Source organism: Azospirillum aestuarii, assembly GCF_016632405.1.
In the GTDB taxonomy this organism is placed as follows: Bacteria; Pseudomonadota; Alphaproteobacteria; order Azospirillales; family Azospirillaceae; genus Azospirillum; species Azospirillum aestuarii.
This window is the reverse complement of record NZ_JAEPIV010000022.1, coordinates 1-57,221: the sequence shown is the minus strand read 5'-3', so window position 1 is coordinate 57,221 and position 57,221 is coordinate 1. Positions and strand designations below refer to the sequence as shown.

Genomic DNA, 57,221 nt, shown 5'->3' with positions numbered 1-57,221 from the left:
CGAAGCCGTTGCGGTCGAAATTGACCAGGACCTTGCGCTGCTGGCCGTTTATGGTGATGTCGGCCAGGATGTTCTCGTTCACCCCGTCGAAGTCCCATTCATCGAAGGGCGTCTTCTGGTAGACCCACTTCGCCTCGCCGGTTTCCGGATCGCGGGCGAAGATGGTCATCGACCATTTGTTGTCGCTCTTGGCCCGGTCCTTGTCGACGGCCCGCTGCGTCGGATTCCAGGTGCCGGGATTGCCGGTGCCGTAATAGATCAGATTGAGCGCCGGGTCGTAGGTGTACCAGCCCCAGGTGGTTCCGCCGCCGCGCTTCCATTCCTCGCCCGGCCATGTCGAGACGCCGAGATCCTTCTGTCCGATGGGCTTGCCCATCATCATCGTCTTCGACGGGTCGATCTTCACGTCGGCGTCTGGGCCGGTCGAAAAGGCCCGCCACACCATCTTGCCGGTGTTCGTGTCGTAGGCCGTCAGATGCCCGCGCACGCCGAACTCGCCGCCGCTGATGCCGACGAAGACCTTGTCCTTGACCACCAGGGGGGCCGCCGTCAGGGTTTCGCCCTTGGTGTGGTCGCCGTTCTTGGCCTTCCAGACCTCCTTGCCGGTCTTGGCGTCGAGCGCGACCAGCGTGTTGTCCGCCTGGGCCAGGAAGACCTTGCCGTCGGCGACCGCGACGCCGCGGTTGACAGTGTCGCAGCACATCACCGGAATGACGGTCGGGTCCTGGACCGATTCATATTTCCAGATGACCCGTCCCGGGTTGTTGAGGTCCAGCGCGAAGACCTTGTTGGGGAACGGCGTGTGAATGTACATGACGTCGCCGACGACGATCGGTCCGCCCTCATGGCCGCGCAGAACGCCGGTCGAGAACGACCACGCGACCTGAAGATTCTTGACGTTGTTCGTGGTGATCTGATCGAGCGGGCTGTACCGCTGTCCGGCATAATTGCCGAGCTGGGATGCCCAATTGTTGGGGTTCGCTTCATTCTTCAGAATACTGTCGTTCGCAGAAACCGAGCCGGCGGCGACGACAGCGACAGACGCCAGAAGCCAGCGAGACAACACCTTCATGACGATCCCTCCCGTTGTAGCGCTTATTGTTACCCAAAAACCAATGGGCTTCTTGCTTATGGGCGCGACACTGAATGCAAAAGGGCGTTGTCGCGCGAATGTTATCGCGCGGGATGTTTGGTTCTGAATTCAATATTCAGAAAAGCTGACGCCAAATTGGGACTTAATGCTATATTGGGACCATCTTCTCGTCAAGGCTCAGTCGAATAGAAAATGCCAAACAATCGCCTTGTGCCAGATTTATCCATGACTGATCGCAAATTGGGAGTAAGTGGATAATCCTTCAAATCGTGATTTTGTAATTTATTTATTTGCAGTTTTTGGCGCCGGTTTTGTGCGAAGCAGCAATATTTGCTGCAAAGCAGCGCAATCGATCACGGTCCGATCCATGCCGCTACCTGTTGATATGTGCATGCCGGCCTTCGTCCGCCTTGGTCGAAATGGGGAGGGCGCCGACTTGTCGGTCTTGCACACAGGAATGACACGTCATGTTTGAGCTGGTTCTGGTGATTTGTCTGGCCATGAGGCCGGACCAATGCGCCATCGAACGTCCACTCTCCATCGAGCGGTACCCGACCGCGGTGGAATGCACACGCAACAGCTACGTCCACGTCGTGCGTTGGCTCATGGAGCATCCCAGCTGGAACGTCCGCCGATGGCGGTGCGAGCAGCCTGGGGCCTGACGCCAGCGCTCAGCGATTTAAAGACACGAAACAGTCCACTCAACGTTCCGTTGACTTGCGGCGCGCCGACTCCAGACTTGCGCGAGCGCTTCCCTGGGGCTTGCGGCCGGCGCCGCTTGTTCCCCCTCATCATCGGCTTCGCAAAGTCCTGCCATTTAGGCATTGGTTAACCTTCGATGCCTAATGATTCGGCGCCCTGTGGTTTGGTTCATTTCTGAGCAGCCGAAATTCCGGCATCCTGCCCTCGTCCTTGGGCATGGCATGCGGCTTGCTCACGCTGATCCAGTCGATGTTGGCACAGCCGTGCTGTTGCAGTTTGGAGCGCCCGATGTTCGTTACCTTGTCGATGATTTTCTGCCTGGCGTCCGATCCGACCCAATGCCGGACGATCGATCCGATGATTCCCGACACCGACCCCCTGACCATGTCGAGCTGCCCGATCGCCGGTCAGATCGAGAGCGCCAAGTGGATCAACGACCACCCGAAGTACGAGCTTCAGCGCATTCGATGCACGGTGGGCAAGCGGATCAAGCAGCAGGGCGCGTGATACGGACGGTGCCGCCTCACGCCAGCGCCGAGGCCCGGCGCAGGTCGGCCACGAATTCCGCCTGCGCCCGCCGCCGCTCCTCCTCTCCCGGAAGCCTCAGCAGGTAGGAGGGGTGGACGGTGACGAAGCCGTTCCACCCGTCGAAGGCCATCGGACCCCGCTCGCGCAGAACCGCGACGGGCCGGCCGGTCAGCGCCAGCGCCGCGGTGGCTCCCAGCGTGACGACGAGGCGGGGGCGGACGAAGCCCAGCTCCGTCATCAGCCACCAGCGGTAATGCTTGACCTCGCCGGCGGTGGGGGACTGGTGGATGCGGCGCTTGCCGCGCTGGACGAACTTGAAGTGCTTGACGGCGTTGGTCAGATAGAGGCCGCCGCGGTCGATGCCGGCCTCCTCCAGCGCGGCGGTCAGCAATTGGCCGGCGGGGCCGACGAAGGGGCGGCCCTCGCGGTCCTCCTGGTCACCCGGCTGCTCGCCGACGATGGCGATGGCCGCACCCTCCGGCCCCTCGCCCAGCACCGCCTGCGTCGCGCCCGGCACCAGCGGTTCGGAGCGTTGGATCAGGCGGTTCAGTTCGGCGAGGCTTTCCGGGGCCTGCCGGGCCATCGCCGCCACCGCCTTCTCGGGCATGCGGCGGCGCGGAATGGCGGCCTCCGCCTCCAGCATCGCCTGGACGCGGGCGGGGGCAGAGCGGACCAGGGCGGGAATGGCCGCCGTCTCCGGCATGTTGGCCCAGTATTTCCGCGGCATCTCCGCCCGCATGGCCGTCGGGTTGACCCGCGCCGGGTTGAAGGTGCTCTCGTAGTAGCGCTGCCAGCCCTCGGCGAAGCGGTCGTCGGGAAAGCGGTCAAGGGCCAGCGCGTCCGGACGCTCGGCGGGCGGGCCGGTGATCAGGCGTTGGCGGTCCCAATGCAACGAGCCCTTCGGTGTCAGGATCGTCCAAACCATGCTTTCGAAGCGCTCGACGAAGAAGGGGGCGACGGCCTCGACGATGTGATGGTCGGGCTCGAACCACGCGATGTAGCGTTCCCCGCCGTCCGGGCCGGGCGGAGCAGGGGGCAGCGCGCGGAAGCGCAGGAAGGCGTGCATCTTGTGGATGTCCCGTCGCACCGCCTTGTCGAGCCGCTCCAACCGGTGCACCAGCGGGTCGGCGTGCTGGTCGAGCAGAGCCCGCTCCCCGTTCAGCACCCGCCAGACCAGCCGGTAGAGCAGGGCGTAGCGTTCCGGATCGCTATGGCAGACGACGGTTTCGATCAGTTGCCCGACCGCCTGGGGCAGGAAGATCGGGGCGCCGTTATCGGAAGCGGGCGTCGCGTCGTCGCCGAACAGCGACGGCGCGCCGACGCTCCACAGCACCTTGTCGGGCGCCGTCCGGGCGGCGGCGAGGCGGCGCACCGCTTGGCGGAATCCGTCGAGGTCCGCCCCCTCCCGCAAGGTGATCGTGTGCATCGTCAGAACAGGCTCAGCTGGCTGGACGGCGTTACCAATCGCTGGCGCAGATCCAGCCGGTCGGTCAGCCCGCCCACAGGGTGGTAGTCGGCGGCGATCAGGAAGGGGCGCGCCCGCCGCAATCCGCTCGACAGCCGCCCCAGGTCCTCCATGCGCAGGCGGGTGTGGCGGCGCGCCGACAGGATCTTGTCGACGGCGCGGGCACCCAGCCCCGGCACCCGCAGCAGCATCTCGCGGTCGGCGCGGTTGACGTCCACCGGGAAGCGCTCCCGGTTCTTCAGCGCCCAGGCCAGCTTCGGGTCGATGCCGAGGTCGAGCATCCCGCCCTCGCCGCCGGAGGCGATCTCCTCCACCGTGAAGCCGTAATAGCGCAGCAACCAATCGGCCTGATACAGCCGGTTCTCCCGTTGCAACGGCGGCGGCTTGACCGGCAGGACCGAACTGGCCTCCGGGATCGGGCTGAAGGCCGAATAGTAGACGCGGCGCAGCCCGTAGCGCTGGTAGAGCGTGCCGCTGGTCTCCAGGACCGAGCGGTCGGTGGCGTCGTCGGCGCCGACGATCAGCTGTGTGCTCTGGCCGGCGGGGGAGAAGCGGCGCCGCTCCTCCTTGGCCTCGACGATGCGCTCGTTGACCTGACCCATCACCGCCTTAATGGTGCCTCCGTTCTTTTCCGGCGCGAAGGCTTTCAGGCTGTGATCGGAGGGCAGTTCGAGGTTGATCGACAGCCGGTCCGCCCACAGCCCCGCCTGCTCGATCAGCCAGGGGCTGGCTTCGGGGATGGTCTTCAGGTGGATGTAGCCGGCGAAGCCGTGGTCGCGCCGCAGGGTCCGCGCCACCAGCATCATCTGCTCCATCGTGTGGTCCGGCGAGCGGATGATGCCGGAGGACAGGAACAGCCCCTCGATGCAGTTGCGCTTGTAGAAGCCGAGGGTCAGCGTCACCACCTCCTCCACCGTGAAGCGGGCGCGGCGGACGTTGGAGGAGCGCCGGTTGATGCAATACACGCAGTCGAACAGGCAGTGGTTGGTCAGCAGGATCTTCAAGAGCGAGACGCAGCGCCCGTCCGGCGTGTAGGCGTGGCAGATGCCGGCGCCGGTCGTGGAGCCCAGCCCCTCCTTGCCGCCGCGGCGCGGCTTGGCGCCGGACGAGGCGCAGGAAGCGTCGTATTTCGCCGCATCGGCCAGAATGCCGAGCTTCTCGATCAAGGCGTCGTCCATCGTCCCATCCCACCATGCGTGTGTGTTCTTAATATGTTCTCATGGGGTGGAGAGGCAAGCGGCGGATGCGTCGGCGGATGAGACAAAGGTTGACCGGCCCGGCCATACATCGCGCGCTTGATCGCCTTCAGCCGGTTGACCTGGCCCTCGACCTGCCCGCTGCCCCACGGCTCGCTCAGCGCGGCACGCACCGCGTCCTCGTCGTGGCGGACCCCGGCGGCGAACGGTGACAGCGCACTGACCTCCGCCTCGCACAGCCAGCCATCGAACGGGTCGAGCCACTTGCCCTTCACCATCCCGCAGAAGCGGGTGATGAGATTTGCCGTCCGACGCAGCTCTGCAGGTTCTGGCCCCCCGGATCAAGGCGCGCTGGGTCTGAGAACAAGGGCACCAGCAAATGAAGGAGGAACTCGGGCTCGATCATTTCGAGGGGCGGGGCTGGCATGGCCTGCATCACCACGCCGTGCTGGGTATGATCGCCCTGGCCTTTCTTCAGAACCAGCGCCTCGCCGCAGCGCTGGAGGGGGAAAAAGCGAGCGGTGCAGACCGCGGGCCGCCTCCGCAGCCGACGCTCCCCGCCGTCCGTCAGGCCATACTCGAGCAGATCCAGACCACCGCACCCGTTCGATGTCCGTGCTGTCGGTTTTGGCTCATCCCGCACAGGCACGAGCAGAGTTGCCAAAGTGGTTTTAGTGATTGCCGGGCGGGCGTTAGCACATCCAGGGGGTGCTCTCGAATATTCTCACTTCCCGCCCGTGTCGCGATCGAAGGCGCTCGCAGCCCTTCAAAATGTCCCATCAAAGCGGGGCTACAGCCAAGGCGCGACTCATGGACCGCTAAGCTATTGTTGTGGGCTGATTTTGCTGGCGTGGAATGTCAACAATCGTGGCAAGCGCCGACCACGAACTTGGCAATCCGCCAATTCATCTGGCAACGGACAGGCTCTCCCAACAAGGGAGGGGTGCCGGTGCCACGACCTTTCGTATCGCTTTCACTTTTTTCGTATTGCGGCCCATCGAACCCTCGGCTACCGTTTGAAACGAAAACAAAGGCGCAGACCGCAAGGGGCGGGCGCACAGCGGAGAGGAGGGATGGATGGCCGGGGTCTACGACCTTGCCATCGTCGGCGGCGGCATTAACGGCTGCGGCATCGCGCGCGATGCCGCGGGGCGGGGCTGCTCGGTCTATCTGTGCGAACAGAAGGATCTGGGGTCGGGCACGTCCTCGGCCTCGACGAAGCTGATCCACGGCGGCCTGCGCTACCTGGAATATTACGAGTTCCGGCTGGTCCGCGAGGCGCTGCGCGAGCGCGAGGTGCTTTGGCGCATGGCGCCGCACATCATCTGGCCGCTGCGCTTCGTCCTGCCCCATCTGCCCGGCCTGCGGCCCTCGTGGTTCTTGCGGCTGGGCCTGTTCCTCTACGACCATCTCGGCGGGCGGGAGAAGCTGCCGGGCACGCGGGGGCTCGATCTGCGCAACGATCCGGCGGGGAAGCCGCTGAAGCCGGGTTTCGGTCGTGCTTTCGAATATTCGGATTGCTGGGTCGACGACGCGCGTCTGGTGGTCCTGAACGCGCAGGACGCCGCCCGCATGGGCGCGACGATCCGCACCCGCACCCGCTTCCTGAGCGCCGTCCGAGAGGACGGGCTGTGGACCGTGACGGTGGAGGACACACGCAGCGGCCGGCGCAGCAGCATCCGCGCCCGCGCGCTGGTCAACGCCGCCGGCCCCTGGGTGTCGGAGGTCATGCGGCAGGGGGCGCGCTCCACGGTGGACGCGCGCATCCGTCTGGTCCAGGGCTCGCACATCGTGGTGCCGAAGCTGTTCGACCACGACCGCTGCTACATCTTCCAGAACGCCGACAAGCGCATCGTCTTCGCCATCCCCTACGAGCGCGACTTCACCCTGATCGGCACCACCGACAACGACTACCAGGGCGATCCGGCGAACGTCCGCGCGTCGGAGGCGGAGATCGCCTATCTCTGCGCCGCCGCCGGCGAGTATTTCGCCAAGCCGGTGACGCCCGCCGACGTGGTGTGGACCTACTCCGGCGTCCGCCCGCTCTACGACGACGGCGCCTCCACGGCGCAGGCGGCGACCCGCGACTATGTGCTGGCGCTCGACGCGCCGGGCGACGGCAAGGCGGCGCTGCTCAACATCTTCGGCGGCAAGATCACCACATACCGCCGTTTGGCCGACGCGGCCATCGCCAAGCTGGCGCCCTTCCTGCCGAAGCTCGCTCCGGGAGCGTCGGACTGGAGCAGCACCGGGACCCTGCCGGGCGGCGACTTCCCGGTGGATGGCGTTGCGGCGCTGGTCGCCGAGCTGCGCGGGCATGCGCCCTTCCTGCCCCTGTCGCATCTGGAGCGGCTGGCGCGCACCTACGGCACCCGCACCCGCCGGATTCTCGACAGCGCCGCGCGGCCGGAGGATCTGGGCCGCGACTTCGGCGGGACCCTGACCGAGGCCGAGGTCCGCTATCTGATGACGGAGGAATGGGCGGAGACCGCCGAGGACGTGCTGTGGCGCCGGACCAAGCTGGGGCTGCGTCTGGACGCCGCCCAGGCGCAGGCGCTCGACGCCTTCATGACGGAGGAACGCAGCCGGAGGGAGAGGGCATCCGACGCCGCCGAATAGCGGGCGTGGAACAGCGGCTGAAAACACGGCGACAAGAACCATCTCAATAAAGAAAAAATGAATATTGGGGAGGAAGGCCGGTGGGCTTGGTTCTGGACAAGGTCAGCAGGCATGTCGGCGGCCACGTTCATCTCGAGAACGTGTCGCTGAGCCTGGAGCGCGGGTCGTTGAACGTTCTGCTGGGGCCGACCCTGTCGGGCAAGACGTCGCTGATGCGGCTGATGGCCGGGCTGGACGTGCCCAGCGCTGGGCGCGTGCTGGTGGACGGGGTGGACGTGACGGGGCGGCATGTCCGCGAGCGCTCCGTCGCCATGGTCTACCAGCAGTTCATCAACTACCCGTCCCTGACCGTCTACGAGAACATCGCCTCCCCCCTGCGGGTGGCCCGCCGGCCGAAGGACGAGATCGACCGCAAGGTGCGGGAGGCGGCGCGCCTGCTGAAGCTGGAGCCCTACCTGGAGCGCGCGCCGCAGCAGCTGTCCGGCGGGCAGCAGCAGCGCACGGCCATCGCCCGCGCCCTGGTCAAGGAGGCGCAGCTCGTCCTGCTTGACGAGCCGCTGGCCAACCTGGACTACAAGCTGCGCGAGGAACTGCGGGAGGAGCTGCCGAAGATCTTCGCCGCGACCGGCGCGGTCTTCGTCTACGCGACGACGGAGCCAGCGGAGGCGCTGCTGCTCCGCGGCAACACGGCGACGCTGTGGGAAGGGCGGCTGGCGCAGTTCGGGCGCACGCCGGACGTCTACCGCCGCCCGGCCAACCTGACCAGCGCACGGGTTTTCTCCGACCCGCCGCTCAACACCATGCGGGTGCACAAGCGCGGCCTGCAGATCGTGCTGGCGACGGGCGAGCACGGGCCGGCGCGGGGCGTCCTGGCGGAGTTGCCGGACGACGACTACACCATCGGCTTCCGCGCCGACCACCTGCACCTGACGCGGCCCCACGCCGACGCGATGTCCTTGAGCGGTGCGGTGGCGGTCAGCGAGATCACCGGTTCGGAGAGCTTCGTCCACATCGACCTGCCGCGGACCGATGGCGGAACGGACCGCTGGGTGGCGGTCACCCGCGGCGTGCTGGAGGTGGAGCCGGGCGAGCGGATCGACTGCTTCATCGACCCGCAGCGGCTGTTCGTGTTCGGCCATGACGGGCGGCTGGCCGCGGCGCCGCCGCTGGTCATGGCGGCGTGACGGGGAGGGCGGACGGCATGGCGCGCATCGACCTTCAATCCCTCGGCCACAGCTACATATCCAATCCCAAAGGCGACGACGACTACGCGCTGAAACCGATGACCCATGTGTGGGAGCAGGGCGGGGCCTACGCGCTGCTCGGGCCGTCGGGCTGCGGCAAGACCACGCTGCTGAACATCATCTCCGGCCTGCTGACCCCCAGCGAGGGGCGGGTGCTGTTCGACGGCAAGGACGTGACGGCCCTGCCGACCGAGGCGCGCAACATCGCCCAGGTCTTCCAGTTCCCCGTCGTCTACGACACCATGACGGTCTACGAGAACCTTGCTTTCCCGCTGCGCAACCGCGGCCTGCGCGGGGCTCCGCTCGACGCGCGGGTGCGGGAGATCGCCGGGCTGCTCGACCTGACGGCGGACCTGAACCGGCGCGGGCGGAACCTGACCGCCGACGCCAAGCAGAAGATTTCGCTGGGGCGCGGGCTGGTCCGCCCGGACGTGGCGGCCATCCTGTTCGACGAGCCGCTGACCGTCATCGACCCGCATCTGAAATGGGAGCTGCGGTCGAAGCTGAAGGCGCTGCACCGCGCGCTCGACCTGACGATGATCTACGTGACCCACGACCAGACGGAGGCGTTGACCTTCGCCGACAAGGTGGTGGTGATGCATGACGGGCGCGTCGTCCAGGTGGGCCGCCCGCAGGAGCTGTTCGAGCGGCCCGCCCACGTCTTCGTCGGCCATTTCATCGGGTCGCCGGGCATGAACGTCCTGCCGGCCGAGGTGTCGGGCCGCGCCGCGCGGGTCGGTGGGCACGTCATCGCGCTGCGCCGCGGCTATCCGACCCTCGATGGTGGGGCGAAAATCGAGATCGGCGTGCGGCCGGAATTCGCCACGCTGGCGCCCGCCGGGGCCGGCGGCGTGCCGGTGCGGGTGCGCCGGCTGGACGATCTGGGGCGCACGCGCATCGCGCGGGTGGAGTTGTCGGGCCTGCCGATGGCGGCGACGGTGCCGGAGGATCTGACGCTGGCGGGGGACGAGGCGTCGCTTCTGCTCGACCCCGCCATGGTGCATGTCTACGCGGACGGAACGCTCGTGGAAGGGGAGGCGGCGTGATGGACAAGCCCGTCAACCAGGGGGCATGGCTGCTGGTCCTGCCGGTTCTGCTGATCGTCGCCTTCTCGGCCATCCTGCCGCTGATGACGGTGGTCAACTACTCGGTGCAGGACACCTTCGGAAACAACCAGTTCTTCTGGAACGGCATCGGCTGGTACCAGGAGCTTCTCGACCCCACCACCGACCTCGGCGGGCGCTTCTTCGACGCGCTGTGGCGCAACCTGCTGTTCTCGCTGCTGATCCTGCTGATCGAGGTGCCGCTGGGCATCGCCGTGGCGCTGAGCATGCCGCGCCACGGCTGGCGGGTGGCGGCGACGCTGGTGGTGCTGGCGTTGCCGCTGCTGATCCCGTGGAACGTCGTCGGCACCATCTGGCAGATCTTCGCCCGCGAGGACATCGGCCTGCTGGGATGGGCGGTGAACCGGCTGGGCATCCCCTACAACTACACGGCGGACCCGCTGTCGGCCTGGGTGACCATCGTGACGATGGACGTCTGGCACTGGACTTCGCTGGTGGCGCTGCTCTGCTACGCCGGCCTGCGCTCCATCCCCGACGCCTTCTACCAGGCGGCCCGGATCGACGGGGCCTCGCGCTGGGCGGTGTTCCGCAACATCCAACTGCCGAAGATGCACCGGGTGCTGCTGATCGCCGTGCTGCTGCGCTTCATGGACAGCTTCATGATCTACACCGAGCCCTTCGTGGTGACCGGCGGCGGCCCCGGCAACTCGACCACCTTCGTGTCGATCGACCTCGTCAAGCTGGCGCTGGGGCAGTTCGACTTGGGCAAGGCCGCGGCCCTGTCCATCGTCTACAACCTGATCATTCTGGCGGTCTGCTGGGTCTTCTACACGGTCATGACCCGCATGGACGCGCAACGGAATTAGCAAAGGAAACGGGCCATGCTGCGCGCACGGATCGTCCTCACGCTCTACATCCTGTTCCTGATGCTGCCAATCTACTGGCTCGTGAACATGAGCCTGAAGACGAATACCGAGATCGTCAGCGGCCTGACGCTGTGGCCTCACACGCTGACCTTCGAGAACTACCGGCGGATCTTCACCGATTCGTCCTGGTACTCGGGCTATCTGAACTCGCTGCAATATGTCGCGCTGAACACGGTGTTGTCGATCGCGCTGGCCCTGCCGGCGGCCTACGCCTTCTCGCGATACCGCTTCGTGGGCGACAAGCATCTGTTCTTCTGGCTGCTGTCCAACCGCATGGCCCCGGCGGCGGTCTTCGCGCTGCCCTTCTTCAACCTCTATTCGGCCATCGGGCTGTTCGACACGCCGCTGGCCGTGGCGCTGGCCCATTGCCTGTTCAACGTGCCGCTGGCGGTGTGGATTCTGGAGGGTTTCATGTCGGGGGTACCGCGGGAGATCGACGAGACCGCCTATCTCGACGGCTACAGCTTTCCGCGTTTCTTCGTGAAGATCTTCATGCCGCTGGTGGCCAGCGGGATCGGTGTCACCGCCTTTTTCTGCTTCATGTTCAGCTGGGTCGAGCTGCTGCTGGCGCGCACGCTGACCTCGGTGGACGCCAAGCCCATCGCGGCGACGATGACGCGCACTGTCTCGGCCTCCGGCATGGACTGGGGGCTGCTGGCGGCGGCGGGGGTGCTGACCATCCTGCCCGGCGCGCTGGTGATCTGGTTCGTGCGCAACTACATCGCCAAGGGCTTTGCCCTGGGCCGCGTCTGACGGGAGGGAGGACGCCGCCATGGACACCGTCACCGAACATCTCGCCTGGATGGCCTGGACCTGGCAGACCGGCGCCTTCTTCGCCGTCATCGCCGGGCTGCTGACCCTGCTGACCGTCCTGGCGCTCAACCGGCCGGAGGTGGCACGCCCCGGCGTTCTGGGCATCACCACGACGCGCGGCGACCGGCTGTTCATCACGCTGCTCGGCAGCGCCTTCATCCACCTCGCCTGGCTGGGACTGGTGGGGGAGGAGGTGCACTACGCCACCGCGCTTTCGCTTCTTTACGCCGCGGCGGTCTTCCGCTGGGTGTGACGGCCGGCCTGTGTCGGCCGGAACGGGCCTATAACAATGGAAACGGGAGGAATAAACGATGCGTACCCTGTATCTCGCCTCCGCATCCGCGGCGGCGCTTCTTCTGTCATCGGCCCCGGCCTTCGCCGACATCGAGGCGGCCAAGCGCTGGATCGACAGCGAGTTCCAGCCTTCGACCCTGTCGAAGGAGGAGCAGCTGAAGGAAATGCAGTGGTTCATCGACGCCGCCAAGCCCTTCGCCGGTATGGAGATCAACGTCGTCTCCGAGACCATCACCACCCATGAGTACGAGGCCCGGACGCTCGCCAAGGCCTTCAGCGAGATCACCGGGATCAAGCTGCGCCACGACCTGATCCAGGAAGGCGACGTGGTCGAGAAGATCCAGACGCAGATGCAGTCCGGAAAGAACATCTACGACGCCTGGATCAACGACAGCGACCTGATCGGCACCCATTTCCGCTACAAGCAGGTGGTTCCCCTCACCGACTGGATGGAGGGGGAGGGCAAGGACGTCACCCTGCCGACGCTGGATGTGAACGACTTCATCGGCAAGTCCTTCACCACCGCGCCGGACGGCAAGCTCTACCAGCTTCCCGACCAGCAGTTCGCCAACCTCTACTGGTTCCGCTACGACTGGTTCACCAACCCGGACATCAAGGCCAAGTTCAAGGCCAAGTACGGCTACGATCTGGGCGTCCCGGTCAACTGGTCGGCCTATGAGGACATCGCCGAGTTCTTCACCAACGACGTGAAGGAGATTGACGGCGTCAAGGTCTACGGCCACATGGACTACGGCAAGAAGGACCCGTCGCTGGGCTGGCGCTTCACCGACGCGTGGCTGTCGATGGCCGGCAACGGCGACAAGGGGCTGCCCAACGGCAAGCCGGTGGACGAGTGGGGCATCCGCATGGAGGGCTGCCGCCCGGTCGGCTCCTCCGTCGAGCGGGGCGGCGACACCAACGGCCCGGCCGCCGTCTACTCGGTCACCAAATACGTGGAGTGGCTGAAGAAATACGCGCCTCCGCAGGCCGCCGGCATGACCTTCTCCGAATCCGGCCCGGTGCCGGCCCAGGGCAACGTCGCGCAGCAGATGTTCTGGTACACCGCCTTCACCGCCGACATGGTGAAGGACGGACTGCCGGTGGTGAACGCCGACGGCACGCCGAAATGGCGCATGGCTCCGTCTCCCAAGGGCGCCTATTGGAAGGATGGCATGAAGCTGGGCTACCAGGACGCCGGGTCGTGGACGCTGCTGAAATCCACCCCGGTGGACCGCCGCAAGGCGGCGTGGCTCTACGCCCAGTTCACCATGGCGAAGTCGGTCAGCCTGAAGAAGAGCCATGTCGGCCTGACCTTCATCCGGGAAAGCGACATCTGGGACAAGAGCTTCACCGAGCGCGCGCCGAAGCTGGGCGGACTGGTCGAGTTCTACCGTTCCCCGGCGCGGGTGCAGTGGACGCCGACCGGCGTGAACGTGCCGGATTACCCGAAGCTGGCGCAGCTCTGGTGGCAGAACATCGGCGACGCCTCCTCCGGCGCCAAGACGCCGCAGGCGGCCATGGACGCGCTGGCCGCGGCCCAGGACTCGGTGATGGAGCGGCTGGAGCGGTCGGGCGTGCAGGGCGAATGCGGGCCGAAGCTGAACAAGAAGGAGTCGGCGGAGTTCTGGTTCGCCAAGGCCGAGAAGGATGGCACCACCGCGCCGCAGCGCAAGCTGTCCAACGAGAAGCCCAAGGGCGAGACGGTCGACTACGACCAGCTCATCAAGTCCTGGCCGGCCTCGCCGCCCAAGAAGGCCGCGATGGCGCAGTGATGTCGTAAACAACTTAAGATAACCCTCTCCCCTCCGCTCACGCGCAAACGAAGTTTGCGCTGACGCGACAGGCGGACCTTCGGTCCGCCGAAAGCGGGGAGAGGGTGGCCCGCAGGGCCGGTGAGGGGGTTGCGCATGGCGCCACGTCCGGCAAAAGCGCAACCCCCTCACCCCAATCCTCTCCCCAGAGGGGAGAGGGAACGAACGAGACCATAGGAAAGACCATGTCTGAAGCCGGCCACGTCCTCGCCATCGATCAGGGCACCACCTCCACCCGCGCCATCGTCTTCGACCGGCGGGGCGTTCCCGCCGGGATGGCCCGGCGCGAGTTCGCGCAGCATTATCCGGCCGACGGCTGGGTGGAGCACGATCCGGAGGACATCTGGCGCGACACCGTGGCCGTGATGCGGGGCGCCGTGGCGGAGGCCGGGCTGAGCGCGTCGGACATCGCCGCCATCGGCATCACCAACCAGCGCGAGACCACCGTCGTCTGGGACCGCCGCACGGGCGAGCCGGTGCATCGCGCCATCGTCTGGCAGGACCGCCGCACCTCCGACCTCTGCCGCAAGCTGGTCGAGGAAGGTTGCGGGCCGCTGGTGCGGCGCAAGACCGGGCTGCTGATCGATTCCTACTTCTCCGCCACCAAGATCGCCTGGATTCTCGACCATGTCCCCGGCGCGCGCGAGCGGGCGGAGCGGGGCGAGCTGTGCTTCGGCACCATCGACAGCTTCCTGCTGCACCGGCTGACCGGCGGGCGGGTGCACGCGACCGACGCGACCAACGCCTCGCGCAGCATGGTCTTCGACATCCACCGCCAGGACTGGGACGACGAGCTTCTCGCCCTGTTCCGCATCCCCCGCGCCATGATGCCGGAGGTGCTGGACAGCAGCGCCGAGTTCGGAGCGACGGAGCCGGACCTGCTGGGCCGCGCCATCCCGATCACCGGCATCGCCGGCGACCAGCAGGCCGCGACCTTCGGGCAGGCCTGCTTCGAGCCGGGCATGGTGAAGTCCACCTACGGCACCGGCTGCTTCGCCCTGCTGAACACCGGCGACACGCCGGTGGAATCGCGCTCCAACATGCTGACCACCGTCGCCTACCGGCTGGACGGGCGGACGACCTATGCGCTGGAGGGTTCCATCTTCATCGCCGGGGCGGCGATCAAGTGGCTGCGCGACGGGCTGGGGATCATCACCCACGCCTCCCAGACCGACGACATGGCGACCCGCGTTCCGGACAGCCATGGCGTCTATCTGGTGCCGGCCTTCGTGGGCCTGGGCGCCCCCCACTGGGACCCCGAGGCCCGTGCCGCGATCTTCGGGCTGACGCTGGACGCCGGCCCCGCCCACATCGCCCGCGCCGCGCTGGAGGCCGTGGCCTTCCAGACGCGCGACCTGCGCGACGCCATGGTCTCCGACTGGTCGGCCTCGCACATGGCGACCTCCGACGCGCTGCGGGTGGACGGCGGCATGGCGGCGAACGACTGGCTGTGCCAGTTCCTGGCCGATGTGCTGGACCTGCCGGTGGAACGCCCGGCTGTGATCGAGACGACCGCGTTGGGGGCTGCCGGTCTGGCCGGGCTGAAGGCCGGGGTCTACCGCGATCAGGCGGCGCTGGCCGGCGCGTGGCGCTGCGACCGTCGGTTCGAGCCGCGGATGGACGCGGCCAAGCGCGTCCGCCTTTACGACGGCTGGCTGGACGCCGTGCGCCGCGTGCGTCGCGAACGCTGAAAGGGAAGGCCATGACCCTGCTGGGCGAGGATCTGCGCGGCAAGCGCGTGCTGGTGACCGGCAGCAGCCGGGGCATCGGGGCGGCGGTGGGCACCGCCTTCGCCAGCCTGGGCGCGCGGGTGGCGCTCCACGGGTCGGGCAATGGGGCGGGCGGCAACGATGCCGCGGCCAAACTGGCGCTCGCCCTCTCGGCGGGCGGGACGGAGGTCTATGCCGTCAGAGGCGACTTCCGCGACCCGCGCGCCGTGGAGTCGGCGGTGGATGCGGCGGTGCAGGCGTTGGGCGGGCTGGACATCCTCGTCAACAACGCCGGCACCATGGTCGGGCGGGTGTCGCTGGACCGGATCGGCGACGATTTCCTGGACGAGGTGATCGACCTCAACCTGCGCTCCGTCGTCGTGGCCTGCCGGCGCGCCCTGCCGGCGTTGCGCGCCTCCGGAGGCGGGGCCATCGTCAACACCGTTTCCATCTCCGCCCGCACCGGGGGCAGCCCCGGCTCCTCGATCTACAGCGCGTCGAAGGCCTTCGTATCGACCTTCACCCGCTCCCTGGCGGCGGAGCTGGCGCCGGACCGCATCCGCGTCAACGCCGTCTCGCCCGGCACCATCGACACCGATTTCCACCAGCGCTACTCCTCGCCGGAGAAGCTGGCGGCGACGGCGGCGCGCATCCCGCTGGGCCGGCTGGGCACGGCGGAGGACTGCGTGGGCGCCTATCTGTTCCTGTCGTCCGAGGCGCTCAGCGGCTACATCACCGGTCAGGTGATCGAGGTGAACGGCGGCCAGCTCATGGCCTGACCGATGACCACGAAGCGCCTCCTCATCGTCGCCCACTGCCCGTCGCCCAACACGCGGACGCTGCTGGACGCCGTGCTGCGCGGGGCGCGGTCGCCGGAGGTGCAGGGGGTGGAGGTGGTGGCGAAACCGCCATTGGAGGCGGGGCCGGAGGATGTGCTGGAGTCGCAGGGCGTGATTCTCGGCACGACCGAAAATCTGGGTTATATGAGCGGGGCGCTCAAGGATTTCTTCGACCGCAGCTACTACCCGTGCCTGGAGCGCACGCAGGGACTGCCCTACGCCCTGTTCGTCCGGGCGGGCCATGACGGGACGGGGACCTGCCGCGCCGTCGCCTCCATCGCGACGGGGCTCCGCTGGCGTCCGGTGCAGGCACCGCTGGTCTGCCGCGGCCCCTTCCGCGACGATTTCGCCGCCTCCTGCGAAGAGCTGGGGCTGCTGATGGCCGCCGGCCTGGAGGCGGGGATCTTCTGACGGCCTATGCCCGGCGGAGTGGCATCTATCGGGAGTGCTATTGACGACACCCCCCATTCATACAGTCTCCTACGTGCAACGAAACAGCGCCACGCCCGATGGCGCGTGCATAAGGAGGGGCCGATGGAGAGCAGCAAGGGCCGGCCGGTCTGGCGCGGCGAGGTCAAGAAGGTCGGGACCATCACGGTCACCGACGACACGACCGGAAAAACCATCAAGCTGCCGCTGCTGGAAGGCGAAACCGGCCCGCGCGCCATCGACGTGCGCAAGCTCTACGCGGAAACCGGCTATTTCACCTTCGATCCCGGCTTCACCTCCACGGCGAGCTGCGAGTCGGCGATCACCTACATCGATGGTGACGAGGGCGTCCTCCTGCATCGCGGCTACGCCATCCAGGACCTGGCGGAGAACTGTGATTATCTGGAGGTCTGCCACCTTCTGCTGCGCGGCGAGCTGCCGAATCCGCAGCAGAAGGAGGATTTCGAGCGCACCATCACCTACCACACCATGGTGCATGAGCAGCTGAGCCGCTTCTACAGCGGGTTCCGCCGCGACGCCCACCCCATGGCGGTGATGTGCGGCGTGACCGGCGCGCTGTCGGCCTTCTACCACGACTCGACGGACATCCTCGACCCGCGCCAGCGGATGATCGCCGCGCACCGGCTGATCGCCAAGATGCCGACGATGGCCGCCATGGCCTACAAGTATTCGGTCGGCCAGCCCTTCATGTACCCGCGCAACGACCTCAGCTACGCGGAAAACTTCCTCTACATGACCTTCGGGACGCCCTGCGAGACCTGGAAGGTCGATCCGGTCCTGGCCCGCGCCATGGACAAGATCTTCATCCTGCATGCCGACCACGAGCAGAACGCCTCGACCTCCACGGTGCGGCTGGCCGGTTCGTCGCACGCCAACCCCTTCGCCTGCATCGCCTCGGGTATCGCGGCGCTGTGGGGACCGGCCCACGGCGGCGCCAACGAGGCCGTGCTGCTGATGCTGGAGGAGATCGGCTCGGTCGAGCGCATCCCCGAATTCATCAAGCGCGCCAAGGACAAGAACGATCCCTTCCGCCTGATGGGCTTCGGCCACCGGGTCTACAAGAACTACGACCCGCGCGCCAAGATCATGCGCCAGACCTGCTACGAGGTTCTGGACGTGATGGGCATCAAGGACGAGCCGCACCTCGCCATCGCCATGGAGCTGGAGAAGATCGCGCTGGAGGACCCCTACTTCGTCGAGAAGAAGCTGTACCCGAACGTCGACTTCTATTCCGGCATCATCCTGAAGGCGATGGGCTTCCCGACCAGCATGTTCACCGTGCTGTTCGCGCTGGCCCGCACCGTCGGCTGGATTTCCCAGTGGCAGGAGATGATCGAGGACCCGCAGCAGAAGATCGGGCGCCCCCGCCAGCTCTACACCGGCAATCCGGGCCGCGCCTTCGTTCCGCTGAACAAGCGCGGCTGACGGAAAGCCGGTCCCTTATCCCACGGCGATGCGGTAGCTCAGCTCCCGCATCGCGCCGGGGGCGAGATGCAGAAGCCCCGGCTTGTCCGCGAACTCCCCGTCGAAATCCGCCGGGGAGGCGTGGCCGTGCCAGGGCTCGATGCACAGGAAGGGCGCGCCGCTCGGCTTCGACCAGATGCCCAGTTCGCGGAAGCCCTCCCAGGAGACGGTGATGGCCGGGGTGCCGGGCGCGCCGTAACGGACGGAGCGGCTGGCGGGCCGGTCGAGGATCACCGCGTCCCGCGTGAACAGCCCCTCGCTCAGCGGCAGGCGGCGCCCCTCGACGGGGGTCGGCTCCGGCTGCGGCGACAGAAGACCGTTCTCGACGCGGCGGATCGGCGCGGGCTCGTCGGTTTCGAACAGAAGCTCGTGCGCCTCCTTCGGAACGCCGTCCCGCAACGGCCAGAGGAAGGCCGGATGCACGCCGAGCGAGGCGGGCAGCGCCTCATCGCCCGGATTGGTGATGCGGTGGCGGATGGTCAGCCCGTCCGCGTCCAGTTCGAAGATCAGTTCCAGCCGGAAGGCGAAGGGATAGAGCGCGCGGGTCTGTGCGTCGTCGGACAGCGACAGGCGGCAGAGGGTGGGGGTGTGCTCCTCCCAGGCGAAGCGGCGGTCGCGGGCGAAGCCGTGCTGGGTCATCCGGAAGGTCCGGCCCTGGTGGCGCAGCGTGTCCTCCTTCAGCCGTCCGACGATGGGGAACAGCACGGGCGCGTGGCGCGGCCATTCCGGACCGGCCTGCCAGAGCAGTTCCCGCCCGTCGAGCGTCAGGGAGCACAGTTCCGCCCCGTCGGCCTTGATCGCGGCGCCGAGGCGACCGTTGCTGAGCGTGTGCCGGTCCATGAGAATTGCCCTTTGTGGAGATCAGTGGGGTGGATAGACGGCGGTGATGCCTTCGATGATCGTCTGGGCGGCCAGTGCCGCCAGGACGATGCCCAACACGCGGCTGACCGTGTGGATCACCGTGCGGCCGAGCAGCTTGTTCACCAGATCGGCGACGACCAGCAGCGCCATGACGCTGCCCACCGCGGCCGCGGCGGCGCCCAGCACCATGCCCTGGCCGCCCAGCGTCGCGCCGTAGCGGTCCATCAGCAGCAGCGTGGAGGTGATGGCGCCCGGCCCGGCGATCAGCGGGATCGCCAGCGGGAAGACGGCGAGGTCGTGGGCCTCCTCCTCCGTCCGTGCGTCGTCGGCGGTGCGCTCCTTGCGCTCGGCCCGGCGCTGGAACAGCATCTCGAAGGCGATCCAGAACAACAGTGCGCCGCCCGCGATGCGGAAGGCCGGCATGCCGATGGACAGGGCGTTCAGCACCAGCTCGCCCAGATAGGCGAAGAAGACGATGATGGCAAAGCTGATCAGCGGGCCGCGCAGGGCGATGGTGCGCTTGCGCCGGCTGTCGAAGCCGCGGGTGAGGCCGAGATAAATCGGAACCAACCCGATCGGATCGACCACGACGAGAAACACCACGAGCGCGCTGATGAAATCTTCCACGGACGGAACCCCGGACTGCATGACCCTGTTTGCGGATCTTCTGTTACCAAAGCCACCGCGGGCGGCCAAGGGGAGCAGCGTCGGGACCAGCATCGAAAAACGGTGATTGCGGGATGCAATCCATGCTGGCGCGCGGCGTGGCGGCGGTTATAATCGTTTCACAATTCAAATTTTCCCTCCTCCTGGAGCGCAGGCGTTGAGCAAGACCGTAATCGTCGTGGACGACAGCAAGCTGTCCCGCATGCATGTCCGCGGCATAATACTTCGGAACAAGCCGGATTGGACGGTCATCGAGGCGGCGAACAGCACTGAACTTTACGGAAAACTAGACGAAGGTGATATCCATATCGCCATAATCGACTTCAACATGCCGGGCGACAACGGCCTGGAGGCCGCCGCCCGGCTTCTGCAGGCGAAGCCGGACATCCGCGTCGCCATCATCACGGCCAATGCCCAGGATTCGGTGGTTTCCGGCATTCGCGCGTTGGGCGCCGCCTTCATGCCCAAGCCGTTGGAGGAGGAGCAGATGGCCCGCTTCCTGGCCGCCGCCAGCCTGCCGCGTCGCCCGTCGTCCAGCGAAGGTGCCGGCGGGGGGGCTGGTTGACCGGCGCGGTCCGGCCGGCGCGCGCCGATGGACCCGACGCCCATGGGCATTGACCCAGCCGGAATTGACCCAGCCGACTTTGACTTGGACGAGCTGGAACGCGACGCGCTGACGGAACTGGGGAACATCGGCGTCGGTCGGGCGTCCACGGCGTTCAGCCGGATGATCGGCGGGCCGGTCGAGATCTCCGTGCCGATGGTCAGCCTCGTCCCTGGCGACCGGGTGTCCGGCCTGCTTCGGTCGGCGCTGCCGGGGGAACTGATCGCGGTGACCGAGTGCCTGTCCGGGGCCTTCCTCGGTTCCGCCATCCTGCTGATGCCGGAACGGAGCGGCCTGCCGCTGGCCGCCGCCGCCCTGCCGCCCGGCGTTCCCAAGGAGGACGCGGCGGAGCTGGTGGAGGAGGCGCTGGCCGAGGTCGGCAACATCGTGCTGAACAGCTGCCTGTCCTCCATGGGGAATCTGCTGGGCGTCGCGATCGGCACCACCCTGCCGCAGGTTCTGCGTGGCGTGGGGGAAGAGCTTCTGGAACGCTGCGGCGTCGTCCAGACGGCGGAGTCGCAGGCGATCCTGTTCCACGTCACCTTCCGGACACCGCCCCACGATGTCGAGGGAACCGTCGTCCTGGCGCTCGACGCCGGGTCCGCGGCGGGGCTGAAGACGGCCATCGGGCGCTACATCGGCCGGGTGCTGGCCTGAGGGCCGGGCAACCGCAAGCAATCAACACGAGTCCCCGGTAGAGAAACACGGGCTCACGGGGCAAGGGGTTTGGATCATGGCATTGGTCAAGAAGAAGCGGATCGACACGGCGAGCGCCTCCCGCAACGCGGACACCGGCGAGGATGCGATTGCGCTTCCCAATGACACCGTTGTGCCTGGTCAGCCCGACAACGTCCAGTCGACCCGCCGCGCGGCGGAGGTGCGGCGGCGCGCCCGCGCCGGGAACCGGCGGCGCAAGGCGGCGGAGGGCATCGCCGCCGCGTCGAACGAGCTTGCCAGCGGCGTGACCCAGGCCGCCGCCGCCGCGGAGGAACTGCGCAAGGCGATGGAACAGGTCGCCGCCGGCGCGGAGGAGGCGGCCAGCGCCACCCAGCAGTCGCAGCGGATGATCGACCGGAGCGCCAGTCTGATCGGGCGCGCGCGCAGCAACGCCGAATCGTCGCTGTCGCGGATCGAGGCGCTGCAGGCGCTGATGAAGGACGTCAGCGGCCAGATCCTCACCTCCGTCGACGGACTGGTCCGCGCCGCCGAGCGGCAGGAGGCCGCGGTCGCGCTGGTCCGCGACCTGGAGCGGCAGGCGGCGGAGATCGGCGCCATCGTCGAGGGGGTGGCGGTCATGGCCGACCAGACCAACCTGCTGGCGCTGAACGCCGCCATCGAGGCGGCGCGCGCGGGCGATGCCGGACGCGGATTCGCCGTGGTGGCCGACGAGGTGCAGGCCCTGGCCGAGCGTTCCGAACGCTCGGCCAACGAGATCAACCGCATGGTCGCGCAGATCCAGGAGGCGGTGGGCGCCATCGCCGAGAGCATCGTGGCCGGTGCCGGTGCGTCAACGACGGAAGTGGACCGTGGCCGCCAGATTGCCGCCCAGCTCGATCGGGTGCGCGACGGCATGGGGGACATCGCCCGCGGCGCGCAGGAAACCATCAGGGCGGCGATGGAGGCCGACTCCGCCGGTCGGGAGGCGCAGCGCGGTGCCGAGAGCGTCGCCTCCGCCGCGGAGGAGCAGGCGGCGGCAAGCGAGGAGGCGCTGAAGACGGTCGGCGAGCAGGCCAAGGCGCTGGCCCAGAGCGAGCAGGCCGCCGGCCAGCTCTCCGATCTGGCCGACGAACTGACCGGAACCACCGACGTCCACCGCGCCGCCGGGGATCTCGCCTCCGCCGCCGAGCAGCTGTCCGCCGCGATCGAGGAGATCAACCGCGCCGCCGCGCAGATCATGGCGGCGATCACCCAGATCTCCCGCGGCGCCCAGGCCCAGGGGGCCGCGACCCACCAGTCGAGCAGCGCCATCGCCGAGATCGAGGCCAGCGCCCGGCTCGGGCACATGCGCGCCGAGGAGGCGCTTCAGCGCTGCGTCGGTCTGGAGGTGCTGCTGTCCGAAACGCAGGACATGGTGGGCGCCCTGACCACCGGGGTGGGCGAGGCGGTGGCCGCCAGCCGCCGCACGGTGGAGCGGATCGGCGCCATGGAGCTGATCGGCCGGCGCATCGACAAGGTGGTCGACGCCATCTCCATCATCGCCATCCAGACCGGCATGCTGGCGGTCAGCGGCGCCATCGAGGCGGCGCGGGCCGGGGAGTTCGGGCGCGGTTTCACCGTCGTCAGCAACGACATCCGCAACCTCGCCCGCGACAGCTCGGAGAATGTCGAGCGGGTGAAGGACATCGTCCACGCCATCCAGGACCAGATCGGGCGCGTCCGCCGCGACATCGAGGACATCGGGAGCGAGACGGCGCGCCAGTCCGCCCGCCACCAGGAATTCGCCGGCAGCCTCGCCGCCGCCATCGCCGAACTGCGCACCGTGACCTCCGGAAGCCGCGAGATCGTCGAGAACGCCGGCGAGGTGCAGCGTGCCGTGGTGGAGGCGCAGAAGGGCGTCGAGCAGGTCGCCACCGCGGCTAACCAGGCCAACCGCTCGGCCAACGAAGCGGCGAAGGCCGCACGGGAGCAGGCCAAGGGCGCCGAGGAGCTGGCGGCCGCCATCGAGGAGATCGCCGCCATGGCCGAAGAACTGCAAGGGGCCGGCTGACCGGCCGGCGGGGAGACGACCCATGGCCGCGATCATCCGCCGCGACGGCGTGCGTTCCTTCGTGCTTTTCACGGTCGGTGGCATGGGGCTGGCCCTGCCGCTCGACGGGGTTCTTGAGATCCTGCGCCCGCCCGTGCTGGTGCCGATCCCGCTGGGGCCGCCCGGCTTGGAGGGGCTGGCCCGGCGGCGCGGTGCGGTGTTTCCGGTCATCGGCCTGCGCCGGGTCCTGGGCCTTGCCGGGGCCGAGGAGGAAGGAACGGCTGACGGGGGAACGAAGGCGGCGCGGCTGCTGATCGTCCGCCACAACGGACAGCCGGTCGGCCTGCTGGTGGACCGCGTCTCGGGTCTGTCCGCTGTGGACGAGGACCGCATCGCCGACGCCGGGACGGCACCCGATCCGTCCATCGACGCGGATCTCCTGGCCGGAGCCATCCTGGCCGGCGACGGCCGGGATGGAGCGCTGATCCTCGACCCCGGACCGCTGGTCGAACGCCAGTTCGCCGACTTCGGGCGGGGGGGCGGCCTTGCGGGGACCGCGGATTTCAGCGCGGCGCCTCAGGCGAGGACCGCAGCCGCGCTGCGGCAGGACGAGGAACAACTCGTCGTCCTCACCGTTGCGGAGCAGGAGTTCTCGTTGCCGGTGGCTGCGGTGCGTGAGGTCGTTCCGGTTCCGGAGGCCGTGACCCGCGTTCCCCGCGCCCGCCCCCATCTGCTGGGCTTGATGACGTTGCGCGACGCGCTGCTTCCCCTGGTCGGGCTGAGGGAGCTTTTCGGGCTCGGCGCCGCGCCCGATTCCACGGCGGATCGGGGTCTTGGAAAGGTGGCGGTCCTGCGCACGGCGGAGGGGCTGGTCGGTGTGGTTGTGGAGGATGTGCGGGAGATCCTGCGGGTTCCCCGCGGGCGGATCGACCCGGTGCCGTCGCTGATGGCGCGGGAGGCGGAATTCGAGGACATGGACGGCATCGCGCGGCTGGACGGCGGCGCGCGGCTGATCCCGGTCCTGTCGGCGGAACGGTTGTTCCGCCATGGCGTGGGCCATGGAGCCGGATTGGGCGGCGACGCCCGAGGGCACGAAGGGGAAGCGACTGTGGCGAGGGAAGCGGAGGCGGAGATGGTGGAGGCCTTCGTGGTGTTCCGGCTGGCCGGGGCGGAATACGGCCTGCCGGTCGCGGCGGTGCAGGAGGTGCTGCGCCGGCCCGACGTCGTGACCCCGCTGCCCAACGCGCCGGATTTCGTCAGTGGGGTGACGACCCTGCGTGGCGCCGTCCTGCCGCTGGTCGCGCTGCGCCGTCTACTGCGTTTGCCCGATGGACGGGAGAACGCGGACGATCGGTGCCGTGTGGTGGTGATCGCGGCGGGGGCGGCCCGCGCCGGGCTGCTGGTGGATGGCATGGCCGGTATCGTCCGCATTCCCGACGGCGCCATCGAGTCGGCCCCCGTGGTGTCGCAGGCCCAGCACCGGCTGATCCGCCGCATCGGCGCGCTGGAGAGCGCCGGGGAGCGGCGGATGATCCTGCTGATGGACCCGGCGGAATTGCTGGACATGGACCAGCTCGCCGACCTGCTGACCACCGTCTGATCGGAAGGCGGTCCCGTCATGGTGAAGGTCCTGGTCGTCGATGACTCGGCGCTGATGCGGCGGCGAATCGGCGAGATCCTCTCGTCCGCCGGTTTCGAGGTGGAAACCGCCGCCGATGGGGCGCAAGCGCTGGAACGACTGTCCGACTTCAATCCGGATGTGGTGACCCTGGACGTCACGATGCCCGGTATGGACGGACTTGCCTGCCTGAAGCGCATCATGGTCGAGCATCCGAAGCCGGTGGTGATGGTGTCCGCCCTGACCGCGGATGGGGCGGAGGTGACGCTGGAGGCCCTGCGGCTGGGGGCGGTGGAGGCGGTGCGGAAGCCGACGGGGATTGGTGCCATCGCCGGCATCGCCGGGGAGCTGGTCGACACCGTGCGCGCCGCCGCCGGGTCCAGACCCCGTCGGGTCCAGGGGCTGCGGGAACGGCTGCGCCGGGCGCGCGAGCGCATCGCCGGGGCGGATTTCCTGGCCGATACATCTTTGCCCGAACCGCGCCACGAGTCTGACGGCGCTGACGATCCGGGTGAAGGGCTGGTGCTGATCGGCGTGTCCACCGGTGGGCCGCGCACGCTGGAGGACATCCTGCCGCTTCTGCCGGCGGATTTTCCCTGGCCGGTGGTGGTGGTCCAGCACATGCCCGCCAGCTTCACAGGACCGCTGGCCCGACGCCTCGACGCCATTTCCGCCGTGACGGTGGTGGAGGCCGCGACGGCCACCGCGCTCCGGCCGGGTATGGTGTGCATCGCGCGCGGCGGCGCCGACCTTCAGATCGTCCGGCGCGGCGGGCGGCTCACCGCCCAGCCCGTTCCAGCGGACGAACGGCGGAACTGGCACCCCAACGTGGACCGGTTGGTCGAGAGCGCTCTGCGCGCCGTGGCACCGTCGCGGCTGATCGGCGTTCTCCTGACGGGCATGGGGTCGGATGGGGCGGTTTCGATGACGGAGCTGCGCCGCCAGGGCGGGCGCACCATCGCGGAGGCGGAGGGCAGCGCCGTCGTGTTCGGCATGCCGCAGGAACTGATCCGCTGTGGCGGCGCCGACATGGTACTGCCGTCCGACCGGGTGGCGCAGCAGGTGACGCGGTGGGTGAGGGGGTGATGGTGATGACAGGCGCGGTGGAGGCGGCGGCATGGCTCTGGTGAAGGCGCGGAAGATCGATGGAGCGAAGCCCGCGGCGGCCGTGGAGGGCGGCGATCCGCTGGCGTGGCTGGAGGACGCCGACCCGGCCCTGCGCCGCCGGGCCGCCCACGCGCTCGGCGAGCGTCCCGACGCCGTTCCCGCCCTGTCCGCAAGGCTGACGCGCGAGGAGGAGCCGAGCGTCCGCGAAACCCTTCTCACCGCTCTGGTCCGCACCGGAACGGCTGAGGCCGCGGCGGCGCTGGTGCCCTATCTGGCGAGCGAAGACGTCGGGCTGCGCAACGGCGTGATCGAAAGCCTTCAGCAGATGCCCGCCGCCGTGGTGATGCCGGAGGTCGCCCCGCTGCTGACGGCCGCGGATTCGGATCTGCGCATCTTCGCGGCCCAGCTCATCGGGAAGCTGCCCCATCCGGATCGGCTGGCCCGGCTGGCCGGGGTGATCGACCATGATCCGCACGTGAACGTCTGCCTCTCCGCAGTGGAGGCGCTGATGGAAAGCGGCGATCCCGCGGCCCTGCCGGTCGTGGAGCGGCTCGGCGGGCGTTTTCCGGACGATCCCTTCGTCGCCTTCTCCGTCGATGCGGCGCGCCGCCTGTTTTCCGGAGCCTGAATGACGCTGCCTTCGGACAAGGGGGACGCCGTCGGCCTGAGCGCCGCGGATTACGATGCCTTCTGCCGGTTCCTGCGGGAACGCACCGGCCTGTCCTTCACCGAGGCCAAACGCTACTTCGTCGACCGCCGCGTGTCGGAGCGGATGGCGGCGGTCGGCGTCGACCATTTCCGCAAATATCTGAATCTGCTTCGTTTTCAGGCGTCGGGGGAGGAGTTGCAGCTTCTCGTCAACCGCATGACGGTGAACGAGACCTATTTCTTCCGCGAGATGTACCAGTTGGACTGCCTCGTGGACGCGGCGTTGGACGAGGTGGTGCGCGGGCGTGAGCCGGGGAGCCGGGTGCGCATCTGGTCCGCCGGCTGCGCCACCGGGGAGGAGCCATACTCCATCGCCATCACGCTGCTGGAGCGATGGAGCCGGGTGGACGATTTCGAGATCGAGCTGTACGCCTCGGACATCGACAGCCATGTGCTGGCCCGCGCGCGGGAGGGCATTTACGAGGAACGGTCGCTCCAGGCGATGCCGCATGATCTCGTCGCCAAATACTTTACCCGGCTGGACGACCAGCGCTGGCAGATCATGGAGGAATTGCGGGACTCCATCGATTTCTCGCTGGTGAATATCGCCGATCCGCAGCAAATGGCGAATTTTCGTGGCATCGACGTCATCTTTTGCCGCAATCTGCTGATCTATTTCGACGATTTGGGGCGACGCGAGGCGGCGTCGATGTTCTACGACGCGTTGTCGCCCAACGGGTTCATCTGCCTTGGCCATTCGGAGAGCATGAGCCGGATGTCCTCCCTGTTCGTGCCGCGCCGGTTCCCCGACGCCATCCTTTATCAGAAGCCCCAGAGTTAAGGAGGCCGCCTGGTGACCGACCGACCAAACCCGCAAACCCGCGTCCTCGTGGTGGACGACGCCGTGACCGTCCGGGCCTACACCCGGCAGGTTCTGGAGGCCGATGGCTTTCTGGTCGACGAGGCGGTGAACGGGATCGACGGGCTGGAGCACGCGCTGGCATCCACGCCGGATCTGCTGATCGTGGACATCAACATGCAGAAGATGGACGGCTACACCATGCTGCGCCGCCTCCGGCAGGAGCAAACCCTGCGGGACGTGCCGGTGATCATGATCAGCACCGAAGCCAAGGACAGCGACCGCGAGAAAGCGCTGCTGGCGGGGGCCAACTGGTATGTCGTCAAGCCGGTGCGCCCCGCCGATCTCACCGCCGCCGTCCGTCTGCTGACCGGCCGGCGTCAGGTGAGTGGACGCCAGGACAGGGGCGAGGGACGGTCATGAGCGCGCTGTTCGAGCAGTTCATCCTGGAATCGCGGGAGTTGCTGGAGGCGGCAGGCGCCGCGCTGCTGCGGCTGGAGCGCGATCCGGCCGACCAGGGCGCGGTCAACGACCTGTTCCGCGCGTTGCACACGCTGAAGGGCGCCACCGCCCTGTTCGACATGGCGCCCTTCACCCGCATGGTCCATGCCGGCGAGGACGCGCTGATGGCGGTGCGCGACGGACGCGCCGCCATGCATGGTGAACTGGCCGACCGGCTGCTCGGTCTTCTGGATACCGGTGTGGCCTGGATCGATGGGTTGGAGCACAGCCAATCCCTTCCCGACGACGCCGACGCCCGCGCGCAGGCGCAGGAGGCGGGGCTGCGCGCCGCTCTCGGCAGGCCGGCGGAGGTCGCGGGCAGCGTTACGCCCGCCGGATTCGCCTGGGTGGATGAACTTCCGGAGGCGGAGCGGGCGAAGGCCGCGGGGCGCACGGTCACCGCCATCGCCTACGACCCCGCGGAGGACTGTTTCTTTGCCGGGGATGATCCGCTGGACCTGTGCCGCCGTATCCCGGACCTGCTGCTGCTGCGCATCGAGGCCGCCGGAGCGTGGCCGCCGCTGACGGATATCGATCCCTACCGTTGCGTCCTGCGCTTCCGCGCGCTGAGCGGCGCGCCCAAGGACGAGTTGACGCGCCTGTTCCGCGGCGTTCCCGATCAGGTGTCACTCGCCGCGGTCGCGATACCCGTCCTGGCCGGACCGGTGTCCCCCGCCGTGCCGCCCAGCCTCGCCACGGCCATGCTGCGGGAGCAGGCCCGCATCCTCCGCCTGCCCGGCAGCGACGTGGAGACGGCGGCCCGCCGGGCGGCGGTGCTCCGGGCGGCGCGCAACATCCTCGGCGCCGAGGGACGGGACGCGGAGGGGCCGGTGCTGGATCGTGCCGCCGAAGGCCCGGCGGACGGGCTCATCCGCTGCATCGAGACCCTGGCCGACGGAGAGGCGGCGCTGGCGCAGGCAACGCCCGTTGCACCGGCAGTCCCGGCGCGGCGGGCGCTGCGGGTGGATGCGGAGCGCATGGACCGGCTGATGGCGCTGGTCGGCGAACTGGTCGTCGCCAAGGGAAGCCTGCCCTACCTCGCGCGCGAAGCGCAGGAGGGGCGGAGCGCCGACGCGCTGGCCCAGGGCATCAAGGATGCTCATGGCCGCATCGACTCCATCGTGGGCGAGTTGCAGGACGCGGTGCTGCGGCTTCGCCTCCTCCCCCTGTCGCGCGTCTTCGACCCGCTGCCCCGGCTGGTCCGCGACACCGCGCGTCGGCTCGGCAAGCCGGTCGAACTGCACCTGTCCGGCGGCGAGACGGAGGCGGACAAGGACATTCTGGACATCCTGGGCGAACCGCTGCTGCACCTCGTCCGCAACGGGCTGGACCACGGCGTCGAGCCGCCGGAGCGCCGCCGCGCCGCCGGAAAGCCGGAGGTGGCGACGATCCGCATCCAGGCCTTCCAAGACAGCGGCGGCGTGGTGGTGGAGGTTTCCGACGACGGGGCGGGCATCGACGCCGAGGCCGTGCGCCGCAAGGCGGTGGGCCGAGGCGCCCTGACCGCGGAACAGGCGGCGGCCCTGTCCGACGCCGAGGCGTTGCGTCTGATCCTCCTTCCGGGGGTCAGCACATCGGAAACCGTGTCCGACCTGTCGGGCCGCGGGGTGGGAATGGACGCCGTGCGCGGCGCGGTGGAGCAGGCGGGGGGACGGGTGGAGGTCGCTTCGACCCCCGGCGCCGGCACGCGCTTCCGTCTCGTCCTGCCGCTGACGATGATGGTGACGCGGCTGGTGATGGTGGAAACGGCGGGCGCGCTCTACGGATTTCCAGTCACGCTGGTCACCGGCATGCACCGCGTTCCCCATGGCGCGATCCGCCGGATGAAGCACGCGGAGAGCGTGGTCTTGCAGGACACGGTTGTGCCGCTTCTGCGGCTGCGCCGCCTGCTCAACCTGCCGGAAGACGAGCGTGTGCGGAGCGGGGAGGCGGTTCTGCTGGTCGATCTCGGCGGGCAGCCGGTGGCCCTGGTGGTGGACGCCTTCCGGGAGCGCGCCGACGTGGTTCTGAAGCCGATGACCGGGTTGCTCGCCCGGCTGCGCGGATACGCCGGCACGGCTGTGCTCGGCGACGGGCGCCTTCTGCTCGCCCTCAACCTGCGGGAGCTGGTGTGATGCCCATTCATTTCGACGACCGCACCGCCCGTTTCGAGGGCGCCTGCACGGTGGAAGAAGCGATTCCGCTGGCCGAATGGCTGTGCGCCGCGGAGAAACCCCGGCTGGATCTTGGCGGCTGCACCTCCCTGCACACCGCGCTGTTGCAGGTTCTGCTGGCGGCGGGGAAGCCGATCGCGGTGCCACCGCAAGGCGCTTTTCTGAGGGACTGGGTGATGCCGGCGCTGGGCGACGCGCACCCGGCTTGACGCGTCTTGCGCAAGGTGCCACATGTCTATTGGCATTTTGCGCAGGGAGGCTTCGATGCCCGGCTATGACGCGGCTTTGGCGGACCGTCAGCGATCCTTGACCGCGGTGCTTCTGGGGCTTGACCAGCCGCCCGCCGACGATCTGGCGGTGGTGCGGGTCGTGCGCAACCGCCTGCGCACCCAGGCCATCGGCGCGTTGCAGGCGGCGGGGCTGGACGCCAGGGCGCTGGGCCGGATCATTCCCCGCCGCACCTTGGAGCACCGCCGACAGAAGGGTGAGGCGCTGTCGCTGGAGGAAAGCGAGCGCGCCTACCGGACGGCAAGCGTCCTGGCGCTGGCCGAGGCGGTGTTCGGCAACCGCGACAAGGCGCTGTCCTGGCTGAACGCGCCCAAGGAGCGGTTCGGCGGCGAGGCGGCGGTCGATATGATCGATACCGATGTCGGGGCGCGGCTGGTGGAGGACGCGCTGATCCAGATCGACGAGGGCTATTTCGCGTGATGCTCTGGCGCATCAGCAACCACGCCGACCTCCAGGGCATCGGCGGGCTGCGCGCGCCGGCCCGGTGGCACAACCGGGGCCGTCCGGTGGTTTACCTGGCCGAATCCCCGCCGGGCGCCTTGATCGAAATCCTTGTCCATCTCGAGGTTTCGTCTCCGGCCCTGCTGCCGGACCGTTACCGCCTGCTGGGTGTCGCGGCGGAGGATGGCGTGGCCGCGCCGCCTTGCCCGCCGCTGCCGCCCGACTGGACCGTCCGCAGCGAGGTCACCCGGGCCATCGGCGACGCGTGGTTGGCGCAGCGGGCCTCGGCCTTGATGCGGGTGCCGAGCGCCATCATGCCGAACGTCCACAACGTGCTGCTCAACCCCCTGCATCCCGACAGCGCACGGGCGCGGATCGTCGAGGTGGTGGATGTCCCCTTCGATCCACGCCTGTTCCGCTAGCCGCAGGTATCAGGAAAACAGTTCCATCGTGTCGGGAACCTTGGTGGGCGTCCGCCCGGCCAGGATGGCGCGGACCGCTTCGACCGCGGACACCAGCGAGGTTTGCGAGAAGGGTTTGGGCAGGCAGCCCACCCCATACTCGCGCGTCGGCTCGACCTCCTCGCGGTAGGAAGTGACGAACAGGCAGGGGATGCCCAGCGCGGTCATCCGGCGGGCCGCGTCGATGCCGCTGGAACCCTGGGCGAGATGGATGTCGACCAGCGCCAGATCCGGCTTGATCTCCTGCGCCAGGATCAGCGCCTTTTCGCTGGTGGAGGCCGGCCCATGCACCTCGTGCCCGGCGGTCTCCAGGTAGAAGCTCTGTTCCATGGCGATGAGGACCTCGTCCTCGACGAGAAGGATCTTCATCCGTTCCACTCCGCCGCGCTGTCTTCAAGGATGGGTCCGCGCGTTTCCGGCATGGTCAGCGCGATGCGGAAGGATGTGCCCCGGTCGACCGGCATCAGCGTGACCGTCGCCCCGACCTGACCGGTCAGGCTGGTGATCAGCCTCATGCCGAGACTGCGCGACCGCCGCATGTCAAATCCGGCGGGAAGGCCGGGCCCTTGGTCGGTCACGGTCAGCGCCAGCAAATCGTCGGCTCGGTCGAGCGACACCAGGACGTTGGCGGGCGAGGCGCCGCGGTGCTTGATGGCGTTGGTGATCAGTTCGTTGGCGATCAGTCCCAGCGGCGCCGCCTGATCGATGGGCAGGTCGACGCGCTCGGCCCGCACCTCGATCGAGCCCAGCGTGTCGCCGCCCGACGCGCGGGACAGGTCGGTGCACAGCTCGTTCAGGTAGCTGCCGAACTCGATGGTCTGGAACTGCTCGGTCTGGTACAGCCGGCTGTGCACCCGCGCGATGGCGTCGATGCGGCTGCGGGCGTCCTGGAAATGAACCCGCTCGGCGGCGCCCGGCAGGCTCATGGTCTGGAGAGTCAGCAGGCTGGAGACGAGCTGCAAGCTGTTCTTCACCCGGTGATTCACTTCGCGCAGCAGCGTGGACTTCTGCCCCACCAGCTTGCGAAGCGCCGCCTCCATCGACTTGATCTCGGTGACGTCGATGTGCATCAGCACCGCTCCGCCGAAGGGACCGGCGGCCATCGGTGCCGCAAGACAACGGTACCAGCGCGCCCCGGCGTGGGACAGGCCCGGATATTCGATGGACACCGGCGACCCGCCGCGCAGCAGGCCGCGCAGCCCCTCGATCAGCGCGTCGGCATGCTCCGCCCCACTGCGCGTGGCGGCGCAGGCCTCAAGATAATCGTCGCCGATGGCCGATCCATCGCCTAGGAAACCGGCTTGCGGACCGCTTTCCGCCCAGGCTTTGTTGACGAAAATGATGTGTCCGCCATGGTCGAGCACGGCGATGTGCGCCGGCAGCGCGTCCAGCGTGGCCTTGGTCTGCTCGGCCAACTGGCGCATGGCGAGCGCGTTGGCCTTCAGCTCCTCGCGGGTGCGCCGGCGTTCGGTGATGTCCCGCAGGACGCCGGTGATGAAGCTCCGCCCCTCCGACTCCCAGCGGGCGAGCGACACCTCCAGATCAATGCGGGTGCCGTCGCGCTTGCGCCCGATCAGCTCCACCGGGGCCGGCCGTCCGGCCGGGTCGCGCTCCAGCAGGCCGGACCAGTCGGGGGAGCCTTCGGCGAGGAAGAGGCTGACATGCTGGCCGATCAGCTCGTTGGGCGGAAAGCCGAACTGCCGGGCGGCGGCCCCGTTGGCCCATTGCACGACGCCGCGCGTGTCGGTGGTGACGATGGCGTCGGGGGCGGTGTCCACGATGGCGCGGTAGCGCGCGTCCCGCTGCTCGCGCAGAACCCGTTCCCGATTGACCACCGCGGTGACGTCGCTCACCTGGATCAGACAGTAGGAGGCGTTGCTGACGATGAAGGGACGGATGAGCACGTTATGGACCATCCGCCGGCCGTCGGCGCAGCGCAGCGGGAACAGGACCGGGTTCAGCGTGTGGGACAGGACGCTGGGCGCCCCGGTCTCCAGCACGTCGCGCACCGCGTTGTGCAGCCGCGTGTTGCGCAGCGATGGCAGGGCTTCCACCAACTCCTGCCCGTGGATGCCGGGTTCGGGGGTTCCCGACGCCCTTTCCATCCAGCGATTCCAGAACTGGACGCGGCCATGGCGGTCCAGTACGACGATGCCGGCGTCCATTGCGTCCAGAAGACCATTCAGCCAGGGCATGCGCTTAAACTCGGTCGGTTCCATCGGGCGTTCCGGAGGCGATGCGGTCGATGAATCCATGGATCAGTCCCTTCAGCGACTCCAGAGACGACAGGCCCATGAGCAACGCGATGTAGCCGCGGATGCTCCGGCTGCGGATCAGGAAGTCGATGTAGAGGAACATCACCAGCTCGTCGGGGTTCGGCCCGTTGCTTTGGAAGATGCGGTCGCTGTCGCCGCGCAACACGCTGGGCAGCGAGATGTCCAGATTGTCCTTCAGCGTGTTGGCCATCACGACCAGGCAGCCGTTGAGGATGATGTTGCCGATCTCGGCGAGCGCGTCCTGCTCCAGATCGACGATCTCCTCCAGGCTCAGCTCGCTGCCCAGGACGGCGCGGGCCAGCTCCAGACTGTTGGTCTCGGGGAAGATCAACAGGGCACGACCGGAAAAGGACCCTTCGAAACGCTGCTCCACCGCGACGAGGCTCATTTTCTCACGCGCGGCCAGAAGGCCGGCGGCGTCGTTGCGGCTGACGATTTCGATGGAGGGAACCGACAGCAGGACCTGATCCGCGACCATGCGGCTGAGATGGGTCGCGGCACGGCCGACGCCCATGTTCACCAGTTCGGTCAGCGCGTCGCGCTCGAGGTCGCTCAGATCAACCATGCACCGACGCTCCCGTCTCCATGGAAGCGCCGTGGCATCGGCGCCCCCAGGCACAGTGCGACAGGAACGCCATCAAAGTCTCCCCCGTCAACGGCATAGGCCAAATTGGGAGTGCTCTAGGCAGTTCAGCAACAAGGTGCCGTCGATCCAACAATTGGTTCCTTCCATTGATCGCGGTTCGAATAAAAGGGCCGCCTGTATTATGGGTCCGGCGTGACGCTCCGCCGCACCCCTGTTGCGGCTCAGGCCGCCAATCGGCGGACGAGATCCCGGAGGAACCCTTCGCAGGCCGTGACCTGGGTGACGTCGATGTACTCGTTGGGCTGATGCGCCTGATCGATGGAGCCCGGGCCGCAGAGCACGGTGGACAGGCCGGCCTCCTGGAATTGCCCGGCCTCCGCCGCGAAGGAAACCATGCCGGTGTCGTTGCGCCCGGTCAGGGCGTGGCAGAGCTGGGCCGCCGGCCCGTCCGGTTCCGGCGCGAGGCCCGGCACGCCGGCGAGCTGCTCGGTGCGGATGTCGCAATCCGGGCTGATCCGCCGCATGGCGGCGCGCAGCCGCTCGCATTCCGCCTCGAACCGGTCGCGGTAGCGCGTCCAGTCGTCGCCGGGCAGCGGGCGGATGTCCCAGACGAAGGAACAGTGGCGGGCGGTGATGTTGGCCGCCGTGCCGCCTTCGATCGTTCCGACCTGCAGCGTGGTGAAGGGCGGGTCGAACCCGCAGGCGGGGGCCGCGGCCGCGGCGTTCTCCGCGGCCATGTCGCCGACGAGCGTGACGAGCCGCGCCGCGGTCATCACGGCGCTGACCCCGCGATCGATCTGGGACGAGTGGACCTCGTGGCCGGTGACCGTGGTGCGCAGCACGTAGCAGCCCTTGTGGGCCAGCACGACCCCCATCGAGGTCGGCTCGCCGACGATGACGGCGCTGGGGCGCGGCAGCTCATGGGCGATCCGGGCGATCATGGCCGGGGCGCCGATGCAGCCGACCTCCTCGTCGTAGGACAGCGCCAGATGCAGCGGCCGCTTCAGCCCAGCCTCCAGGATCTCCGGCAGCAGGGCCAGCGCCACCGCGGGGAAGCTCTTCATGTCGGCGGTGCCGCGCCCGTAGAGGCGCCCGTCGCGCTCGACCAGGGTGAAGGGATCGGTGTCCCAGGGCTGCCCGTCCACCGGCACCACGTCGGTGTGGGCCGACAGCACCACGCCGCCTTCGGTCATCGGGCCGATGGTGGCGAACAGGTTCGCCTTGGCGCCATCCGGGCTGGGGACAAGTCGGCTTTCCACGCCGTATCCGGCGAGATAGTCCCGAACCCAGTCGATCAGCGCCATGTTGGAACGGCGCGAAACCGTGTCGAAACCGACCAGGCGGGCGATCATCGCCTTGGAGACGTCTTGCACCCTTACGATCCAATCTGCGGGCCATTCTGCGGGACGACGCCGCTGACTCCGCGCTTGTGATAATCTTTAGCAGTCAGACACTGGCCCCTGCATCATACGAAGTCAAATGAGTCGTCCGGATTGCGCGGACATAGCGGCTAACGGCAGTCACCGGTTGAATGGCTCTCCCGCAATCGGAGCGCCATCCAACCGGTCGCAAAGCGGGATCGCTCGGACCGGACCCTCAGGGGGCGAAAGGCAGCGAGACGAAAGGCGGTGGGGCGGTCAGGCCGCCGACCAGACTTTCTCGGTCAGGATCGTGCGCACCAGGGTCAACGCGCTCTCGGCGCTCTCGCGCCCGTCGAGCTTCGCCGCCACCGCTTCGATCTGGGCCGGCGGCAGGGTGGCACGCAGGCGCCGCACCGTGTCGGTCAGGTGCTTCCTGGCGAAGCGCGCTTGGTTCCCGCGTTCCGACAACTCTTGGAAGGCCAACCGCCGGGTGGTCGCGTCGCGTCCGGCGCTGGCCGCCGTCGCCCGCTCCGCCGCCGCCGCAAGCTCGTTGGAGGATTGGAGATAATTGCTGATGGCTTCGGTCAGGATACGGTTGGCTTGAAGCAAGGGATCAAGGGACATGCGCTGAACTCTTTGCCTTCCGTGACGGCACTGGGCCGCAGACGGCCCCCTTGCCAAGACGTTTCACCCGAAGTTAATTGGGCTGGCCGGCCCGCATCAACCCGGCGAAGGGTTCTATGCGGACCGCAAGCCTGACAGCGCCGGTGCCGGTGGGGCGCAGCCGACGCATGGTCTATCACCGTCCGCTGTCTGTCGAGGCTGGACAAGCAATGGGCCTATGAATTTCCTATGAACTAAGGCACGCTTTCTTTGTGTGCGTTTATCGTCACATAAACCGGGCACTAAAACGGGAACCCACGGGCACAGGACGCCGTTTCCCTCGAGCGTCGATGTTTCTGCGGCCAAAGCCCACTTGGACCAAAGCCCACTTGGAGACGGAAGAATGCAAGGCGATCGTGAGGACCGCATCCGCCACCGCGCCTATGAGATCTGGGAGCGCGACGGGCGACCGGAGGGACGGGGAGAGGACCATTGGGCGCAGGCCTGCGCCGAGATCGAAGCCGAAGACCGCGCAACCACCATGGCGGAGCCGGCCGCCATGGTCGCGGCCGTTAAGGATGCCGCCACGGGCGCGGTGAAGAAGGCGGTCCGCCGGACCAAGACGGTGGCGACCGAACTGCTGGGCGTCGGCCTGAACGCCGTGGTCGATGTGGTCGAGGAGGCCGTCGCCTCCAAGAAGCCGCGCGCCCGCAAGGCCAAGGCCGAAGCGGCGGCCACGAACGAAGCCCCGGCCGAAACCCCGGCTGCGGAGCCGGTTCCGGCAGCCACGAAGGCGGCGAAGCCGCCCCGCGCCAAGGCCGCGAAGGCGGAAACGGCGAAGCCGGCCGGTCCGCGCACCCGCCGCAAGCCGGCCGTGTCGGACACCGAACCGGCCCATTGACCCGCACCGGCCCTGCGCGCTCCTAAACACAGGGGCGGATGTAGGGCCGGTTCGCCTCCCACAGTTCGTCCAGGATCTTCACGGCGGCGTCTGTGGAGTTTATCACCGGGTCGATCAGCAAAGCCTGGAGCGCCAATTCCTTTGAGGCGTGAACCGCCGCCTCGACGGACAGTTGCTGCACGCTTGCCTGGACGTGCAGCAGTTTGGCGATCGGGTCGGGCAGGGGGCCGAGCGAAACCGGGTGGACGCCCGCCGCGTCGGCCAACAGCGGCACTTCCACCGCCAGATCGGGCGGCAGGTTGGGAATGGCGCCCTGGTTGTAGACGATCCCCGACTCGATGAACCGCTTCTGGTTGTGCAGCACCCCGGTGATGACCTGCACGGCCCGCTCGCCCCAGGACGGTTGAGTCCAGTCGTCCGGCACCGGAGTCGTCCCGGCAATCGTCCCGTCCATCAGCGCGTTGAGGATGCCGCGTCCGCGCTCGTCCTCCGTGAAGTCGAATCCATGCTCCCCGCCTTCCCAGCCGTAGGGGAGGTATTCGCCCATATGGTCGTCGCTGCAGGTCGGCCACAGGCCGAAGCTGTTGAACAGGCGACGGGTCAGCGGCGTGAAGGCCGGATCGTGGGTCTTCTCCTTCTCGCGCAGCAGCGGGTAGAGATCGCGTCCGGTCGCCTTGTCGCGGATGTGCATCAGCCACTGGAAATGGTTCAGCCCGGCGCCCCAGACCTCGACGTCCTTCTCGGCCATGCCGAGGATCTGGCAGATGAACCAGCGGGCCAGGAAGATGCCGTGGCACAGGCCCAGCGTCTTGACCTTCGTGTATTTGCCGAGCCCAAGAACGACGCGGCTTTCCGGGTTGGACAGGTTGATGAACTGCGCGTCCGGGCACAGTTCCTCGATGTCGCGGGCGAAGTCGAAGATCAGGGGCAGGGTGCGCAGTGTGAAGAACAGGCCGCCGGGGCCACCGTTCTCGCCGAGCGTGTGGCGGATGCCATGCTTCTTCGGCACCTCGAAATCGAGTTTCCACAGGCGGTTGCGGTCGATGGCGACGGAGTTGACGACGAATTCGGCACCCCGTAGGGCGGCGCGGCGGTCGGTGGTCTGTTCGATGATCAGGCCGGCATTGCCCTTGGCGTTCAGCAGGCGGGCGAGCGCCGTCATGCGGTCGAGCGCCGCCGGATTCGTGTCCACCAGCGTCAGGGTGCTGCCCGCCAGCTCCGTCGTGGTGAGAAGGTCGCGGTACATGCTCAGCCCGAAGGCCGCGCTGCCGGCGCCCAGGAAGACGATCCTGGTGGTTTTGGGAGTGGTAATGGCCATGGGACGCCTCCCGCCGGCGGGAATGCTGCTGTGCTGATTTGTCAGGGCAGCCGCCTTGCGCCAAATATACACTTATTAGGTCGAAGAGACTATACCTGATGGTTAGAATAAGCGCGCTGATCTGTTCGCTCGCGCAACATGGTGTTCGCATACGCGACAGTGCGTGTGCAGCATAATCATTTCGAGGGAGTTCCGCCATGGCACTCTTCACCTTCCCCAAGGACTTCCTGTGGGGGGCGTCCACCGCGGCCTATCAGATCGAGGGGGCGATTCACGAGGACGGGCGAGGCCCCTGCGTGTGGGACACCTTCACCGAGGCCGGGCGCATCCAGGACGGCAGCAGCGCCGCGGTCGCCTGCGACCATTATCACCGCTGGGCGGAGGACATCGCCCTGGTGAAGGACGCGGGCTTCAACGCCTACCGCTTCTCCATCGCCTGGCCGCGCATTCTGCCCAGTGGGACGGGGACGGTGAACGCGGCGGGACTCGACTTCTACGACCGGCTGATGGACGGGCTGTTGGCCGCCGGCATCCGGCCGATGGCCTGCCTCTACCATTGGGACCTGCCGCAACCCTTGGAAAGCCGTGGGGGTTGGCAGGGTCGGGAGATCGTCGGCCCCTTTGCCGACTACGCCCGTATCGTCGCCGCCCGGCTAGCCGACCGGGTGAAGGACTGGATGATGCTGAACGAGCCGAACGTGGTCGCCACCCACGGCTACGGCACGGGAGAGCACGCGCCCGGCCACAAGCTGGGCGAGACCGGCATCCTGCGCGCCCTGCACCACCAGAATCTGGCGCAAGGGGCGGCGCTCCGCGCCATAGCGGCGGAGCATTCCGGCCTGACGCTCGGCACCGTCATCAACCTCCAGCCCTGCCGGGCCGAGAGCGACCGGCCGGAGGACGTCGCTGCGGCGGCCCGCTGGGACGCGGTGTGGAACCGGGTGGCCCTGGACGGCGTGATGCGCGGCAAGATCCCCGACCTGATGGCCGAGCGGATGAAGGATTTCGTTCTGCCCGGCGACGAGGAGGCGATCCGCTTCCCCATCGACCTGCTGGGCATCAACTACTACTCGCGCATGACCATGAAGCACGAGACGGGGCATCCGTTCGACGTCTGGTGGGGCGACGCCCATTGCGACCGCTGGACCGCCATGGCCTGGCCGGTGCAGCCCGATGGGCTCTACGATCTGCTGATGGAGTTCAAGCGCGACTACGGCAACCCCGCCGTCTTCGTCGCGGAGAACGGCGCCGCCTACGACGACGTGGTGACGCCGGACGGACAGGTGCATGACGCGGAGCGCGTGGCTTTTCTGCGCGACCATGTGGCGTCGGTCGGGCGTGCCCTGGCCGATGGCTGCAACGTGAAGGGCTATTTGTGCTGGAGCCTGCTGGACAATTTCGAATGGGGTTTCGGCCTGTCGAAGCGGTTCGGCATCGTCCGCGTCGATTACGACACGCTGGTTCGCACGCCCAAGGACAGCTACCGTTTCCTGAGCGAAATGGCGAAGAGTGGGCGGCTTGATCTCATTTGATGGAGAGGAGAGCAGGCCGGGCGGTGCTCGATCTCGTCGGCCTGCTTTTTCTTTCTTCAGACAAAAATTTAAACAAATCAATACTTCACAATCTAATCATTAGAAAAGTAAGAGTTTTATATTAATTTACTTCTCGTGGTCTTGGTTGTAGACAGTCCGGTGCCAAACGCCATGCGTTCAGAATAACCGGAGGAAGCCATGGGAATTTCCGACGTTTCGGCATCCCTGTTCCAGGCCACCGCTGCGGCCTCCGTCCAGGCAAAACCTGCCACTGCGAAGTCCGGCGCCAAGGACGGGACGGGACCGGTCGCCTCCACGAACGACAAGGTCGATCTCAGCGATCTGGCGTCGGCGCTCAAGGGCGATGCGCTCGACCTGTTCAAGAACCTGTCGGCGGATGATCGGACGTCGCTGGGCAAGCTCGTTTCCAGCGGGGCGCTGTCGGCGGACGAACTCAACGACGCGCTGTCGTCCGCCCTGAAATCGGAGCGCAAGAAGGCGTTCTGGCAGTCCGCGAAGGAAGACACCGAGGCCGGGCGCACCCCTGACGGAGCGGCGCGCCAGCAGAGCATGAAGGCCATCTCGGATCGTATGGAGTCCGAGTTGGAAAGCCGGCGCGCTGCCATGTATGCGCCTGGGGTGAGCCCCCAAGACCGCTTTGCCGCGCTGAGCACGTTGAGCGAAGACCTGAAGGATATGCAGAATTCCTGGGATCAACTGGCCGGAATCGGCATGCCCATGAAAGCCTACACACTCAAGGGTGGCGATGAGCGATTCTTCGCAACGTCGAAAGAGCAGGCCGCCGGGCAGAAATTAAAGGATTTGGGCTTCCACTCGGGGACCTTTGATAAGGTGCTTTCGAGCCAATCCAAGGATTTTGCGCAGAAGTATCTGTCTGAGGAAGGGGCGGCCCGAATGACTTTGGGGAATGCGAACAAGTAATCTGAAACGCCTTCAGTGTTGGCTTTTTCCATATTGTCCGAGTTCAAACGTAAGGTGGGTGCGGGTCCGATCATTCCTGCCCCCGAATTGTCACATCGGAGTCAAGCGGAAGCGGTGCTATCGACAGTGGCGTGTCACCACTGCGTCCGCCCATGCATTCCGTTGGAACTCACACCGCTTCAGCTTCAGGGTCCGGTGACGCCGAAGACGTCCGCGCGGCCATCGTCGTGCCGACCTACAAGCATTCGGGTCTGCTGGTCGAGGCGTTGTCCACCGCGCTCGCCCAGGACACGGACTTCGCCTACGCCGTGGTCGTGGTCAACGACGGCTGCCCCTTCCCGGAAACGGAACGGGTGTGCCGGGAGTTCGCCGCGGCCCATCCGGGGCGGCTCTATCATCTGCGCAAGCGCAACGCCGGGCTGAGCGCGGCGCGCAACAGCGGGATCGCCTTCGCGCTGGACGCCTTTCCGGCGCTGGAGGCGGTCTATTTCCTCGATTCCGACAACCGCATCCGGCCTCATCTGCTGCAACGGATGCTCGACGCGCTGCGGGCGGCGGGGCCGGAGGTCGGCTGGGCCTATCCGGACGTCGACAAGTTCGGCTTCTTCGAATTCTGCGATATGTCCGGCGCCTATTCGCCGCTGGAGCACTTGTTCCGCAACGTCAGCGAGGCGGGCAGCATGGCGTCGCGCCGCCTGCTGGACAGCGGCGCCCGCTTCGACGAGGCGATGCGCCAGGGCAGCGAGGACTGGGAGTTCTGGCTCCAGGGGCTGGAACGCGGCTTCCACGGCGTCCATGTGCCGGGCACCGGCTTCGGCTACCGCCGCCGTGGCGAGAGCATGCTGACCGAATCGGAGCGCGACTACCGCCCCATCCTGACCCACATCCAGAAGCGCCACCCCGCGCTGTTCGCGGTCCAGGCCGTGCTGCGGGCGGAGGCGGCGGTCGGTCGGCGCTATGCCGTGTATCTGCCCGACCGCGCCACCGTCCGCTGCGTCACCGACCCCGCGCTGGGCGAAGAGGACGTGCCGCTCGCCGACTTCGTGCGCCGCGTTCTGCGCGCGCCGGAGCGGCCCGGCTACGGGGAGTGCCCCGGCCTGCTGGCGGTGATGGACTCCGGCCTTTACGAGCTGCTGAAGCGCCACGGCCTGCTGCGCGGCGCCTTGTGGGTTCTGGAGCGCGCGGCGGCCCAGGCGACCCTCGTGCGCGCCGAGGTGACGACGCGGACGGCGGAAGGTGGCTGCGCGCTGTCCTGGTCCGGTGCGCCCGTTGGGCTGCAAGTGGACGCGCCGTTCCCCCTGCCGGACGGCGGGGCGGCGATGGCGATGCTGTCCACCACGGTCCTGCTCGACCTTGTGCGGCGCCAGCCGGCGGGCACACCCCTGTTGGAGCGGGAGCCCTGGAAGCCCTGCGCCGAAGCTCGGCTGAACCTTACCCTGGCGCTGTCCGGCGTGGCGCAACCGCCGGCCAGCGCCGATGCCGCCCTGTCCACGCTGCGCGAGGCGATGGCCGCGGCGTGGTCGCGGCCATCCAACGGCGGATGGGCGGCGGCACCCATCGACCGCTACCGCGCCGGGGTCGCCACGCCGGAGGATGTCTATCGGACGGTGCATCGGCTGCCCTCGGTGCTGCCGCTGCTTCCGCCCGCGGGACAGCGGCGGCTGGCGGCGCTGGTGGCCGATCCCGCCGACGCGGGGGGGCTGGAAACCGCCGCCCGCATGGCCCGCTGGCTGGGCCGCAAGGGTTACGACGCGCATCTCGTGGCACTGGGCGGCGGCAGCCTGTCCCTGACGGCGGAGACGGCGGCGGCTTTCGCGTCGGTCATCCCCCATCCGTTGCCGCTGGTGCTGCCCGAACGCCCGCTGATCCGCCGCGACGCCTATCTGGGCACCCCGCTGCGTCCCTTGGACGCTGTGGAGGGGGATATGGCGGTCGGCACGCTGGCGGTCTTCGATCTGGTCGTAACGGTTCGGTGCTGTGCGGCGCACCCGCTGATGGGGCGGCTGCGCGCGCTCGGCGTGACGGGCTGGGCGATGCTGGGCTCGTCCGCAGCCCCGGACGCGCCGTCCCTGGCCGATGCGGTCAACGGCTGCGCCGCCTTCGAGCACGCCTATCAGACCGTCGTTCCGCTCGATGCCCTGACCTTCCGCCTGTGCCAAGGATTGGGGTTTCCGTCGGACAAGTTGCGGCGCTGGGAGGATGCGACGGAGCTGGACGCCGATCTCGATTGGGCGGCTTGCGCCACTCTGTCCTCGTGTCTTCCCGAACCATCCGCGGCCGCTTGAGAAGGGTGTCATCATCATGAAGCTCTCCACCCCCGCGGCCCAGTTCGCCTCCCTCTACGACGGCACGCCGAAGATCATCGCCGTCGGCGCCTGCGCCGGGCTGGAGGCGGGCGCCGTGCCCCTTCGCCTGCTGCGGCTGGTCCGTCACGACGGCGGCTATCTGCTGCTGTCCGGGGATGCCGGGCCGGAGGAGGGCGAGGCGTTGCGCACGCTGGCGATCCCACCCGCCGCCGTCCGTGTGCTGTGGTCCTGCGACGAGGCGGCGCGGCAGGACGCGGAGCGGCTGCTTGGCTGGTGGGACGAGGCCGGCGGGCCGGACGGCGCGCCACCGCAGGTGACGGGCGACGTGTTCACGCTGCTTCGCGGCCTCCTGGCGCAGGCATTCGGGGAGATCGACGGGTTGCACCGCCGCAACGCCGGGCTTCAGCGGACCCTGTCCACCCTGCGGGAGGAGTGGGGCCGCTCCGCCCGCCTGCCGCCGGAGGCGGTGGAGCTTCTGGATGCCCTGCGCCTCAGCCCGCCGCGCTTGGTCTTCGCCACGCCGCGCCCGGTGGGAACGCTGCCGGTGCCGCTGCGCCATGGCCGTAATCCTGCGGGGGCGGCCGAGATCGTGCAGCGCCTGCCATCGGGCGCGCGGGGGCTGGCGGGAATCGACCTGCATCTCGACCGGGCGCCGAAGGGAAGCGGGGTGCTCGCCGTTGCCCTGACCGGGGTCGAGATGGGCGAAACCATTGCGGAATGGACGCTGCCCTTCGGCGAGCTGCGATCGGGCTGGCTGCCGCTGCGCCTGCCCGCCGCCTCCACCCGGATGGATCGGCTTCTCGATCTGCGGGTCGGCGCCATCGGGGTGGTGACGGAGGCACCGCGCCTGTCGCTCGCCCAGGCCGGTCTGCTCGACGAATACGCCGTCGCGCCGCCGGCCCGCGCCGTGGGGCAGCCGGCCATGCTGGCGTTGCGGCTGTGGGGCGGGCTGCCGGGGCTGGAATACGGTCCGGCGGCGCATCTGGCGCCGCATCCGGTGCCCGACCATCTGGTCTGGCCGTTGACACAGCCGGTGCTGGCGCAATTGCGCAAGGGGCGCGAGTTCGAGGCGACCTTCCCCTGGTTCGGCCTGCTGCGCGGCGGGCGAATCCTGCTCCACCCGCTGCATGGCGTCGTCACGGCGGCCCACATTCCGCTGGACGAGGTGCCGGGCGCCGTGGCGGTGCGGGCGCGGGCGGTGATCGATGATCCGCGCTGCCGATCCCCCATCGCCTGCAAACTGGTGGTGGCACCGCCGTCGCTGACGGTGGACGAGGCGGAGCGGGAGGAGGGCATCCTGGCCTCCAGCGGCTGGATGGTGCTGGAGGAACCGCGCCGTCCGCTCGACCTGTCAGCGGCCCTGTCGGCGCCCTGGTCGGGGCCGATGGCGCTTCACCTCTTCACCGACATCCCTGACCGCGGCCACGGCCTGTACGGACGCACCATCTTTTCCGATTTCGAGTTGGAGATCGACACCCGCACCGCCTGGGCGAACCTGCCTGCGCTGCCGGTGGTGGACGGGGTGGCCGCTACGCCGTGACCGGCTATGACCTTGCGGCGGCGCACCAATCCTTTGGTGCACTGCGGGGCAAGCTGTTGGTAATAAACTGTTCGTTAGGGTGAAGGAGGTCTTGCTTCGAGCCCAGGGGGTGGAACGGCCATGTCGATCGCGTCCAGGACGCCGGACCGGTCCGGCTTCACCCGCCGTTTCCTTCGCCTTGCCGGTGGCTTTTGGGCCGGTCACTCGCGGTCCGGTGAATTGTCGTCAGATCGGCGGAACTGGACGGTGTGGCTCCTCGCCGGAGCGTTGGGGCTTCTGACGGTCGGGCAGGTGGTGGTCCCCATCCTGCTGAACCTGTGGAGCCAGCATCTGTTCGACGCGCTTGAGCAGCGCTCGATGGACCGCTTCATGCTGATGATCGTGGCGGCCGGCGGGATCATCCTGTTCAACATCGCCAACACCATCCTGCATCTGCGGGTGAAGCGCCGCCTGCAACTGGGCTGGCGCACATGGCTGACGCAGAAGCTTCTGGGCGACTGGCTGACGCGCGGCCGGCAGCATCAGGTGACCTATCTGCCCGGCGACCACGACAACCCGGACGGACGCATCGCCGAGGACATCCGCATCGCGACCGAGGCGGCGATCGATCTCGCACTGTCGCTGTCCTACTGCGCGCTTCTGCTGATCAGCTTCACCAACATCCTGTGGCGGCTGTCCGGGTCGCCGGAGGTGACGCTGGCCGGGAACACGGTCCATGTGCCGGGCTATCTGCTCTACATCGCGCTGGTCTACGCGGCCGTCGGGACGAGCATCGCCCTGCTGATGGGAAAGCCGCTGGTGAGGGCGGTGAACCGCCGGCAGGGGCACGAGGCGTCCTTCCGTTTCGGCCTCGCCCGTGTGCGGGAGAACGCGCAGGACGTCGCGCTCCTGCACGGCGAATCGGGAGAGCGCGAACGGCTGGGCGTGCTGTTCGGCGGGGTGCAGCGGGGCTGGAACGGCCAGACGCACGCGCTGTCGAATATGATGATCTTCAGCGCCGCCTACTCGGTGCTGTCCGCCGTCTTCCCGATCCTGGTCGCCTCGCCCAGCTACATCGCCGGAGCCATCTCGCTCGGCGTGCTGATGCAGACGGCGCAGGCCTTCCAGCAGACGGTGGGCGCCCTGTCCTGGCCCATCGACAACCTCGCCCGCGCGGCGGAGTGGAAGGCGTCGGTGGAGCGCGTGCTGGGCCTGCATGAGGCGCTCCAGCGCCTGGACCGCGAGATCGACGGCCAGGGGACGGAGCGCATCACCGTGGAGCGCAGCGACGGCGAGCACTGCCTGAGCTTCCGCGGGCTGTCCATCGCCGAGCCGGACGGTCGGCGTGTGGTGGAACCCTTCGACCTGGAGATCCGTCCCGGCGAGCGCGTGCTGATCGTCGGCGACCCGGCGGCGGCGGTCCGGCTGTTCCGGGCGGTGGCGCGGGTCTGGCCCTGGGGTGGGGGAAGCATCGTCCTGCCTTCGCTCACCCGTGTCTTCTTCATGGCCGAGCGTCCCTACCTGCCGCACGACACGCTGCGCGCCGCTCTCAGCTACCCCCTGGGGGCGGAGACGGTGGGCGATGCCGCGGCGGCGGAGGCGCTGGAGCGGGTCGGCCTCGGCCATCTGCGGGCGCGGCTGGACGAGTCCGACAGTTGGGACGAGGTTCTGGCGGTGTCGGAGCAGCAATTGCTGGGCTTCGCCCGCCTGCTGATCCGCCGCCCGGACTGGATCTTCCTTGAGGACGCCACCGACAGCCTCGACCCGCGCACCGAGGAGGCGATGCTGCGCCTGATCGACAGCGAAGTCCCCGACGCCACCCTGATCACCATCGGAAGCCACCCCGGCCTGGAAGCGCACCACCGCCGCAAGCTGGTGCTGGAGCGATGCGATGACACGGTGCGCATGCGCGAGGAGCCCTGCGGGGACCGGAGGGTGGCGGCGGTGGCGGAGTAGGGGGCGTCAGACCGTGACCCCGATGGCCTTCAGGATCAGCCCGCGGTCCAACCCTGGGTCCGGGGCCGGCTCGATGCGTTCCAGTCGGTCGAGCAGGGTGGCGATGGAGGCGGCGAAGCCGGGCTGATCCTTTTCCGTCAGGATCTGCACGAACAGACCGTCGCCGCAGCGGAACAGGCGGCCGTCCGCAGGGATGGGCAGGATGGACGGTCCGTCGCCACGGCGGACCGCGTCGTCTGTTCCCGCCGTCAGCGCAATCTGGTCCAGAAAATAGTGCAGCCGCCGTTCCGCGATCCAGGAAACGAGGAAGCGGCGGATACGATCGAACAAGGCGATGACGGCGGGGTCCGGGCGAAGCACCATCAGCCCGCCGCCCACACCGTCGTACAACCGCGCCAGATTGTCCGGGAAATACTGGAGCGCCAGCGGGTTGGCCGCCGACAACGGTGCGAGGAAGCCCGCCGGATCGGACAGCAGGCAGGCGTCGATGTCCGCCACCAGCAACGGCGCCCGATACAGCCGCGCCAAGCGTGGCACGCGCAGGAAACGGGCGAAGGTGTAGAAGGTGGTCCGTGCCTGCGGCGTCAGCCCGGCGGGGGAGGTCTCGTGGCTCCAGCCGAGCCGGACGTGGCGCAGCCGCCTCTCCAGTGCGGCGACGCGCGCCGCTGTATCCGGTCGAGGGTCGAGGATGTGGAGATGCGCGGCCTGACCGGGGGATGAAAAACGATCCAGGCTGGCGAGGAACAGCGGCCCGAACCGTTCCAGATAGCCGCTGTCGCAGGAGGCGACGACAACCGGTCCGTTTTCCGGTGGCGCCAGCGTCTCCAGCACGAAGGCGGCTTCCGATTCTGCGTCCGCGGCAGGCGGCAGCGCCTCGACCCGGCGGGCGAAGCCATTGCCGGTCGGGATGTGGGCGAGGAAGGGGATGTGGGGTTCCGCGCGCCGGAAGGCGTCCTGCGCCGCCGCCGCGTCGCCCAACCGGACGGCCAATGACCCTTGAAGGAACAACGCCCAGGCGTGAAGTTCGGCGTCCACACCGCGGAAGGCGGCGACCGCAGGCGGGAGCAGGGTGGCCACCCGGTCCAGCCGCCCCTCCCCGATCAGGAGGTTCCCGATGCGGACCAAGTGGTAATAAGCCGTTTTCCAATGAAACCGCCCCTCCCGGCTGAGCCGCGCCACTTCCTGCAGCGTGGCGGTGCAGGCGTCCAGCCGTCCCTCCGCTTCCTGAACCTCCGCGCTCCGCTGCCAGGGGGTAGGGTCGGTCGGGGTCAGCGCCTTCAGGCGGTGGAAAAACGCCAGACAGCCGTCCACGTCCCCGACCTGCCGCAGCGCGGTTGCTAGGGCCAGCAGCCGGTCGGGCCGATCGGGCACCAGAGCGGCGCAGCGACGCAGCACGTCCACCGCCTCTGCCGGACGCCCGGCCTCCAGCAGTGCGGCGCCCAGGTTGATGGCGGTGTCCTCGCCCTCGATCGCGGTGCGCAGGGTCCGGCGATAGCCGCGGACGGCGGCGTCGGCGTGGCCCGCCGCCTGCTCCGTGCGGGCGAGGTTGAAGAGCAGGGCAGGGGCGGCGGGCGCGCAGGCCAGCGCGGTGCGAAGCTGGCATAGGGCATCGTCGCGCCGGCCGAGCGCCTCCTGGGCTTCTGCGGCGTTCATCCGAGCCTCCACCGCCTCGGGGCGGAGGATCAGGGCGCAGCGGAAGCGTGCCAGCGCCTCCCGCGTGTGACCCATCTGTCTGAGGATGTTGCCGATGCTGAAGAAGGCGTCGGCGCTGGGGTGGAGCGCGATGGCGCGGCGCAGGCTGGCGGCCGCTTCCGCCAGCCGCCCCTCGGCGCGTAGGGCTCGGGCGAGGTTGGCGTGGTAGGCGCCGGAATCGGCCTTCCGGGTGATGGCCGCGCCGATCAACTCCACCGCACGGGCGTTGCGTCCCGTCTGCGCGCAGAGCACACCGTAGAGGTGCAGGGCGTCGGGGTGGCCGGGCAGGGTGGCAAGCGCCGCGGCGTAGAGCGGCTCGGCCTCTGCCAGCCGCCCGGCCTGATGCAGCGCGGCGGCCTGCCGAAGCTGGGCGATCGGATCGGTCATGGCCGGGTCAGTCATGGCTGGGTCAGGAGCCTTGCCCCAGCGCGCCGCCGATCAGCGCCGAATACCATTTCGCGGATTCCTTCGGCGTCCGCACCTGCGTCTCGAAATCCACATGGACGATGCCGAACCGCGTGCCGTAGCCGCCCCCCCATTCGAAGTTGTCGAGCAGCGACCACACGAAATAGCCGCGCACGTCGGCCCCGTCCTTCAGCGCCCGGCCCAGCTCGCCGATGCAAGCCTGCAGATAGTCCAGCCGCTCCCGGTCCATCACGATCCCCTGAGCGTCCGGGGACTCCGGCGCCTTGGTGCCGTAGCCGTTCTCCGTCACGTAGATCGGCAGGCGGTAGCGCGCGGCGGCGTGCATCAACGCCTCGTGGAAGGCGCTGGGCTGGAGCGGCCAGCCGATGTCGGTGCGCGGCATGCCCTCGGGTGGGGCACCGAACCCGCAACCCCAGACGGCGCCCGGCTCGGCCTGGGCGAAGAGGGGCGCGTAGTGGTTCATGCCGAACCAGTCCATGGGTCGGCAGATCCGCGCCATGTCGCCCGCCTGGACGTAGGGTTCGATGGCGTGGGCGACGCGCGGCGGGTAGCGGCCCAAAATCTGCGCGTCGGGAAAGCACAGGTTCCACAACTCGTCGAACAGGGCCGCCGCCTCGACGTTTTCGGGCGCCGGGCCGGCGGGGCGGCAGGGCTGGAAACTGTGCACCGCCCCGATGGAGGCGCCCGGCACCAGAGCGCGCAGCACGTCCACGCCGGCCCCATGGGCGAGGTTGGTGTGGTGGATGACCTTCAGATGCTCCCCGCGGTCGGACACGCTGGGGGCGCCCCAGCCGAGCGCGTAGCCGAACAGGGTGAAGACGGAGAACTCGTTGAAGGTCGCCCAGCGCGTCACCCGGTCGCCGAACCGGCGGGCGCAGAGGACGGCGTAGTCGGCGTACCAGCCGGCGCTGTCCCGGTTGGCCCAGCCGCCGCGATCCTGCAACGCCTGCGGCAGGTCCCAATGGTAGAGGCAGGCCCAGGGCTCGATCCCCGTCTCCAGAAGGCGGTCGATCAGCCGGTCGTAGAAGTCCAGCCCGGCCTCGTTGACCACCCCGCGCCCGCGCGGCAGGACGCGCGGCCAGGAGATCGAGAATCGGTAGGCGCCGACCCCGATGTCCCGCATCAGGGCCACGTCCTCGGCGTAACGGTGATAGTGGTCGCAGGCGACGTCGCCGGTGTCGCCATTGTCCACCCGGCCCTTCAACCGGCAGAAGCTGTCCCAGATGCTCGGCGCCCGCCCGTCCTCCGCCGCGGCCCCTTCGACCTGAAAGGCGGAGGTCGAGGTTCCCCAGAGGAATCCTTCAGGAAAATCGGAGGTGAGAAGGGACATCGCCCGCCGTTCCACAGCCTTATGTTCCAAGGGACAGCGCTCCGTCGAACCGTTCGCTCGTCATTATGCCTGTTTCTTCACCATTCCGCCAAAGGTAGTATGGATATGGGCGAATGCTGAGGATGGAGACGGCGATGGCGGACCTGCCGAAGGACTTTGTTTGGGGCGTCTCCACCTCCGCCTATCAGATCGAGGGCGCCGCGGCGGCCGACGGGCGTGGACCCAGCATCTGGGACACGCGCTGCCGCACGGCGGGTGGTGTGGTGAACGGCGACACCGGCGACGTCGCCTGCGACCACTACCACCGCTACGCCGAGGACGTGGCCCTGATGCGGGACATCGGGGTCGGCGCCTACCGATTCTCGATCTCCTGGCCGCGCGTCCTGCCGCGCGGGCGCGGGGCGGTCAACGAGGCCGGGCTGGACTTCTACGACCGGCTGATCGACTCGGTGCTGGAGGCGGGGATCGAGCCCTGGCTGTGCGTCTATCACTGGGACCTGCCGCAGGCGCTGCAGGATCGCGGCGGCTGGGCGAACCGGGATTGCGCCGGCTGGTACGCCGACTACACGATCCTGCTGGCGCGGCGTTACGGCGACCGGGTGACGCGCTGGATCACCTTCAACGAGTTCTCCGTCTTCACCCTGTTCGGCTACGCCATCCCCTGGGCGGCTCCCGGCATCACCGATCGGGACCAGCATTTGCGGGCCATCCATCATGTGAACCTTGCCCACGGCGCGGGGGTGGACGTGATCCGCGCCCTGGTGCCCGGTGCTTCCATCGGTGCGGTGCACAATCGCCAGCGGGTGCTGCCGGAGGGCGGCAAGGCGGAGAACGCGGAGGCCGCCGCCCTGCTGGACGAGCATTGGAATCTGACCTTCTGCGACCCGCAGCTTCTCGGCCATTACCCGCCGCGGGTTGCGCGCGCCATCGAGCCTTACGTCCAGGCCGGCGACATGGCGCGGATCTGCCGGCCCATGGACTGGTTCGGACTGAATCACTATGGCCCGATCTTCGCCCGCGTGAACCCGGACACCACCTGGGGCTATGGCTGGGGTGAAGCCCCATCCGATTCGCCGACATACGGTGTCGGATGGGCGGTTTTCCCCGACGCCTTCCGCGACGAGCTGCTGGAGATCACCCGCCGCTACCGCATGCCCATCGTCATTACGGAAAACGGTTGCGGCGGCAGCGATTCGCCGGACGAATCGGGCGTTGTTGACGATCAGCACCGAATCAACTATCTGCGACTCTATAACGCCTCAATGCACGAGGCGATTCGCGGCGGAGCGGACGTGCGCGGTTACTTCGTCTGGTCGCTTCTGGATAATTTCGAGTGGGGAAGCGGTTACGGCAACCGTTTCGGCATCATCCACGTCGACTTCGAATCGCAGAAACGCACGCCGAAAGCCTCTGCCCGCTGGTACGCCGACCTGATAAAGCGCGCGCGTTCCGCCACCTGAACGGGCGGCGATTTCATCATCGAAGGCTACTATTTCCATTCGACTGGCCCGCCCGTCCGCGTGTCCTGCATGAAACACATTACACATTTGCATGTTAAACCTGATGCACAGGCTTGCGCTTTGCGCATCACTTTGCCCATCCTCCGTCCTGGATCATTCGTTCTCGAAGGAAACTGACATGCAAAGCAGCGACACCGACGGTTCTGAGAATTCGGCCACCGATCTGGTTGCCATGACGGGTAAGATCGTTGCGTCTTATGTCCGCTCGAACCAGATCGCGGTGAATGATCTTCCTAACCTCATCCGGATCGTCCACCAAAGTCTGTCGGGCACGAGCCGTCCGGCGGAACCGGAAGCGGTTGAACTGCGCCCTGCCGTGCCGGTGAAGAAGTCGGTGATGCCGGACTACATCGTTTGCCTTGAGGACGGCAAGAAGCTGAAGATGCTGAAGCGCTATTTGCGCACGGCTTATGGAATGACGCCGGACGAATACCGCCGGAAGTGGGGTCTGCCCGCGGACTATCCGATGACCGCCCCGAACTATGCGGAGCAGCGCTCCGCCTTCGCGAAGTCGATCGGTCTCGGCAAGAAGGCCGCCGCGCCGGTCAAGCCGGCCCGCCGCGGTCGCGCCAAGAACGTCGCCTGATCGGACCTCTGCCCCGAATCGCCCCTTTCCCGCGCTTTGGGAAAGGGGCGGCGGGGATGACCGCCGGCCTTGTCCGCCGCAGCGTCAGCGCTGCGCGATCCGCGGCGTAGCCAGACTGTTCAGACTGGTGATCCATTCCGACAAGGTGACGAAACGGCAACCGCGGGTGCGCAGAAGGCCGATGGCGCGGGGAAGCGCCTCCGCCGTCGCGTTGTAGGTGGTGTGCATCAGGACGACGCTGCCGATGGTGCCGGTGGCTTCAAGCTGCGCCATGATCTTGCCGGCATCGCGGGTGAACCAGTCGCGCGTGTCGACGTTCCACAGCGCCGGGCTCATTTTCTCCTGATCGACGGCCGTCAGCGTGTCGCTGTTCCAGCGGCCGGCGGGCGGGCGGAACAGCACCGGGTCGGCACCCGCCGCGGCCAGGATGCGGTTCGTTTCCGCGATCTGCGCGCGTTGGGCCTCTGTGGTCAGGGTGCGCATGTTCGGGTGGGTCAGGCTGTGATTGCCGACTTCGTGCCCTTCCTGGACAATCCGCTTGATGATTCGCGGGTGGCGGACAGCGACATTGCCGATGGGGAAGAAGGTCGCCCGGACCCCTTCGCTGCGCAGGATGTCGAGGATGCGCGGGGTCACCGCCGGGTGTGGCCCATCGTCGAAGGTCAGGGAGCAGAGGTTCCAGCGGCTGGCCTTCAGCGCCCCGATGTCCACCCGCGCTTCATTGCCGGGCACGATGGCGGCGATCCGCGACAGGCGGGCGGCCTGCCGCTCGATCTCCTGCATTTCCCGGCTCTGGTCCGGGCTGTAGGTGACGACGCCGTTGTGGTCGTTGTCCTCCAAAGTGGCGGCGGGCGTCGCGGCCGTCGGCTGTTCAGCGGCGGCATCCACCACAAGGCAACTGCCGCCGCCACCGACGATTCGGCGGCAGACGAAGGTGGGGTCGAGGTCGGGCAGGGGAGCGGCCCGCAGGACAAAGCCGGAGTCGGGAATCTCAGGCTTCTGCAGGGAGACGCGGGGAACGAGATCGGCAACCATATCGGGCTGGCGCCGGACGACCGCCTTCCAGGCAACCCAAGCGTCGGCCTCCGTCCGGTAGACGCCGAATTGCAGCATCTTGGCCGGATGCGCTTCCGCATCCTTCCGCAGCGTGGTGACGGTTGCCAGATGCGGCGAGTCCGCCGCCTGGACTGGGCTCGCGGCCACGCCGCATACCGTGGATGCCAGCATGCCCGCAGCGACGAGCCGAAAACGGGACCGCCTCCACGCCGTGGCGGGGCCGAACATGTGCGAAGTGGAGAAGCCCGGACCTGAAATCATATGCGATCGACCATCAACATCGCCGCGGTGAGATCAGGTGTGGGCGATACCTCTTATGAGATAGAGCAAAATTTATCACGTCTCCATAAGGATCGACGTTGAAGGACGGTTGTCACGGATTTCCCTGGTATATTTTCCATAATGTACCTTATGGGATTTGTGCGCCGGCCAGGATCTCAACCATCCAGAAGACTTCGGCCACCGGCTTGGTGCTTCTGCTTCCCGCTCCACAGGGCCGACTTGCGTGCTCCTCGTCAGCGCCGCCGCAGGAGGGTCACGCCGTCGCCCACGGGCAGCATGCACAGGGCCACCCTCTCGTCCTCCAGACGGGCGGCATTGAAAGCACGGATGGCTTCGGTCTTGTGCCTGCGATCGCTGGGATCGGCGACTCGTCCACGCCACAAAGTGTTGTCCACCACGATCAGGCCACCGCGCCTCACGAGGGTGAGGCAACGCTCGTAATAGGCATCGTAGTTTTCCTTGTCGGCGTCGATGAAGGCGAAATCGAACGACTCGCCGCCGCCGTCTGCGATGAGCTTGTCCAGATTGTCGAGCGCCGGCCCGATGCGCAGGTCGATCTTGCCCGCGACTCCGGCCTCGGACCAGATCGCGCGGGCCTGGGAGGTCCACTGCTCGTTGATGTCGAAACTGATGATGCGCCCATCGTCCGGCAAAGCCTGCGCCACCGTCAGCGCGCTGTATCCGGTGAACGTGCCGATATCCAAGGTCCGGCGTGCGCCGATCATTTCGACCAGGAAAGCCAGAAGCTGGCCTTCTTCAGGCGCGATCTGATAGTGGGCCTCGGTCAGTTTGGCCGTTTCGGCGCGCAGCTTTGCCTGGATGGTGGTCTCGCGCAGGGAAGCGTCGAGCATGTACCGGTAGATGGCCTCGGGCATGAAGATCGACTGCACGGTCAAGGAATCCGCTCCCCACTCTGACCGTCCGCGTCTTGCGGACGTCTGTTCACATGTGGGGAGCCTTGGCGATTCCGAAAGGTGCTCCCCGTGTCTCCGATGGTCGCACCCGCGCCCTGTCAGTCCGGATTCCGCCCGAAGGCGAAACGCAGGGCGTCAGCCACGGCCAACGGCAGCATCGAACCATGGCTTTCCTCGGCGAAATCACGGAAAGCCAGCCGCAAACCCGGAACCGTCGCGAGGGTGGCCGCGACCTCCCTACCCGTCTGACCGGACCGCAGGCGCTTCAGCCGCTCGGCGTCGGCCGCGGGCAACGGGCGTTCCACCAGACGGCCGGATGTCTCGATCAGCAGCGCCGTGCCGGGCGCCACGCCCGTGCGCGCCGTGCGGTCGAGGAACGCCGCCTGTTCCTTCAGGATGGCCTGCCCACTCCACCAGATCGCCGGGTCGGCGGCGACATAGGTCTGGAACAGGTCCCCTCGGGTGTAGAGTACGTAGAGGGAGAACAGCCCGCCCAGCGAGTGGCCGAACAGGGTCCGGCGGTGCCGGTCGATGGGCAGGCGCGCTTCGACCGACGGGATCACCTGCGTCTCGACGAAGGCCAGGAAATCGTCGCGTCCACCGGTTTCAATGACGGAGGCGCCGTCCCGCGACGGCGGAATCAACTCCGGCGGGGTCGGAGGAGTGAGGTCGCGGTAGCGGCGAGGGATATCGAACGGCCCATCGGTCGGATAACCGATTCCGACGATCACCGCGGAACCGTACGAATCCGGCGGTTCTGTGCCGATGACACTCTCCATCATCGGCACGGTCGCGTTGCCGTCCAGGAGGTAGATGACCGGATAGCCGCCCGGTGGCGGCGGTTCGGCGGGGCGGACGAGAAAGACCCGGTAATCCAGGCCCGTCCGGTCGGCGCGTAGATCGAAACGCTCCATCCTGCGGGCTTCCGTCTTGGCTTCGGCCGTCACGGTTCCGCCCTGCGCAGCCTGAACCCCAAAGCCGGACAAGGCCAGCAGCAGCACGGTCGTAGCGAATCGGAGCATCGACGTCGGTTCCTGCACAATCGAACGATGTGGACCGGTGCATCGGGTGGAACCGTGCTCGCGGCCCCATGTTGTTGCACGGTCAGCAGCAGGAGAGCAACGCGATGAGAAAGCTCATTTCCGCAACGGCGGTTACCCTTGTCATGGTCGCGGCAGGGCCATCGCTCGCTCAGCAGAGCGCCGCCATCGCCAACCCCGCCAACGCCTATCGGGAGGTGAAGGACGACAACGTCATGGTGCCGTCCCTCAAGCGGACGGTCGGGCAACTGGACGATATGGATGTCATGGGACCGGACGGGACGAAGGTCGGCGAGGTTGAGGAGGTGCTGATGGACGCCTCCGGGCAACCGGTCGCCGTTGTGGTGGACGTCGAGCATGGCGTGGGGATCGGCGACAAGGAGGTCATCGTCGGGCTGGACCAACTGCGCGACGACGGGCGCAGCCTGACAACGGCGCTGTCGAACGCGCAGCTCGGAACCCTGCCGATCTGGGACGATTGAGGCCGATCCAGCCCTATCGATAACGCGTTACTGCGGCGCCATGCGGATGGCGCCGTCCAGCCGGATCACCTCGCCGTTCAACATTTCGTTTTCCAGAATGTGCTGCACGAGTCGGGCGTATTCGGAGGGCTGGCCGAAGCGCTTCGGGAAGGGCACCGTGGCGGCGAGGCTGTCCTGGACCTCCTGCGGCATGTTCAGCAGCATCGGCGTGCCGATCAGGCCCGGGGCGATGGTCATGACGCGCACGCCGCTGCGCGCCAGATCGCGGGCGGCGCAGATGGTCAGAGCGACGATGCCGCCCTTCGACGAGGCGTAGGCGGCCTGCCCGATCTGCCCCTCATAGGCGGCGACGGAGGCGGTGTTGACGATCACGCCGCGCTCCCCCGACTCCAGCGGGTCGAGCGTGCCCATATCCGCGGCGGCGAGGCGCAGCATGTTGAAGGTGCCGATCAGGTTGACCTCGATTACCTTGCGGAAGTCGTCCAGCGCCATCGGGCCGTCGCGCCCGACGATGCGCTTGGCCGGAGCGACGCCCGCGCAGTTGATCGCGATGCGGGCCGGGCCATGGGCGGCGCGGGCCTCGGCCACGGCCTTTTCCGCCGACTCGGCGCTCGACACATCGCACAGCAGGCCCAGCCCGCCGATCTCCTCGGCCACCTGCTTGACCGCCGCCTCGTTCATGTCGAGCACGGTGACCTTGGCGCCGAGCTTCGCCAGATGGCGCGCGGTTTCCGCACCCATGCCGGAGGCGCCACCGGTGACGATGGCGGCCTGACCGTTGATCTGCATCGTGTTTCCCCCCTGGTGTGTTCTGCTGCTGTTCGGGTTTACATCCCACCGGGATAGTTCGGGCCTCCGCCGCCCTCGGGGACGACCCAGTTGATGTTCTGGGTGGGGTCCTTGATGTCGCAGGTCTTGCAGTGCACGCAGTTCTGCGCGTTGATCTGCAGGCGCGGGTCGCTGCCGTCCTCCGCCCGCACGATCTCGTACACGCCCGCCGGGCAGTAGCGCGTCTCCGGCGCGTCGTAGAGTGCCAGATTGACCGCGATCGGCACCGACGCGTCCTTCAGCGTCAGGTGCGCCGGCTGGTCCTCCTCGTGGTTGGTGTTCGACAGATACACCGACGACAGCCGGTCGAAGGACACCACGCCATCCGGCTTGGGATAGGCGATCTTCGGCATCTCCGACGCCCGCTTCAGCGTCTCGTGGTCGCCGTGCCGGTGGTGCAGCGTCCACGGCGACTTGCCCTTGGTCGCCGTCTCGTAGGCCGCGTTCGCCAGACCCGCCCACAGACCCTTCTGGAAGCCGGGGCGGATGTTGCGCACCGCGTGCAGCTCCGACCACACCCAGGAGGCCTTCAGCTTCTCCGGATAGGCCGTCGCCTCGCGGGCCGGAGCCTCGGCGGAGAGCAGCTCGAATACCGCCTCGGCCGCCAGCATGCCCGACTTCATCGCGGTGTGGTTGCCCTTGATCTTCGGCACGT

51 protein-coding genes and 1 pseudogene (1 of these 52 running past the window's edge) are annotated in these 57,221 nt (G+C 67.9%); 33 read left to right on the top strand and 19 right to left on the bottom strand.

Features of this window, described 5'->3' with window-relative positions; all coding sequences use genetic code 11:
- Positions 1–1,072 carry the 5' portion of a methanol/ethanol family PQQ-dependent dehydrogenase gene (locus tag JJL56_RS25695; protein ID WP_145627809.1) on the bottom strand. It extends 812 nt beyond the left edge of the window, so only the first 1,072 of its 1,884 coding nucleotides appear in the window; the start codon lies at positions 1,070–1,072; its stop codon lies off the left edge, out of view.
- Positions 1,073–2,083: 1,011 nt separating this feature from the next.
- Between JJL56_RS25695 and JJL56_RS25690 the strand changes: the two genes are divergently transcribed.
- Positions 2,084–2,302 (top strand): hypothetical protein, encoded by a 219-nt coding sequence (locus JJL56_RS25690; RefSeq protein ID WP_247889581.1) that lies wholly within the window; start codon positions 2,084–2,086, stop codon positions 2,300–2,302.
- A gap of 16 nt (positions 2,303–2,318) precedes the next feature.
- On the opposite strand, the gene JJL56_RS25685 is transcribed toward JJL56_RS25690, so the two are convergent.
- The 3 genes and pseudogenes from JJL56_RS25685 to JJL56_RS25675 form a co-directional block, all read right to left on the bottom strand.
- Positions 2,319–3,749, bottom strand: a complete 1,431-nt coding sequence (locus JJL56_RS25685; protein ID WP_200486814.1) for a UdgX family uracil-DNA binding protein — start codon at positions 3,747–3,749, stop codon at positions 2,319–2,321.
- Positions 3,750–3,751: 2 nt separating this feature from the next.
- The gene (locus JJL56_RS25680; protein ID WP_145627813.1) at positions 3,752–4,966 is read right to left on the bottom strand and encodes a putative DNA modification/repair radical SAM protein; all 1,215 of its coding nucleotides are present in this window, start codon (positions 4,964–4,966) and stop codon (positions 3,752–3,754) included.
- A 92-nt stretch (positions 4,967–5,058) separates the two neighbouring features.
- Positions 5,059–5,289 (bottom strand): annotated as a pseudogene (locus JJL56_RS25675) (ISL3-like element ISAzba9 family transposase); the annotation flags it as partial.
- A gap of 772 nt (positions 5,290–6,061) precedes the next feature.
- On the opposite strand from JJL56_RS25675, the gene glpD reads away from it, so the two are divergent.
- The 11 genes from glpD (at position 6,062) to gltA (ending at position 18,178) form a co-directional block, all read left to right on the top strand.
- Positions 6,062–7,603, top strand: coding sequence for a glycerol-3-phosphate dehydrogenase (gene glpD, locus JJL56_RS25670; RefSeq protein ID WP_200486813.1), 1,542 nt, complete (start codon positions 6,062–6,064; stop codon positions 7,601–7,603).
- 80 nt (positions 7,604–7,683) lie between these two features.
- Positions 7,684–8,787: an ATP-binding cassette domain-containing protein gene (locus tag JJL56_RS25665; RefSeq protein WP_200486812.1), complete on the top strand. Its 1,104-nt coding sequence runs from the start codon at positions 7,684–7,686 to the stop codon at positions 8,785–8,787.
- A 17-nt stretch (positions 8,788–8,804) separates the two neighbouring features.
- Positions 8,805–9,893 carry an ABC transporter ATP-binding protein gene (locus JJL56_RS25660; protein ID WP_200486811.1) on the top strand — a complete coding sequence of 363 codons (1,089 nt, stop codon included), beginning with the start codon at positions 8,805–8,807 and terminating at the stop codon, positions 9,891–9,893.
- On the top strand, positions 9,893–10,777 hold the full coding sequence (locus tag JJL56_RS25655; RefSeq protein ID WP_200486810.1) for a carbohydrate ABC transporter permease: 885 nt from the start codon (positions 9,893–9,895) through the stop codon (positions 10,775–10,777). Before JJL56_RS25660 ends, JJL56_RS25655 begins: the two co-directional genes overlap by 1 nt.
- A gap of 15 nt (positions 10,778–10,792) precedes the next feature.
- The gene (locus tag JJL56_RS25650; RefSeq protein ID WP_014242527.1) at positions 10,793–11,590 is read left to right on the top strand and encodes a carbohydrate ABC transporter permease; all 798 of its coding nucleotides are present in this window, start codon (positions 10,793–10,795) and stop codon (positions 11,588–11,590) included.
- Positions 11,591–11,609: 19 nt separating this feature from the next.
- Positions 11,610–11,903, top strand: coding sequence for a DUF2160 domain-containing protein (locus JJL56_RS25645; RefSeq protein ID WP_145627819.1), 294 nt, complete (start codon positions 11,610–11,612; stop codon positions 11,901–11,903).
- A 58-nt stretch (positions 11,904–11,961) separates the two neighbouring features.
- Positions 11,962–13,716 carry an ABC transporter substrate-binding protein gene (locus JJL56_RS25640; RefSeq protein ID WP_200486809.1) on the top strand — a complete coding sequence of 585 codons (1,755 nt, stop codon included), beginning with the start codon at positions 11,962–11,964 and terminating at the stop codon, positions 13,714–13,716.
- Positions 13,717–13,940: 224 nt separating this feature from the next.
- Positions 13,941–15,446 carry a glycerol kinase GlpK gene (glpK, locus tag JJL56_RS25635; protein ID WP_200486808.1) on the top strand — a complete coding sequence of 502 codons (1,506 nt, stop codon included), beginning with the start codon at positions 13,941–13,943 and terminating at the stop codon, positions 15,444–15,446.
- An 11-nt stretch (positions 15,447–15,457) separates the two neighbouring features.
- Positions 15,458–16,243, top strand: a complete 786-nt coding sequence (locus JJL56_RS25630; protein ID WP_145627825.1) for an SDR family NAD(P)-dependent oxidoreductase — start codon at positions 15,458–15,460, stop codon at positions 16,241–16,243.
- A 3-nt stretch (positions 16,244–16,246) separates the two neighbouring features.
- Entirely contained in the window at positions 16,247–16,714 is a 468-nt protein-coding gene (locus JJL56_RS25625; protein ID WP_200486807.1) for a flavodoxin family protein, read from the top strand.
- Between the two features lie 123 nt (positions 16,715–16,837).
- Positions 16,838–18,178 (top strand): citrate synthase, encoded by a 1,341-nt coding sequence (gene gltA / locus JJL56_RS25620; RefSeq protein ID WP_145627828.1) that lies wholly within the window; start codon positions 16,838–16,840, stop codon positions 18,176–18,178.
- A gap of 15 nt (positions 18,179–18,193) precedes the next feature.
- Here gltA and JJL56_RS25615 read toward each other — a convergent pair whose 3' ends face one another.
- The gene (locus JJL56_RS25615; protein ID WP_200486806.1) at positions 18,194–19,057 is read right to left on the bottom strand and encodes an aldose 1-epimerase family protein; all 864 of its coding nucleotides are present in this window, start codon (positions 19,055–19,057) and stop codon (positions 18,194–18,196) included.
- Positions 19,058–19,078: 21 nt separating this feature from the next.
- On the bottom strand, positions 19,079–19,705 hold the full coding sequence (locus JJL56_RS25610) for a MarC family protein (protein WP_345772646.1): 627 nt from the start codon (positions 19,703–19,705) through the stop codon (positions 19,079–19,081).
- A gap of 217 nt (positions 19,706–19,922) precedes the next feature.
- Here JJL56_RS25610 and JJL56_RS25605 point away from each other — a divergent pair, with 217 nt between their 5' ends.
- The 12 genes from JJL56_RS25605 to JJL56_RS25550 all read left to right on the top strand — a co-directional run bounded on the left by JJL56_RS25605 (position 19,923) and on the right by JJL56_RS25550 (position 31,071).
- Positions 19,923–20,309 (top strand): response regulator transcription factor, encoded by a 387-nt coding sequence (locus JJL56_RS25605; RefSeq protein ID WP_345772645.1) that lies wholly within the window; start codon positions 19,923–19,925, stop codon positions 20,307–20,309.
- 84 nt (positions 20,310–20,393) lie between these two features.
- Positions 20,394–21,005 (top strand): chemotaxis protein CheC, encoded by a 612-nt coding sequence (locus tag JJL56_RS25600; protein ID WP_247890274.1) that lies wholly within the window; start codon positions 20,394–20,396, stop codon positions 21,003–21,005.
- Between the two features lie 76 nt (positions 21,006–21,081).
- A complete protein-coding gene (locus JJL56_RS25595) occupies positions 21,082–23,055 on the top strand; it encodes a methyl-accepting chemotaxis protein (RefSeq protein WP_200486803.1) in 1,974 nt (657 codons plus the stop codon).
- Positions 23,056–23,077: 22 nt separating this feature from the next.
- Positions 23,078–24,634, top strand: coding sequence for a chemotaxis protein CheW (locus JJL56_RS25590; RefSeq protein WP_200486802.1), 1,557 nt, complete (start codon positions 23,078–23,080; stop codon positions 24,632–24,634).
- A gap of 18 nt (positions 24,635–24,652) precedes the next feature.
- Positions 24,653–25,738, top strand: a complete 1,086-nt coding sequence (gene cheB, locus JJL56_RS25585; RefSeq protein ID WP_200486801.1) for a chemotaxis-specific protein-glutamate methyltransferase CheB — start codon at positions 24,653–24,655, stop codon at positions 25,736–25,738.
- Between the two features lie 31 nt (positions 25,739–25,769).
- Positions 25,770–26,387 carry a HEAT repeat domain-containing protein gene (locus JJL56_RS25580; protein WP_200486800.1) on the top strand — a complete coding sequence of 206 codons (618 nt, stop codon included), beginning with the start codon at positions 25,770–25,772 and terminating at the stop codon, positions 26,385–26,387.
- Complete coding sequence (locus tag JJL56_RS25575; RefSeq protein ID WP_200486799.1) at positions 26,388–27,248, top strand: CheR family methyltransferase; 861 nt, start codon at positions 26,388–26,390, stop codon at positions 27,246–27,248.
- Between the two features lie 12 nt (positions 27,249–27,260).
- Positions 27,261–27,689, top strand: a complete 429-nt coding sequence (locus JJL56_RS25570) for a response regulator (protein WP_145627842.1) — start codon at positions 27,261–27,263, stop codon at positions 27,687–27,689.
- Positions 27,686–29,881 (top strand): chemotaxis protein CheA, encoded by a 2,196-nt coding sequence (locus JJL56_RS25565; RefSeq protein ID WP_200486798.1) that lies wholly within the window; start codon positions 27,686–27,688, stop codon positions 29,879–29,881. Before JJL56_RS25570 ends, JJL56_RS25565 begins: the two co-directional genes overlap by 4 nt.
- Positions 29,881–30,129 (top strand): hypothetical protein, encoded by a 249-nt coding sequence (locus JJL56_RS25560; RefSeq protein WP_200486797.1) that lies wholly within the window; start codon positions 29,881–29,883, stop codon positions 30,127–30,129. The genes JJL56_RS25565 and JJL56_RS25560 overlap by 1 nt, the downstream gene beginning before the upstream one ends.
- 55 nt (positions 30,130–30,184) lie before the next feature.
- Positions 30,185–30,628, top strand: coding sequence for a type II RES/Xre toxin-antitoxin system antitoxin (gene parS, locus JJL56_RS25555; RefSeq protein ID WP_200486796.1), 444 nt, complete (start codon positions 30,185–30,187; stop codon positions 30,626–30,628).
- Positions 30,628–31,071: an RES family NAD+ phosphorylase gene (locus JJL56_RS25550; RefSeq protein ID WP_200486795.1), complete on the top strand. Its 444-nt coding sequence runs from the start codon at positions 30,628–30,630 to the stop codon at positions 31,069–31,071. Before parS ends, JJL56_RS25550 begins: the two co-directional genes overlap by 1 nt.
- 9 nt (positions 31,072–31,080) lie before the next feature.
- Here the strand turns inward: JJL56_RS25550 and JJL56_RS25545 are convergent, their stop codons facing one another.
- The 5 genes from JJL56_RS25545 to JJL56_RS25525 all read right to left on the bottom strand — a co-directional run bounded on the left by JJL56_RS25545 (position 31,081) and on the right by JJL56_RS25525 (position 35,957).
- On the bottom strand, positions 31,081–31,479 hold the full coding sequence (locus tag JJL56_RS25545) for a response regulator (protein WP_200486794.1): 399 nt from the start codon (positions 31,477–31,479) through the stop codon (positions 31,081–31,083).
- Positions 31,476–33,305, bottom strand: a complete 1,830-nt coding sequence (locus JJL56_RS25540) for a sensor histidine kinase (RefSeq protein ID WP_247890273.1) — start codon at positions 33,303–33,305, stop codon at positions 31,476–31,478. Before JJL56_RS25540 ends, JJL56_RS25545 begins: the two co-directional genes overlap by 4 nt.
- 4 nt (positions 33,306–33,309) lie before the next feature.
- On the bottom strand, positions 33,310–33,951 hold the full coding sequence (locus JJL56_RS25535) for a chemotaxis protein CheC (RefSeq protein WP_200486792.1): 642 nt from the start codon (positions 33,949–33,951) through the stop codon (positions 33,310–33,312).
- Between the two features lie 242 nt (positions 33,952–34,193).
- The gene (gene argE / locus JJL56_RS25530) at positions 34,194–35,345 is read right to left on the bottom strand and encodes an acetylornithine deacetylase (RefSeq protein WP_200486791.1); all 1,152 of its coding nucleotides are present in this window, start codon (positions 35,343–35,345) and stop codon (positions 34,194–34,196) included.
- A 264-nt stretch (positions 35,346–35,609) separates the two neighbouring features.
- Positions 35,610–35,957, bottom strand: a complete 348-nt coding sequence (locus JJL56_RS25525) for a hypothetical protein (RefSeq protein WP_145627850.1) — start codon at positions 35,955–35,957, stop codon at positions 35,610–35,612.
- Between the two features lie 382 nt (positions 35,958–36,339).
- Between JJL56_RS25525 and JJL56_RS25520 the strand changes: the two genes are divergently transcribed.
- Positions 36,340–36,837 carry a DUF2934 domain-containing protein gene (locus tag JJL56_RS25520; protein WP_200486790.1) on the top strand — a complete coding sequence of 166 codons (498 nt, stop codon included), beginning with the start codon at positions 36,340–36,342 and terminating at the stop codon, positions 36,835–36,837.
- Between the two features lie 22 nt (positions 36,838–36,859).
- Here JJL56_RS25520 and JJL56_RS25515 read toward each other — a convergent pair whose 3' ends face one another.
- Positions 36,860–38,155: a family 4 glycosyl hydrolase gene (locus tag JJL56_RS25515; protein ID WP_200486789.1), complete on the bottom strand. Its 1,296-nt coding sequence runs from the start codon at positions 38,153–38,155 to the stop codon at positions 36,860–36,862.
- A gap of 197 nt (positions 38,156–38,352) precedes the next feature.
- On the opposite strand from JJL56_RS25515, the gene JJL56_RS25510 reads away from it, so the two are divergent.
- The 5 genes from JJL56_RS25510 (at position 38,353) to JJL56_RS25490 (ending at position 46,410) form a co-directional block, all read left to right on the top strand.
- Positions 38,353–39,687 carry a GH1 family beta-glucosidase gene (locus JJL56_RS25510; protein ID WP_200486788.1) on the top strand — a complete coding sequence of 445 codons (1,335 nt, stop codon included), beginning with the start codon at positions 38,353–38,355 and terminating at the stop codon, positions 39,685–39,687.
- 198 nt (positions 39,688–39,885) lie between these two features.
- Positions 39,886–40,629, top strand: a complete 744-nt coding sequence (locus JJL56_RS25505; RefSeq protein WP_200486787.1) for a hypothetical protein — start codon at positions 39,886–39,888, stop codon at positions 40,627–40,629.
- Positions 40,630–40,856: 227 nt separating this feature from the next.
- A complete protein-coding gene (locus JJL56_RS25500; RefSeq protein WP_200486786.1) occupies positions 40,857–42,914 on the top strand; it encodes a glycosyltransferase in 2,058 nt (685 codons plus the stop codon).
- Positions 42,915–42,930: 16 nt separating this feature from the next.
- The gene (locus tag JJL56_RS25495; RefSeq protein WP_200486785.1) at positions 42,931–44,475 is read left to right on the top strand and encodes a DUF6212 domain-containing protein; all 1,545 of its coding nucleotides are present in this window, start codon (positions 42,931–42,933) and stop codon (positions 44,473–44,475) included.
- A 246-nt stretch (positions 44,476–44,721) separates the two neighbouring features.
- Entirely contained in the window at positions 44,722–46,410 is a 1,689-nt protein-coding gene (locus JJL56_RS25490) for an ABC transporter ATP-binding protein/permease (protein WP_345772644.1), read from the top strand.
- A 6-nt stretch (positions 46,411–46,416) separates the two neighbouring features.
- Here the strand turns inward: JJL56_RS25490 and JJL56_RS25485 are convergent, their stop codons facing one another.
- Together JJL56_RS25485 and JJL56_RS25480 are read right to left on the bottom strand one after the other, a co-directional pair.
- Positions 46,417–48,489 (bottom strand): tetratricopeptide repeat protein, encoded by a 2,073-nt coding sequence (locus JJL56_RS25485; RefSeq protein WP_200486783.1) that lies wholly within the window; start codon positions 48,487–48,489, stop codon positions 46,417–46,419.
- A 22-nt stretch (positions 48,490–48,511) separates the two neighbouring features.
- Positions 48,512–49,858 carry a GH1 family beta-glucosidase gene (locus JJL56_RS25480; RefSeq protein WP_200486782.1) on the bottom strand — a complete coding sequence of 449 codons (1,347 nt, stop codon included), beginning with the start codon at positions 49,856–49,858 and terminating at the stop codon, positions 48,512–48,514.
- A gap of 113 nt (positions 49,859–49,971) precedes the next feature.
- On the opposite strand from JJL56_RS25480, the gene JJL56_RS25475 reads away from it, so the two are divergent.
- Together JJL56_RS25475 and JJL56_RS25470 are read left to right on the top strand one after the other, a co-directional pair.
- On the top strand, positions 49,972–51,318 hold the full coding sequence (locus JJL56_RS25475; RefSeq protein ID WP_247891249.1) for a GH1 family beta-glucosidase: 1,347 nt from the start codon (positions 49,972–49,974) through the stop codon (positions 51,316–51,318).
- 178 nt (positions 51,319–51,496) lie between these two features.
- Positions 51,497–51,964, top strand: a complete 468-nt coding sequence (locus JJL56_RS25470; RefSeq protein WP_145627865.1) for a Ros/MucR family transcriptional regulator — start codon at positions 51,497–51,499, stop codon at positions 51,962–51,964.
- A gap of 84 nt (positions 51,965–52,048) precedes the next feature.
- On the opposite strand, the gene JJL56_RS25465 is transcribed toward JJL56_RS25470, so the two are convergent.
- The 3 genes from JJL56_RS25465 to JJL56_RS25455 all read right to left on the bottom strand — a co-directional run bounded on the left by JJL56_RS25465 (position 52,049) and on the right by JJL56_RS25455 (position 55,217).
- The gene (locus JJL56_RS25465) at positions 52,049–53,167 is read right to left on the bottom strand and encodes a polysaccharide deacetylase family protein (RefSeq protein ID WP_345772643.1); all 1,119 of its coding nucleotides are present in this window, start codon (positions 53,165–53,167) and stop codon (positions 52,049–52,051) included.
- 368 nt (positions 53,168–53,535) lie between these two features.
- A complete protein-coding gene (locus tag JJL56_RS25460) occupies positions 53,536–54,192 on the bottom strand; it encodes a class I SAM-dependent methyltransferase (RefSeq protein ID WP_247889590.1) in 657 nt (218 codons plus the stop codon).
- 122 nt (positions 54,193–54,314) lie between these two features.
- Positions 54,315–55,217 carry an alpha/beta hydrolase gene (locus JJL56_RS25455; protein ID WP_247889589.1) on the bottom strand — a complete coding sequence of 301 codons (903 nt, stop codon included), beginning with the start codon at positions 55,215–55,217 and terminating at the stop codon, positions 54,315–54,317.
- 125 nt (positions 55,218–55,342) lie between these two features.
- Here JJL56_RS25455 and JJL56_RS25450 point away from each other — a divergent pair, with 125 nt between their 5' ends.
- Positions 55,343–55,738, top strand: a complete 396-nt coding sequence (locus JJL56_RS25450; RefSeq protein ID WP_145627868.1) for a PRC-barrel domain-containing protein — start codon at positions 55,343–55,345, stop codon at positions 55,736–55,738.
- Positions 55,739–55,765: 27 nt separating this feature from the next.
- On the opposite strand, the gene JJL56_RS25445 is transcribed toward JJL56_RS25450, so the two are convergent.
- Positions 55,766–56,527, bottom strand: coding sequence for an SDR family NAD(P)-dependent oxidoreductase (locus tag JJL56_RS25445; RefSeq protein WP_145627870.1), 762 nt, complete (start codon positions 56,525–56,527; stop codon positions 55,766–55,768).
- A 38-nt stretch (positions 56,528–56,565) separates the two neighbouring features.
- Positions 56,566–57,221: electron transfer flavoprotein-ubiquinone oxidoreductase (locus JJL56_RS25440; RefSeq protein WP_200486781.1), on the bottom strand; the 656-nt coding region annotated here is incomplete at its 5' end.

Coding starts and splice junctions, on each gene's coding strand:
- JJL56_RS25550 (WP_200486795.1), top strand. CDS start 30,628: ATGCTCTGGCGCATCAGCAACCACGCCGACCTCCAGGGCATCGGCGGG.
- JJL56_RS25485 (WP_200486783.1), bottom strand. CDS start 48,489: ATGACCGATCCGATCGCCCAGCTTCGGCAGGCCGCCGCGCTGCATCAG.
- JJL56_RS25445 (WP_145627870.1), bottom strand. CDS start 56,527: ATGCAGATCAACGGTCAGGCCGCCATCGTCACCGGTGGCGCCTCCGGC.
- JJL56_RS25520 (WP_200486790.1), top strand. CDS start 36,340: ATGCAAGGCGATCGTGAGGACCGCATCCGCCACCGCGCCTATGAGATC.
- JJL56_RS25510 (WP_200486788.1), top strand. CDS start 38,353: ATGGCACTCTTCACCTTCCCCAAGGACTTCCTGTGGGGGGCGTCCACC.
- JJL56_RS25680 (WP_145627813.1), bottom strand. CDS start 4,966: ATGGACGACGCCTTGATCGAGAAGCTCGGCATTCTGGCCGATGCGGCG.
- JJL56_RS25565 (WP_200486798.1), top strand. CDS start 27,686: ATGAGCGCGCTGTTCGAGCAGTTCATCCTGGAATCGCGGGAGTTGCTG.
- JJL56_RS25655 (WP_200486810.1), top strand. CDS start 9,893: ATGGACAAGCCCGTCAACCAGGGGGCATGGCTGCTGGTCCTGCCGGTT.
- JJL56_RS25480 (WP_200486782.1), bottom strand. CDS start 49,858: ATGTCCCTTCTCACCTCCGATTTTCCTGAAGGATTCCTCTGGGGAACC.
- JJL56_RS25475 (WP_247891249.1), top strand. CDS start 49,972: ATGCTGAGGATGGAGACGGCGATGGCGGACCTGCCGAAGGACTTTGTT.
- JJL56_RS25650 (WP_014242527.1), top strand. CDS start 10,793: ATGCTGCGCGCACGGATCGTCCTCACGCTCTACATCCTGTTCCTGATG.
- JJL56_RS25625 (WP_200486807.1), top strand. CDS start 16,247: ATGACCACGAAGCGCCTCCTCATCGTCGCCCACTGCCCGTCGCCCAAC.
- JJL56_RS25575 (WP_200486799.1), top strand. CDS start 26,388: ATGACGCTGCCTTCGGACAAGGGGGACGCCGTCGGCCTGAGCGCCGCG.
- JJL56_RS25640 (WP_200486809.1), top strand. CDS start 11,962: ATGCGTACCCTGTATCTCGCCTCCGCATCCGCGGCGGCGCTTCTTCTG.
- JJL56_RS25505 (WP_200486787.1), top strand. CDS start 39,886: ATGGGAATTTCCGACGTTTCGGCATCCCTGTTCCAGGCCACCGCTGCG.
- JJL56_RS25545 (WP_200486794.1), bottom strand. CDS start 31,479: ATGAAGATCCTTCTCGTCGAGGACGAGGTCCTCATCGCCATGGAACAG.
- JJL56_RS25540 (WP_247890273.1), bottom strand. CDS start 33,305: ATGCCCTGGCTGAATGGTCTTCTGGACGCAATGGACGCCGGCATCGTC.
- JJL56_RS25615 (WP_200486806.1), bottom strand. CDS start 19,057: ATGGACCGGCACACGCTCAGCAACGGTCGCCTCGGCGCCGCGATCAAG.
- JJL56_RS25685 (WP_200486814.1), bottom strand. CDS start 3,749: ATGCACACGATCACCTTGCGGGAGGGGGCGGACCTCGACGGATTCCGC.
- JJL56_RS25495 (WP_200486785.1), top strand. CDS start 42,931: ATGAAGCTCTCCACCCCCGCGGCCCAGTTCGCCTCCCTCTACGACGGC.
- JJL56_RS25580 (WP_200486800.1), top strand. CDS start 25,770: ATGGCTCTGGTGAAGGCGCGGAAGATCGATGGAGCGAAGCCCGCGGCG.
- glpK (WP_200486808.1), top strand. CDS start 13,941: ATGTCTGAAGCCGGCCACGTCCTCGCCATCGATCAGGGCACCACCTCC.
- JJL56_RS25535 (WP_200486792.1), bottom strand. CDS start 33,951: ATGGTTGATCTGAGCGACCTCGAGCGCGACGCGCTGACCGAACTGGTG.
- parS (WP_200486796.1), top strand. CDS start 30,185: ATGCCCGGCTATGACGCGGCTTTGGCGGACCGTCAGCGATCCTTGACC.
- JJL56_RS25595 (WP_200486803.1), top strand. CDS start 21,082: ATGGCATTGGTCAAGAAGAAGCGGATCGACACGGCGAGCGCCTCCCGC.
- cheB (WP_200486801.1), top strand. CDS start 24,653: ATGGTGAAGGTCCTGGTCGTCGATGACTCGGCGCTGATGCGGCGGCGA.
- JJL56_RS25690 (WP_247889581.1), top strand. CDS start 2,084: ATGTTCGTTACCTTGTCGATGATTTTCTGCCTGGCGTCCGATCCGACC.
- JJL56_RS25525 (WP_145627850.1), bottom strand. CDS start 35,957: ATGTCCCTTGATCCCTTGCTTCAAGCCAACCGTATCCTGACCGAAGCC.
- glpD (WP_200486813.1), top strand. CDS start 6,062: ATGGCCGGGGTCTACGACCTTGCCATCGTCGGCGGCGGCATTAACGGC.
- JJL56_RS25470 (WP_145627865.1), top strand. CDS start 51,497: ATGCAAAGCAGCGACACCGACGGTTCTGAGAATTCGGCCACCGATCTG.
- JJL56_RS25515 (WP_200486789.1), bottom strand. CDS start 38,155: ATGGCCATTACCACTCCCAAAACCACCAGGATCGTCTTCCTGGGCGCC.
- JJL56_RS25630 (WP_145627825.1), top strand. CDS start 15,458: ATGACCCTGCTGGGCGAGGATCTGCGCGGCAAGCGCGTGCTGGTGACC.
- gltA (WP_145627828.1), top strand. CDS start 16,838: ATGGAGAGCAGCAAGGGCCGGCCGGTCTGGCGCGGCGAGGTCAAGAAG.
- JJL56_RS25645 (WP_145627819.1), top strand. CDS start 11,610: ATGGACACCGTCACCGAACATCTCGCCTGGATGGCCTGGACCTGGCAG.
- JJL56_RS25590 (WP_200486802.1), top strand. CDS start 23,078: ATGGCCGCGATCATCCGCCGCGACGGCGTGCGTTCCTTCGTGCTTTTC.
- JJL56_RS25560 (WP_200486797.1), top strand. CDS start 29,881: ATGCCCATTCATTTCGACGACCGCACCGCCCGTTTCGAGGGCGCCTGC.
- JJL56_RS25660 (WP_200486811.1), top strand. CDS start 8,805: ATGGCGCGCATCGACCTTCAATCCCTCGGCCACAGCTACATATCCAAT.
- JJL56_RS25450 (WP_145627868.1), top strand. CDS start 55,343: ATGAGAAAGCTCATTTCCGCAACGGCGGTTACCCTTGTCATGGTCGCG.